Genomic DNA, 57,671 nt, shown 5'->3' with positions numbered 1-57,671 from the left:
GGCCAAGCTTTGCATAATAATTTTATGCGCGGTCAAGTCGGCAGTGGTAACAGGAGTGTCGTCTTCTTTTACAAAAGATTGGTATTCTTTATTATGGTAAATCTCAAGAATGCGTTGTCCTGCTGTGCGAGCAATACCAATCACATCGGGTAATAAGTGAGATAAATCGCTAGATGATGACATATTTACCTTTCCTCAGCTAAAGCGCGTAGTGCAAACATCAATGCCGTAATACTGCGAGCTTCGCAAAAATCTAAATGAGTCAGTAATTCTTCGGCTTGATTAAGCGGCCATTTCACCACTTCTAATTCTTCCGGCTCATCCCCTTCAAGACGCTCTGGGTATAGACCTTGCCCTAAAAACAATGTCATCTGGCTTGAAAAATACGATGGTGCCAATACCACTTGCTTGAGAGGTAACAGCTTATCCGCTCCCATGCCAATTTCCTCTTTCAACTCTCGGTTTGCCGCCTGCTCTGGCGTTTCACCTGGATCGATCAAGCCTTTAGGAAAACCTAACTCATAACGTTCTGTACCCGCCGCATACTCACGGATCAGCAATAAATCCCCTTCCGCTGTAACAGGCACGATCATGACGCCACCACGATGGCTGGGTTTCATTCGTTCATAAGTGCGTTCTTCACCATTCGAGAAACGAAGCTCAAGAGATTCAATCGCAAATAAACGAGATTGCGCCACCACGGACTTAGATAAAATTTCAGGATGCTTGTGCTTTGCCATCTCGTTTCTCCTTAGACAAATAGGTGAACTATCCCCATCCTATTTGTTATTTATAACTTACCGGCAAACGTAAACTGATAACGCCCTTGCCCATCGGGATTGCCCAACCAAGTTAACTGCTTAGACATCGATGATGGAAATTGTGTACCAGGTTTAAACCACGCTTCTAACTTATAGCGCGATTGAGCATTTAGGTTCACTTTAAAGTCGCTGCTCACTTGTTGGTTATTTTGCTTGCCTGCTAAATCAACAATATGATCTTTACAGGTTAAATCAGCAATCACTGGGCCTGGCTCTAATTGTCCAATTGGAGAAGCTATTTGAGCCCCCGTCCATGCCACACTCCCCGCTGCTTGCTTACACCAAGGTTCAGAATACTGAATGTCGTTTAATGACACTTCTAATTGACCTTTTAATTCTACCGGCACTTGCATAGGAACAAACTTAACTAACTCGCTAACAGGTAAAGAGACCACGGTATTTTTGGCATATAAACCAGAAAAACCAACACCAACATCGCCTTTACCATTGAGCTTAATCGCGCTGCCTTGACCAAAACGAATTTTGTATTCCGCTTTACCCATAAACAACTGGCTTGGTCGAAATGACCAATATACTGCGCCAAGTGAGCGGCGTTCTGCCGTTAATTGTTGAACGCTGCCATTCCAAATGGTCCCACTGATACCTTGTACATCAACCCCTCTTTGCTTAGGTACATGAGTATAGACCCAAGCAGCAGGAATGTTAGCGATCAGGCTGACCAGTAAGGCGAACACGAAAATAATGACATACCACAGTTTTCCTTTCACGCCATTACCCTCGTTGAAATTGCAGTCGATTGACTTCGACAACACCTTGCTTATCCGTACGATTCACATCTAAAAACAACACTTGTAATCCATACTTATCTCGTAATTCTGCCAACCAATTAATTAATGTATTAAAAGGTAATGGTTGCACCCAAACTTGCAGCATGTCATCTCTTGGCTGCATACGAATCAATTCAATATCAAAACGCGAAGCAGTCGATGATACCACTTGGTTAATCGGCATATTTCGTTGTGAGCCACGAACACCACTTTGTGCACGTAAACTCACAATGTTGTCAGCCGAACTGGTTACCCATTGCAGTAGTTGCTTTTCAGTGTTTAAGCGTATTTGTGCTTGTTCAGTACGGTCGGATAACGGTTGAAATATCCCCCAATAAACAAAGCCAATAATAAATAAACTTAACCCAGCGATCACCAAACGGCGCTCTCGGGTTGAAATGCCTTGCCACCAATTATTGACTGGTGCCATTAATGCGGCAATTTTTTCATTCATGCCTTGCTCCTAATGACATAAGTCCCTTGTACGACATCACCATTTTTATTCAACTGCCCTTGATCGACAGAAAACTCTTTCGCCAATTCAGTCCGCAATTGTTCAAACGATTGGAAATCATTGCTTTGCGCATTAATACGGATCTCACTGCGGGCAGCATCAAACTGAAGGCTATGAATGGTCACCGATTTCACCGCTTGTAGCGACTCTGGTAATTTTGCCATCCAACCGAGAACAGACACCGTATCACCACTAGCGCCAGATAATGCATTTTCTTCATCTTGCATCGAACGCTTTAGATAACTCACCGTCGGGATCCGCTTTTTATCAGGAAATACCGAGCGGAAGATACGCTCACTTTCTGCATGATAAGCTTGGGATTGCGCTTCCAGTTGTTGCACCACGATGGTTTTCTGGATAAGTAGCACCACTACCAAGACACATGCTGCAATCGCTACTTTTTGCCACACTCGCCAATGTTTAAACCACGAAGCTTGCGCTTTAAACGAACCACTGAGCAAGTTAGCTTTTGAGGTGATCGCTCCTTGCGATAAGGTCACCATCATCATTTCTTTTTCGGCAAGCGTCCACAGCCCCGGCAATTGCTCGTGATTTACAGGTAAATCGCTATAGCTACAAATGCTAATCGCCGACTCATCGACATCAGAAGGCATCGCTTGTGGGCGCACCTCTTTCTTAACGGGTACCTTTTTTTCTTCACTGTCAGACTGCGCTTGTAAGCGCTGAACCAAAGCATCTTCATCGCTCGTCGGTTCACTTTCTGCAAGCTCGAGATTGTCATTAAGCACATCTTCAAAACGCAGAGCGTCACCATCCGGCGCGAGCCAACCTGATTGCAAAAAGAGTTCAAGCCATGCGTCATCAACTGCAGCACCTTTTACTTCACCTTGGCGAAATAGCCATTGGTCATCGCAATGCAGCGCGCTCACCTGCCCTTCAAGTTGTGGTAATGCCAAACAATCTGGCAGTACTTTTTTCAGCTCAATGCCCACTTCTTTAAATGCATCGACCCATTGCGCGAGGCGTTCTCGTTCAATGGTAGCAATCGTGGCTTGATCGCCTTGCTTTTTTAATACAGTGAAGTGCATGCGATCAATGTCTTGAGTGAGCTCATCCTCCAGTAAAAAGGGCAACATTGCATTCAATTGACGACTGGCACCTGAAGGAATGGTGATGTGTGTCAATAGCACATCACTACTTGGCAATAAGCCAATCACCATTCGTTGTTGGCTATAAGAAGCCAATTCATCTAAATGATCGCGATTAACTAGCTCACCTGATGCGATAACGTCTTTAAGGTTACTCGACCAGACTAACCAAGGTATCGAATCACTTGGATTACTGCTCAGCTTTATTGTCAGAAACTCGTTCACTGATCCCTCCGAAGCGACGACGTATGATTTCGGTCGTTTTATTATCTGAACTGTATATTAGGCTACGTAGCCTGACTCTTGAATCTTCTACTTTTACTTGTGCATCCAGCTCAAAGTATTGACTGGTTACTGCTAAAAATGGACTGGCTTGCGCTTTAATATCGGGTGAAATACCGCTAATTTCAGATTCATTCAAAAACGTATCCACATCTTTCCAACCATCTCTCGGACGATTTTCCAATAATTTTTCCGCATCATTTAAACTTAATGCCGGTTGAAATAAGCCCGCCAGCAATAAAGCCTGACGTGGTTCAAGCGTATTCACATTAATCAATAAATCCGCCGACGGAATGGCGCAAGCAACGTTATTTAACACCTTCATTGCAGGGCCCGTAACTTGATTTACCGCCCGAAGCTCTGAGGCATCAGCAATCATAGTATTGGGCGCATCATAAGGCGGTTTAAAACCTTCATAGGTCGCGCTTTCTACGCCACTTTGTGTGGTTACTTGTTCATCGCTATCCACATATTCTTTGATCGAATCGGCAATCACTTCTGCTTGATAATTATCGATGCCTTCTTCTTGTAACATATACGCCAAGACTTTCAATAAATAAGGCCTCTGACCGTTATTATTGGTATTGGGTAATCCGGTCAACGCATTCACATTAAAGCAAGCTTGTTTGTCATAAATACTGCCAACGGCTTCACCATTATCTAAAGGATAGTTGGTCCCTTGCAATGCCCACGCTTGGCTTAAATTAATGTTGTCATCGTTTTCTTTGTAAGTTTCTTCTATCGCCACTTGAGCTAAAGCTTCTACCCCTACGCCATACCAATAAGCTTGTTGATGATGTAACAAATTACTGGCTCGATAGAACTGAGTCGACATTCTTTCTGTCATAGTGGCGGCAATACCCACCAACACCCCCACCAGCATTAATACAAAGATCAACGCAACCCCTTTCTGCCGTGATGGCCGACGCTGTAAGCAATACTGTTTATTTACCTTGGTTGGCGTCATTGACTATCACCATCATCACTCGAATCACTCGCGGAACTCGGCGCTTTGCCACCCGGTGTTAAATATATCCGTGTTAATTTACCGTAATCCTTTAGCGTAAGAGACACTTCAACCGCTTTAGGCAGTTGCGAAGCGGTTTGCCATTCATCTTGCCACGCACCATTATCATAAAAACGAAAGCTCACATCTTCCACTTGAGTCAATATGGTTTTGTATAAAGGCTCTTGACCTGCAGGGCTATCGGGATAACGCCACCACACTCGCTCTAAATTACCTTGTATGGTGCGATATCCCACCTTGACTATCTCTCCTCTTGGGAAAGATTGCTGTGGGTTTAGCCAACCTAAACGAGTGAAAAGAATTCCATTGGACTCTGAATCGAGCAAATATTGCTCTTCAAAAAGATAATTGTTACTTGCCTCTTCACCATTTACGCGAAACCTTCTTGCGGCCATTTGGCGAAAATCACTGTCCATAATAATCATGGCGCGCTGTATTTCTTGTAACCTTTCCGTCTTCTCTGAAGACATTTGATTACTGCGCTGAACTTGGTTTACTACTTGGTAGGCTGCAATGCTTAAACTGGCAAACACCATAATCGCCACTAAAACCTCAATTAAGGTAAACCCTAACATTGGTTTATGTTTGATCTTTATCTGCCTACCACTACGGTTTAACATACGTTCTCACCGTCATTAATGTATTTTTACGCTCTGGATCAATAGCCACACTTACATCAACGGCTTTTATTAAATCCGATCCTGTTTTGATCGGTGTTGCGCTCCAATACCATTGCTTACCCGCAAACTCTTCAACACCTTTTTTGCTCGAATTGAATGAACTTGCTAGGTTGACCATAGCCAACTGATTATCCACCACCATACTGGCAAAGGTTTTCTCTTCCAGATAGGTTAAGGTGTTAATGTGTTGTGTGACCGCTCGAATCACACTGATCGCAGCCGTGGCGAAAATAGCCAAAGCAATCAATACTTCTAGCAGGGTCATCCCGCGTACTCGATTAGTTGCTTTGTTCATTAACCTCTCCCGGCGCAAGCAATTGAATTACGCCTGCTTCGGTAACATTGACTCGCCATCGTTCATCTAGTGATTGTTGACTATCCGATACAAACGATATCTCAAAAGGCGTCACTTCCCCGCTCGACAATACGAACACTTGAGGCGGCTTCACTTTTTCTTCTTCGTCGTCTTCAAAGCGGTCTTCATAAAAATCTTCTTGCTTAAATAAACGATCACTGTCCGACCACGCATCACCACCCAATTCAAACGAAAAGGTTAAATCGTCATCCATACTGGTTTCAGTAAAATAAGGACTCGATTCAACCTCTTTCCAACCTTCTTCATCTAATTGCATGTAGGTGTAGGTCGATTTTTTATCATCAAGACGAATACCATAATCTCGACCATTTAAAATCGCATCATCGCTCAACAATTGCAGGCGCTGAAAAAAGCGTGAGGCTTGTTCTTTAGCTTGGTCATCTTTACTTTGAGGTAGCGTTTGCACCACAGCCAGTGCGCTGAGGGACATTAATACCACCACCAGTAATATTTCCAATAAGGTAAAGCCAGCTTGACGCTTCATGGTTATCCTTACGATTTATACCCCTCTTACTTAGGGTATAGGTGTATTCACTTCCTTATTGGAAGTCTTGAATATTCCAGTTACCGATGTCTTTTTGTGAACCGTCATCGCCACCTTCTTGACCATCGGAACCTAAACTAAACACGTCTACCGTGCCGTGATCACCAGGGCTTAGGTATTGATAATCACCGCCCCAAGGATCACTTGGTAAACGTTTGATGTAACCACCATCACGATAATTACGCGGCTCTGGGCTACCTGTTGGCTTGCTCACTAACGCTTCTAAGCCTTGGTCAGTCGTTGGATAAACACTGTTGTCTAACTTATACATATCTAACGCATTTTCTAATGCGACAATGTCAGTCACTGCTTTTTGTTGATCTGCTTTTTCTTTGTTACCTAAAAGGTTAGGTACAACAAAACTGGCTAAAATCCCAAGAATGACCACCACAACCATTACTTCGAGTAAGGTGAAGCCTTTTTGTTTACTTGTGGTTGGGTTAATTGTTTTTCTCATGTTTCTCTCCTGTACAAAATTTTAAGCTCTCTCACTTTAGAGCGAGGTCCGGATAATTCGTTCCGCATTTTCAGAATGCGGCTCTTGCCGTTGATCTATTTTTGCGTAACTAAATTATTCAATTCTAAAATTGGCATTAAGGTTGCGGTCACAATAAACAACACAATACCAGCCATGGCTACAATCAGTAATGGCTCAAAAATGCCAAGTGCCATATTCACCAATGATTCAAAATCACGGTCTTGGTTGTCCGCTGCGCGAATCAGCATAGGTTCTAATTCACCACTTTGCTCACCACTGGCAATCATGTGTAACATCATCGGTGGGAATAACCCAGTATGCTCCAATGATTTACGCAAACTGGTGCCTTCACGCACTTTTTCTGATGCCTCTAAAATTTGTGATTTAAAGTATTGATTACTCATTACATCCGCCGCCACTTTCATGCCATCTAGCAAAGGAATGGCACTGGAAGAACAAATGGCTAAAGTGCGAGCAAAACGCGAAGTATTTAACCCTTTAGCTACTTTACCAATCACAGGTAAAGCCAAAACGCGTTTATCCCATTTCAAACGAAAATCTGGCTTTTTAAGCGCCATTTTCAATGCGACGATGAACGCAATAATACCGAGCAATAAGGCGATACCCCAGTGTTGAACAAAATTACTGGCGGTTAACAGGAATTGAGTAGAGAGCGGTAAGCCTTGCCCCATTTGAACAAATTGATCAACAATTTTAGGGACGACAGCAGCAAGTAAAAACGCCACAACGCTGATCGCAATTAAGGTCAGCATGGTTGGGTAAATAAGGGCTTGTTGTAATTTGGAACGCATCTTTTGGCGATTTTCAGCGTAATCAGCCAAACGATCTAAGATCGCATCCAAGTGACCCGATTTTTCACCGGCCGCCACCATGGCACAAAACAGATCATCAAATACCGCAGGAAACTCCGCCATACTATCGGACAAGGTATAACCTTCCACGACACGAGAGCGAATACTCACTAACATATTGCGTATCTGTGGCTTATCAGATTGCTCAGCGACCGCTCGAATACACTCTTCAAGTGGCATACCAGCTTGCACTAATGTCGAAAGTTGGCGCGTAATGAGGGCTAATTCATTGGTGCTAATACCGCGTTGAAAACTAAAGCCACCTTTTTTAGAACTTTGTGTTTTGGCTTTGGTTTCAACGACTTCGGTTGGCATTAAGCCTTTTTCTTTTAAACGTTGGCGAACCTGTCGAGCATTATCACCTTCTAGAATGCCTTTTTTTTGCTTTCCCTTCGCATCCAGTGCTTTATATTCAAACGCGGCCATGATTTACACTTCCTTAGTGACGCGCAGCACTTCTTCTAATGTCGTAATACCTTGACGTACTTTGGCTAAACCATCATCGCGAATACTTGGTGTTTTAGCGCGAATCGCAGACTCAATCGCCTGTTCACCTGCTTCGGAGTGAATCAGCTCTTGGGTCTTGTCATCAATCATCAACAACTCATGGATACCGGTTCGGCCACGATACCCTTTGTGATTACACTTCTCACAACCTTGTGGTTTATACAAAGTTAAGGCTTCATTCTCAGAAACATTGAATAATTTCTTTTGCTGAATGTCGGCTTGAAATGGCACTTTACAGCTTGGGCATAAGGTTCGAACCAAACGCTGCGCCAGTACACCAAGTAAAGAGGAAGAAATTAAGAATGGTTCTATGCCCATATCACGTAAACGAGTAATCGCACCAATCGCTGTATTGGTATGAAGAGTCGACATCACCAAGTGACCCGTTAAAGAGGCTTGAACACCAATTTGTGCCGTTTCCAGATCGCGAATTTCCCCGACCATTACCACGTCGGGATCTTGACGTAAAATGGCGCGTAAACCACGAGCAAAGGTCATATCAACCTTGGTGTTAACTTGGGTTTGACCGATACCATCAATATCAAATTCGATCGGGTCTTCAACGGTTAAGATATTACGCTCAGTGCTGTTCAGTTCTTGCAAGCCAGCGTATAACGTGGTTGATTTACCCGAACCTGTCGGACCGGTTACCAAGATGATACCGTGAGGTCGTGCAATTAATTGGCGGAAAGATTCGTGGTTTTTCGGTGTCATGCCAAGGCTGTGCAGATCTAAACGCGTAGCATTTTTATCCAGCAGACGCATCACCACTCGCTCACCGTGCGATGACGGCATCGTCGATACACGAACATCAACCGCTCGACCGCCAATACGTAATGAAATCCGGCCATCTTGTGGAACACGTTTTTCAGCAATATCGAGTTTCGCCATTACTTTGACACGCGACACTAAGATCGGTGCCAGTTTACGGCTTGGTGATAAGACTTCACGCAACACACCATCGACACGAAAACGAATAGATAAGACCTTTTCAAAACTTTCGATATGAATATCGGATGCACCCTCTTTGATCGCTTCACCCAACATGGCATTGATCAATTTAATGATCGGGGCATCATCTTCCGACTCTAATAAATCTTCATTCTCTGGCAGCTCTTCAGCTAATGAGAAAAAATCATCATCGGCGCCAATGTCTTCCATTAATTGGCGAGCTTCCGAAGAATCGCGCTGATACGCTTCCGGTTAACTTACGTTCAAATGCATTGCCATCGAGATGCTGTGGAGCAAAAGCTTGACCCAATGCCCGGCGAATCTCTAACATCACTTGCGAGGCAAGATCGCCCGTATAATAAAGAATCGCTTGCTGCTGTTCGTTGTAATCCAGTACCACTTGATGGCGCTTTGCAAAAGCAAAAGGAAGACGAAATGCAGGGCGAGCAGATTCTTCTAACTCGGGTTGCATTGACGATTCATCCATCATTTGACTCATTACTTTTCATCCTGCAACTGATCAAGGAACGCTTGGATTTCTGAAGGTTGACGTGCATCATCACCAAATCGAGGGATCACAGGAGTTTCCGCATTAGGCAGTAATTTTAAGCCCTTTTGCGCTCGGTATAATTGCTCTGCACGAATGTAGTTGTACTTACGACGAGACAAGCCATCAAGCGCCATACCATCACGAATAATCGTTGGCTTGATGAACACCATTAAGTTCTTTTTCTCTTTGGTAGTATTGGTGTATGAGAACAATGCACCTAAATAAGGAATGTCACCAAGCAGCGGAATTTTAGAGACACTTTCTTGGGCACGATCATCAATCAAACCGCCTAAGACAATCATTTGTCCATCTTGCACCATCACTGAAGTGTTAATTTGACGTTTGGCAAAACGAACATCGACTGCACCACTTGGCCCTAAAACATTCGACACTTCTTGTTCAATTTTCATTTGAATCGAGTCACCTTCGTTGATCTGAGGGGTCACTCTTAACTTAATACCCACTTCTTTACGGTCAACGGTTTGGAATGGGTTATCGTTGTCCGCACCGGCGGTTGAACCGGTAATTACTGGCACTTCTTCACCAACAATGAAAGACGCTTCACTATTATCTAACACTGTAATACTTGGAGATGAAAGAATGTTGGAGCTAGTATCGGTTGCCACCGCACTGACTAATGCTGCCCAATCTCCTTTAACCAGACTCAGTGCAGCACCATTCACACCACTTAATGCAGAAGCAAGAGTTGAATAATCTCCATTTGTATCTGGAGTCGTTGAAGTGGTTGTTGAACCATCCGCACTGACCACGGTAGTAGTTGTTCCTAGTGTTGGTTTTGCTTCTTGTATACCAATCGCTACTTGGCCAATTTGAGCATTAGCATTGGAATATTGCACCATGCTACCTGTTTCTAAATTCGCATATTGAGCACCTAGCTCAATACCTTCTCCTTCAGAAAGCTCAACAATCAAGGCTTCAATTAAGACTTGTGCTCGACGGATATCAAGCTGCCCAATTACCTCTTCCAAAGCTTGCATAATATCTGGCGGCGCCGTTAAAACTAAAGCGTTCGTACCCGGATCAGCAGTGATCAATACTTTGGTTTTATTGGTACCTGAACCTGCTCCAGAATCTTTCTCGGCTTGTAAGTTTTCCGATACGCCAGAAAGCACTTTCACTAAGTCTTCTGCTTTAGCGTAACGTAAATAAATAACACGGTTATTGCCTTTGGTTGCCATTTCAACATCAAGCTGACTAATCAGCTTTCTTAAACGCTGACGCACTTTAGGATCACCAGAAATTAAGATTGAATTGGTACGTTCATCGGCAACCAATTTTGGTTGAAGCAATTCAGGGGTGTTCTTCGCATCTGCGCTTTTACTTAGCGCATCCACAATACGCACCATTTCAGTGGCAGAAGCATTTTTCAGCTCAACCACTTCAACCTCTTTGTCGCCCGCTTGGTCAACCCGCTTAATAATGTCCGCTAAACGGTTGACGACAGAAGCACGTCCGGTAAGTAAAATAATATTGGAAGGGTCATAATGGACAACGTTACCGGCACCCGCATTATCATTAAGTTGACGTAAGATAGGAGAAAGTTCACGCACAGACACATTTTTTACCGGTACAACTCGAGTGATCACGGCATCCCCGGAAATAGTCGAGTCATTACCAACCACCGGAATAGCGGCCGTTTTCGCATCTTTATCTTTGATGACTTTCAAAATGCCGTTGTCCATTTGAACAACAGCGTAACCATAAACCTCTAAAACATTGAGGAAGAATTTATAGTACTGTTCTTCATTCAACACATCATAGCTGCGCACATCAATTTTTCCGCGCACAGTTGGATCGACAATAATGGTTTTTTGAAGATTACGTCCAACAATATTGATGAACTCCTGAATATCAGTGCCTTTAAAGCTAGCACTGAACTCTTCTGCTGAGGCAGATATTGACACAAATCCGGTCATTAATATTAGTGAGATTTTACTCAACCACTTTTTCACACGTTGCTCCTGCTCACCATGGGTGACGTTGCTATCCTAAAAAAACGAATGACTATTCGCTTTAAAACTGAATGTAAATATCATGAGTTTGGCCATCTCGTTCTACGGTTAAGTTCCATTCATTGAGACCTAACGCGTCTTTCCATAGAGAGGCTATTTGAGAAGGATCGGTTAAATCCTTCCCATTTAATACAGTGGCAATATCGCCTTCTTTAAGCCCGACTTGATCAAATAATTCCCGTTGACTGCCAGGGCGTACGCGATAACCTTTCAGGCTTCCATCTTCCATTACTTGAGAAAGACGAATGTACTGAAATATTTTTTGTGGGTCGCTAGAAATCTCGGTTCGAATAGCACTTAAATTATCATCACTTGGAGCTTCAACATCTTGTTCTGGCTCACCGCGCTTACTCGCAATGGTTTGTGGCTCTTTGTTGTAATCAATCCCAGCTAACATCAAGGTTTCATCGCGACCTTGATTCTGAATAATCACTCGATCAATTAATACTGCTTTAAGCGTGGCTCGAGTGTTCTCAATCGTCTCGCCAATACCATAAGTGGCTTGTTTTCCTTGGTTGGCAATAATAGCCAAGCTTAATTGCTCATTACTGCTAGATACCGCGCCCACTAAGGTAAGATTTAAACGGGTTTGAGGGGCATCTTGAGCCACTTGCTGTTTTTGGGCACTTTGCGCTTGATTATGAATATAGATCCCAAAAAGGTTGGCACTTAATAAATTTGAAATGTTAGACACTTGAGGTGCAGAGGATGCATTAGATGAGACTGCCGTCGCAGACCACTTTCCAACCGAAGGGGCTGGTGTCAGGATCGCCCATATTAATGCGCCAATAACCCACGCAATTAAAGCGGTAAAAATGAGCGTAAGCCAGCGACTGATTTGTGCTTGATGCAACACAATTTGGCGCCCTAGCTGGACGAAAAGGCCTCTGATATTGTCCTTCGAAGCCATCATTGTCGACATGTTAAAGTAGACTCCATTCTTCTTATTTCCACACCTTTTTATATTAAAATTTTTAAACCTTCATACCATACAACGTCAAGCTTAACGATTAAAAGGCTTATAACCAAATTAAATCATACTTTTACACATCTATTATCAACTTTTATGCACAACCTCTATTTTTGCACCTAAATATCAGAAGTTCCCTACCTTTTCTCATCGGATTAACCAATGATGAAAATGTATTAACCGCTAATAATAGCCTCTAAAATTTTCGACTTCTTTTAGCTTCTACCTTGATTTTTTTATTGCTCATCACCACTTTGTATCTAGTACTAGGGCGTAATACTACGTCATCTGTAAACCCTTGAAGGTTATATATCAGAATGAGCTCACAAACTTTATCGGTTCGCTTAGATAAATGGCTCTGGGCGGCTCGTTTTTATAAGACCCGTTCCATCGCACGAACCATGGTTGATGGTGGCAAAGTTCACTATAATGACCAACGAACCAAACCAAGTAAGATTGTCGAACTTGGTGCGAAAGTTCGTGTGCGCCAAGGTAAAGAAGAAAAAACGGTTGTTATAGAAAAAATATCAGAACAACGTCGTGGTGCACCTGAAGCCCAAACACTCTATCGTGAGACTGATGAGAGCTTGGCCAAACGTGAAGAAGATGCGCAAAAGCATAAACTGAATGCGTTATACAGCCCAAGTCCAGATCGACGCCCTGATAAAAAACAACGCCGTAATATCATTAAATTTAAACATCAATAATCGCTGGGAGTTCCCTTACTAATGGCAAATAATCTTTTGCATCGTTACTTATTTCAAGATTTGTCGGTTCGCGGCGAGTTAGTTCAGCTCGATACTGCTTTTCAACAAATCATTGCCAATCAAGACTACCCAAAGCCAGTTCAGGGAATGTTGGGTGAATTGTTGGTGGCAACCAGCCTACTAACCGCGACTTTAAAATTTGAAGGCTCGATTACGCTTCAACTCCAAGGCGATGGGCCAGTATCATTAGTGGTCATTAATGGCGACCATGACCAAAAGATGCGTGGCGTTGCACGTTGGGACGGTGACATCGCTTCTGATGCGTCTTTGCATGACTTAATCGGCAAAGGTCACTTAGTGATCACCATTTCACCAAAACAAGGTGAACGTTACCAAGGCGTGGTGGGTCTAGAAGGTGATACTCTCTCTGAAATTTTAGAAGGTTATTTCGAGCGTTCAGAGCAATTGAAAACTCGCTTATGGTTCCGCACCGGAGAGCATGAAGGTAAAGCACATGCAGCTGGCATGCTCTTGCAAGTCATGCCGGATGGTACGGGTTCTGAAGGTGACTTTGAGCATTTAGAAAAACTGACCGAAACCATCAAAAATGAAGAGCTGTTTTCATTGGATGCTAACGATGTACTGTACCGCTTATATAACCAAGAAACCGTACAAGTCTTTGAGCCTCAAGATGTTGAGTTTTTCTGCGGCTGTTCTCGTGAGCGCAGTGCTGGTGCAATTGCTACCGTTGCCAAAGAAGAATTAGACGATATTCTCAATACGGAAGGACAAGTTGCACTGCATTGTGATTACTGCGGGACTACCTATGCCTTTGACTCTAAAGAAGTAGATCAAATTTTAAAGGCCGCAAAAAACAGCCTACATTAATTCATTGTATACAATAAGTCATACAACCGTTTGAAAAAACCGACGCATTGTCGGTTTTTTTGACCTTAAAATCCTATTTTTCAATGCTTTCCGCGTCACTTATTTTAATACGATTAATAATCATATTGCCCTTGACCCCACCTTTTTTGTTTTCAAACTTTGTTAAAGTGAGCATGAGTAAAGTAAGCCATACATAGAAAGTGGTTATTTTTTACTCATTACCTAAAATTATAATAATCCCTACAAAAATTCCTATTAAGGAGCCCGCTATGACCGTTATGGAGAACGCTACCCAACAGGCAGCGCAGTTAGATCTCACTTGCTATGGTATTACCGATGCCACTGAAGTTATCCGTAATCCTAATTATGAATTATTGTTTGCAGAAGAAACCAAATCTGAACTCAGTGGTTATGAAAAAGGCATTATCACTGAATTAGGCGCAGTGTCTGTCGATACCGGTATTTTTACTGGTCGCTCACCTAAAGATAAGTACATAGTAAAAGATGACATCACTCAAGATACGCTTTGGTGGTCTGATCAAGGCAAAAATGACAATAAACCGATCACACAAGCCATTTGGCAAGATCTCAAATCTTTAGTAACCGAGCAACTCTCCAATAAGCGTTTATTCGTCGTCGATTGCTTTTGTGGTGCTAACCCTGAATCTCGATTGCAAGTTCGTGTTATCACGGAAGTAGCGTGGCAAGCCCATTTCGTCAAAAATATGTTTATCCGCCCAACTGATGAAGAATTAAAAACATTCAAACCTGATTTTGTGGTGATGAATGGCGCAAAAGCCACCAATCCAAATTGGCAAGCTCAAGGCTTAAACTCTGAAAACTTCGTGGCCTTTAATTTAACCGAACGCATTCAAATTATCGGTGGTACTTGGTACGGCGGCGAAATGAAAAAAGGTATGTTCGCCATGATGAACTACCTATTACCATTAAAAGGTATGGCTTCAATGCACTGTTCTGCCAACGTTGGTGAACAAGGCGATGTCGCGATATTCTTTGGCCTATCCGGCACTGGGAAAACCACGCTGTCTACTGACCCTAAACGCCAATTGATCGGTGATGATGAACACGGTTGGGATGACGATGGTGTGTTTAACTTTGAAGGTGGCTGTTACGCTAAAACCATTAAGCTATCGAAAGAAGCGGAACCGGATATCTACAATGCGATTCGTCGTGATGCACTGCTAGAAAATGTCTCGGTAACGGACGATGGCACCATTGATTTTGATGATGGTTCTAAAACGGAAAATACCCGCGTGTCTTACCCGCTTTATCACATTGATAACATCGTAAAACCAGTCTCTAAAGCTGGCCATGCGAAGAAAGTGATCTTCTTAACTGCCGATGCCTTTGGCGTGTTACCTCCGGTATCTAAATTAACGCCAGAGCAAACTAAATACCACTTCCTATCCGGCTTTACCGCCAAATTGGCAGGTACTGAGCGCGGCATCACTGAACCAACCCCAACCTTCTCTGCGGCATTTGGCGCGGCGTTTTTAACCCTACATCCAACTCAATATGCTGAAGTGTTGGTAAAACGTATGGAAGCGGCAGGCGCTGAGGCTTATTTAGTCAACACCGGTTGGAACGGCAGCGGCAAACGCATTTCGATTCAAGATACCCGCGGTATTATTGATGCGATTTTAGATGGTTCAATCGACCAAGCGGATACGAAAATCATCCCAACCTTTAACTTGGAAGTACCAACATCACTACCAAAGGTTGACCCATCCATTCTAGATCCAAGAGATACTTATGCGTCTACCGATGCGTGGCAGGTGAAAGCGGATGAGTTAGCGGCATTGTTCATTAAAAACTTTGCTCAATACACCGATAACGATGAAGGTAAATCCTTAGTCAGTGCTGGGCCACAATTACCTTAATTGACCCTATTTGGTATTAATAACATTAACGAGAAGTCATACGGCTTCTCGTTTTTACTTTATATACTAAATTTTGCCCTTTTTTCATTCAACTCATACCATTGGATATCATGGTTCGTTATCCCTCATTACAGCACTTAATAAAAAGAATGCTTCAACCTTGGTGCTATTTTCTATAAATTGTCCATGATAAGGGCATACTCTAAAACTCACCGCCCTTCATTGAATGCAAAAACAGGACGTTACATGAGAAAGTTACTTGCCATTATTGTTGGCTTAATTTCATTGTTAGTGGTTGCTCTCACCGCTTCTTATGCCGCCCTTCACACTAAATATGCTCCACAGCTTGTTAATGGCGTACTTGAGTATGGCTTGAAACAGCCAATCAAAATACGCGCCGTCAATTATTCTTATCAGCAACCTAAGCACATTCAATTAGAAGGTGTGCTTATTCCTCAAGAGAATGCCTCTCCTTTGCTGCTTAACCAGGTCGATATCTGGTTAGGAGACTCACTGTGGAAAGACAATCAATTTCAGATTAATAATGTGTTAATTGAAGGGGTCAAATTACAAAATGGTTGGCCAACGCTATCGGTCTCACCATATATTCGATTAAATCAACTGTCGGTAGCCAATATTGATTTTGCTGATAATGGCTGGGTGGGGCGAGATGTTAATATCCAAATAAAATCGCCTCAGGTTCGTGATTCGAAAATCCTGCCTTTTTATGGCGAAATGCAATTATCTGCAGATCAACTCTATTGGCAAGGCGAAGCACTCAATCACGTTTTTATTGATGGTGATCTCACCGAAAAAAACGCCACCTTCTACGATATTCGATTTACCTGGCGAAAAGCACACTTCTCTGGCCAAGCCACCAAAATGAACACGCAAAAAGAATGGCAAGTACCACGCGTGAATATTACGGGTCTACGTTTACAACAAAATGATTTCGATAATATCAGTACAGCCAGTCTTGATGGGTTTAACCACATTCCGATGAATATTGATCAGCTGACCATCTCAGAATCCAGCTTCGAAACACCGACCATCAGCGCGAATAACGTTACGATAAACGCAGAACACGTCGAGTTACCACTGCAACTGTGGCAACAACAAGACGCCAGTATTTTTGCAACCGCCGATAACATGAGCCTATTAGGACAAGCCATTAACTCTCCTGCATTGGATGTAAACCTGCAACCAAATTTAGCGCACATCCAAGATATCTCCCTTGAAATGCTACAAGGCAACATCCATTTACAAGGGCAAGTTACTCCCACCAGCTTGAATTTAACTCAACTCAACTTAAATAATCTAAAATGGATACCAAGCCCACGTTCTAAACAATTATTTAAAAATTATTTGAGCCAGATTAAAAATATTCAGGCCAAAATGGTGAGTGTGAATAATGTTCAATTTATCGATTTAACCACCACCACGCCAAAGCAAGCCTCTGGATTAAGCATTGATGGTGATGAGCTGGATATTAAGCGTGATGGTCAATGGGGATTATGGAACGGTCAACTTAGCATCAGTGCCAGCAGCGCTAGCTATGACGGTGTGAATAGCCGTAATCTATTACTTAGCATGCATAGCAAAGAAGGCCATTTTGGGCTAGATAAACTATTTATTCCTCTTGATGATGGTTTAGTGAAAGGCACTGCAAATATGGCATTTAGCCAAACGAGCCAACCTTGGAATGTGGATCTTGAGGCCTCTGGTATTCCGCTACGCTTCTTTACTCGTTGGTTCCACCTTCCTTTGCATTTGGATGGTATTACCGATTTTACGATTAAAGGAGAAGGGCTATATGGCGATCAGCTGATCTTTAATCGTAGTGTGACAGGCCAGCTAAATGCAAGCGTCACACGAGCCTCTAGCCATGATGACTTCCAAAATTTATGGCTGCGCAATCAAGGTATTAATCTGCCACCGTTGGTTCATCCAGATAGCGTAGAAGAAAGTGAACCAGAACAAGGTGGATCATCAATAATGGATAAAAATAAACCAGCGGAACCCGTGACCATTAGTGATATCCAGTTAACCGCTGATCGTGGTCGATTATCACTTAAGCCTTTTGATATTGAAGCGAAAGATTTCTCTGCTCATTTTGGAGGAGATTATGACTTTTTATACCCAGATAAAGGTAAATTACAATATCGCTTAGAAGGGAAATGCCAAAGTTTGACGTTCAATTTACTCGGTAAACGAGATTCAGTGTTAGTGGAAGAAAGCTGCAAGTAAATGACTGGCAGCTTTGCCTGAACCTCAGGTTATTTCACCATCGGTGCTTCACCAAGAAAATCTGTCATCAGCATATAGGTGCCGGTAAATTCAACGGCAGCGACATCACCACTGTAAACAGTAACTTTCACAATGATCCTAGCTTTACGACCTGTGACTAAACGGTCTAAATCCCCGCTGATCCCATCAAGAGAGGTCACCGCAATAGGGCTTTTAGTCACTGGAGCACGAAAGCGCACCTGACTGTCTGCTAAAATAATATCGGCTTCTAGGCCTTTTTCTCGCATCAATAGCCACGCCATTCCCCAACCAGTCAATGTGGTTAGGGTAAACAACGAACCAGCAAACATCGTTTCATGCGGATTAATATTAGGATTAAGTGGCGCAGAGCATTCAAACTGATAGCCCGTATATTGACTAATACGAATCCCCATCGAAGCACAAATCGGGATCTCTTGTCGCCAGCGCTTTTGCAATTCATCACACCAATCTGGGCGACGAGAAACATTCGCGAGCGCATTAAGTTTTTTTACCATTTGTTGATGACGAATCGGGCCAACCTCATCGCTTAATTCGCCCTGATTTTCAAAACCATTTTTCTTATAAAAGTGAATGGCATCTTCACGAGAATTACACACTAAACGCTTAGCGCCTTCTTGTAGTGCGTACGATTCTAGCGCCACCAAGATCAAAGAACCTAAGCCCTTGCTGCGGTGTTGAGGATGTACCGCCATATAGCGAACTTGCCCTTCACTATTCGGAGTAAGGTACATTCTGCCAACGGCCATAATACGTCCACGTCCATCGACAATCATTCGGTGGGCGCTCATTTCATCGTATTCATCTCGCTCTGAACCTTGTGGTTGATGAAAAGGTTCACGCAACATCTGCCAACGAAAATGGTAATACTTTTGCAAGTCAGATTCAGTCTTGGGCGTCACTAACTTAAACATGTAAATCCCTTACTATTAAATTTATTTGATCATCCATTATGTGAACGATGGTTATACTTGTAGCCAGAATGTCACCGGGCCATCATTCACTAAAGCCACTTTCATATCCGCCGCGAAACGACCATTTTGAGTCACGATACCGGTCTCACGGCAGCAATCAGAAAAATAATCATATAGACGTTCGGCCTGCGTGTGATCCGCACCTTTCGAAAAGCTTGGGCGCATGCCTTTTTGAGTATCCGCAGGTAGCGTAAATTGAGAGACCACTAACACGCTACCACCCGCTTGTTGCACATTAAGGTTCATCTTCCCAGCGTCGTCTTCAAAGATTCGATAACCGAGCACACGCTCAGTTAAGCGTTTGGCTTTCGCTTCATCATCCTCTTTTTCAACGCCAAGTAACACCAATAAACCTTTTTGGATTTCTCCAACAATTTCGCCATCAACCTTAACATTAGCTTCACTTACTCTTTGGATAAGGGCAATCACGAATCGTTCCTCTTTTTAAATCTTTCTTTCAACTTGACGATCGGATGATAAGGTTCATCGTTATACCATTCTTCTCTTTCGCCTAAGCTTGCCGTCACTTCCGCGCCAACCAATACGATAAACCAGCACAAGTAAATCCAAACAAATAAGATTGGGATTGCTGCCAGAGCGCCATAAATTAATTGATAAGAAGGAAAAGCGGTAATGTACATCGCAAAGCCTTTTTTAGATAGCTCAAACAAGATACCCGACACAATCGCACCAATGATCGCATGATGCACCTTCACTTTAATATTAGGCACTAACATATAAAGCCCAATAAAAGCCAAAATCGAGAACAGCACCGGCAATATGCGATAAATACCACTTACTACTTCTTTGCTCACGATTTGTTCGGAAGTGATATAAGAGCTTAAAGCCAAACTTGAACCAATAAAAATAGGGCCTAAGGTTAATACCATCCAATACATAGAAAAAGAATACACCATACGGCGCTTATGCTTTACACGCCAAATGAAATTAAGGTTTTTATCTATGGTAGAAATTAGCAGCATCGCGGTAATAAACACAAAACCACCACCAACTGCACTCATACTTGATGTGTTAGCAATAAAAGTGTTTAGCGCTTCTTTTACCGCATCTCCCGCCGCCGGCATAAAATGTTCAAATACGAATTCCTGTATTTGATGACTAATGCCTTCAAATACAGGAAACTTTGATAAAGCCGTCACCACCACTGTTAATAATGGAACCAAAGACAGCAAGGTAATATACGCCATGTAACCAGCATTTACCGTGAGGCGATCCCGAATCACTCGATTTTTAAGGTGCAAAAAATAATGTATGGCGATACTGATTTTTCTTTCCATGAGATTAAACCTATCGATGTTGTTACTTGCAGGCATAAAGTAAATACGCTAATACGACAATCACTGCCATTTCAGACGCTTTGATTATATCAGCCATCAATCACTTACAGGTTAAAAGTTTCATTAATCAATATTAAATCTAGTGATCGCACTTATACCAACCTAATAATTACCATTGAATTACTGGTATTGATATTACATAAAAAGCCATTCTACAGACACAAAAAAGCCGATGTCATCACAACATCGGCTTTTGGGTTAATAACTTAAAGCAATATTACTTAGGAGCACGACCGGCACGCTTACGTTCATTTTCAGTCAAATGACGCTTACGAATACGGATGCTTTCTGGTGTTACTTCTACTAGTTCATCATCATCGATGAATTCTAGAGCTTGCTCTAGAGTGAACTTGATCGCAGGAGAAAGCGTTTGAGCTTCATCAGTACCAGATGCACGTACGTTGGTTAGCTGCTTACCTTTCAAACAGTTAACGGTTAAGTCGTTGTTACGGTTATGGATACCGATAACTTGACCTTCGTAAACTTCATCTGCGTGTTCTGCAAATAAACGACCACGCTCTTGCAAGTTAAACAATGCGTACGTTAATGCTTTACCAGTTGCGTTAGAAACTAATACACCGTTACTACGTTGACCAATTACGCCACCTTTATGGTCGTCGTAACGCTCAAACGTATGGTAAAGAAGACCAGAACCTGAAGTTAGTGTTAGGAATTCCGTTTGGAAACCAATCAAGCCACGAGAAGGCATGTAGAAGTCCATACGAACACGGCCTTTACCATCTGGTGCCATATCAGTCAGCTCACCTTTACGGATACCGATGTTTTCCATAATGCCACCTTGGTGCTCTTCAAGCACATCGATAGTCACTTTTTCAAACGGTTCCATTAGTTTGCCATCAATTTCTTTCTCGATAACTTCAGGACGTGATACCGCTAGCTCGAAGCCTTCACGACGCATGTTTTCGATTAGAATTGAAAGGTGAAGTTCACCACGACCTGATACTTTGAATTTATCTGGGTTGTCAGTTTGCTCAACGCGTAATGCTACGTTGTGTACTAATTCTTTTTCTAGACGCTCAAGGATGTTACGTGAAGTCACGAACTTACCTTCTTTACCCGCAAACGGAGAAGTGTTTACTTGGAATGTCATGGTTACTGTTGGTTCATCAACAGAAAGTGGTGTCATTGCTTCAACATTGTTGATATCACAAATGGTGTCAGAGATTTTCAGCTCACCTAAACCAGTAATCGCAATGATATCTCCCGCGTTTGCTTGATCCACTTCGTGACGCTCAAGACCTAGATAACCAAGAACTGTACCAACTTTACCGTTACGCTTCTTACCATCAGCACCGACAATCGTTACTTGTTGGTTTGGTTTAACACTACCACGAGTCACACGACATACGCCGATAACACCAACATAAGAGTTGTAATCAAGTTGAGACACTTGCATTTGCAGTGCGCCTTCGATATCAACATTTGGGCATTCAACATTATCAACAACCGCTTGGAATAATGGTTGCATATCTTCGCCAACGACACCTTCGTCCATGGATGCCCAGCCATTTAATGCTGATGCATAAACCACTTTAAAGTCTAGTTGTTCATCCGTTGCGCCTAAGTTATCAAACAAATCAAAGATTTGATCCATAACCCAATCAGGACGAGAACCAGGACGGTCAACTTTGTTGATAACTACAATTGGTTTTAAACCGTGAGCAAATGCTTTTTGTGTTACAAAGCGAGTTTGTGGCATTGGGCCATCAACCGCATCAACGATAAGCAATACAGAGTCAACCATAGACATGATACGTTCCACTTCACCACCGAAATCGGCGTGTCCAGGGGTGTCTACGATGTTAATGCGGTAGTCATTCCAGTTAATAGCGGTGTTTTTCGCTAGGATGGTAATACCACGTTCTTTTTCAATATCGTTTGAGTCCATGACGCGCTCTTCAGCTTCACCACGAGATTCAAGTGTTCCTGATTGCTGTAATAGCTTATCAACCAAAGTCGTTTTACCGTGGTCAACGTGCGCGATAATCGCGATATTTCTTAACTTATCAATCTGTGGAGTAGTCATGGAATTCGATTCACTTATAAAAGACACCCAGACAGTGGGTGAACTTGATTAAAAAAACGGTCGTAAATGTACCAGATTTTAGAAAAAAACCTAGAAATATGTGATCAAAGTGGCGATTATTTACTCTTTTTTTTCAATTTAATCACTTAATCGCCATTCGGATGTAAGTAAATCAAGTCTATACCAATAAAGCATCGCTTTGGGTTTATTTATCTCTATTCGTAAAAACTCGGTCTGATCGCCATAAACTCGATTGACAAACGATCAAATTCTCGGCTGAATAGAGGGGTTATTTAACCGATTGCATCAGGATAGCGCAAAGAGCACCAATTCCGTGCATATACGCACCATTTAAGTGCACAAGGTTGCACCTTGTTGGATTTTATAACTTTAGTTCTTTGATTTTAAAGGATTTATTTTTTTGGCACGATTCTAGCTAGACTATAAGCATCATTGATTACTTATTAAAAGAATCAAGATCGCTTAAAGCACACATTCAATGTAAAACGCTTTAATCGCTCAAACAGTATTAATAACACCGGAGGTTATCCAAGATGTCAGTAGAAAACGTACTCTCTCTGATCACAGAAAACGAAGTTAAGTTTGTTGACCTGCGCTTTACTGATACAAAAGGTAAAGAACAGCACATTTCTATTCCTGCACACCAAGTAGATGCTGACTTCTTTGAAGACGGCAAAATGTTTGATGGCTCTTCAGTTGCTGGCTGGAAAGGCATTAACGAATCTGACATGGTGATGATGCCTGACGCTTCAAGCGCAGTTCTTGACCCATTCACGGAAGACTCAACGCTAAATATCCGTTGTGACATTCTTGAGCCTGCAACCATGCAAGGCTACGATCGTGACCCACGTTCAATCGCAAAACGCGCTGAAGACCACATGCGTGCAGCAGGCTTTGCTGACACCGTTCTTGTTGGTCCAGAACCAGAATTCTTCCTATTTGATGACATCAAATACGGTAACGACATCTCTGGCGCTTTCTTCAAAATTGATGACGTAGAAGCGGCTTGGAACTCAGGCACTGAATACGAAGGCGGTAACAAAGGTCACCGTCCTGGCGTTAAAGGCGGTTACTTCCCAGTAGCACCTGTTGATTCATCTCAAGACATTCGTTCTGCTATGTGTTTAATCATGGAAGAAATGGGTCTTGTGGTTGAAGCACATCACCATGAAGTAGCAACAGCTGGCCAAAACGAAATCGCAACTCGTTTTAACACGCTAACTGAAAAAGCGGATGAGATTCAAATCTACAAGTATGTTGTTCATAACGTTGCTCACGCATACGGTAAAACAGCGACTTTCATGCCTAAACCATTAGTTGGCGATAACGGTTCTGGTATGCACGTTCACATGTCTCTTGCTAAAGATGGTGTCAACCTATTTGCTGGCGACAAGTACGGTGGCCTTTCTGAGATGGCGCTTTACTACATCGGCGGTATCATCAAGCATGCGCGTGCAATCAACGCCTTTGCTAACCCATCGACTAACTCATACAAGCGTCTTGTCCCAGGATTTGAAGCACCAGTTATGCTTGCATACTCTGCACGTAACCGTTCAGCTTCTATTCGTATCCCAGTGGTACCAAGCCCGAAAGCACGTCGTATCGAAGCTCGCTTCCCAGATCCAGCGGCTAACCCATACCTAGCGTTTGCAGCGCTACTAATGGCTGGCCTTGACGGTATTAAGAACAAGATCCACCCTGGCGATGCTATGGATAAAGACTTGTACGACCTACCAGCTGAAGAAGCAGCAGAAATCCCGAAAGTTGCGGAATCTCTAGAAATCGCGCTTAAAGCACTAGACGACGATCGTGAGTTCTTAACTGCTGGCGGCGTATTCTCTGATGATTTCATTGATTCTTACATCAAGCTGAAATCTAAAGATGTTGAGCGCGTAAACATGGCTGTTCACCCACTTGAGTTTGAACTGTACTACTCAGTTTAATTCTCGTAGGTTTACACCTGCAGATTTATTTCTGTAACAGTGTAAGAAATACGAAAATTTTAGGCTCGCCTCTCAGGTGAGCCTTTTTTTTATTGAGGTTAAAACATCATCACTTAATCTATACCTTATATAAATTCAATCGAGGTCATTTATTGTGCTCATTATCAAACGTTCACACATCTTATTATTTTTGATCTCATCGATGCCTATTCATTTTGCCGCGGCCAATGAAATTTATAAGTGGACAGACAGTAAAGGCATTTTGCATTTTAGTGATACACCGCCACCAGAGCAGGTTAAAAATGAAGAAAGACTCAAATTGCCCGATATTAAAGCACCTGCGCCAGCCCCTCAATATGGCAGCAGTTCAACTATCGACAAGCCGATAGACACACCAGACACCACTTTAAGCGCGGCGATGACTGCATTACCAGCCATACCAGAGAACATGGAACCAACCGAGACCAAAAAAATATCGCTCAACATTACCAACTTGACTGAGAATCAAACCATCCGCAGCAATCGAGGCATCATCGCGGTGCAAGTGGCTTTAAACCGTAAGCTCGGTATTGGTGAACATTTACAGTTAATGCTAGATACGCAACCTTATGGCGCACCACAAACAACATTATTATGGGAATTAGAAAATATAAATCGAGGCGCCCACACCTTTTCAGTGAATGTTGTCGAAAGCGGCAAGGTTATTGCATCATCCAATCCAATCACGGTGCACTTACATAGAACCACCGTGAAGTAATGGCATGATAAACAATAAACATCAAAACTTACCGCAAGCACAGCCCTACTAGGCTTTGTATCCGAGTATTTAACGAGTTTCTTTTTTTATTTGTACTGATTTTTATCATGCCCCATACTGACGCTTATTAGTGCACCATTTAGGTGCAATAAATAGGATTGAGCATGATGACACCTTATTCAAACAACAGTAATGCACTAGCAGCCGACATTCTTGGCAATTTAGTTACCGCTACTTTATTGTTGGATGACAAACTGACGATTCACTACGCCAACCCTTCTGCAGAGCAATTATTTTCTCAAAGTGCGAAAAGGCTACATCGCCAACCTTTATCCGAGTTAATTCAACACGCCTCGATGGATCTCGCTTTATTTACTCAACCACTGCAAAGTGGCCAAAGTATTACCGACAGCGACGTTACCTTTGTGATTAACGGTAAACCGATTTTATTAGAAGTCACCGCTAGCCCTTTATCACTTAAATCTGAACATCGACAAGATTTGATGCTGTTAGTTGAAATTCGAAAAATTGACTCACAACGCCGCCTAAGCCAAGAATTGAATCAACATGCTCAGCAGCAAGCCGCTAAATTATTAGTACGTGGGCTGGCTCATGAGATCAAAAATCCATTAGGCGGATTAAGAGGCGCAGCACAATTACTTGGCAGAATGCTTCCTGATCCAAGTTTGAATGAATATACCCAGATTATTATCGAACAAGCTGATCGCTTAAGAGCTTTAGTCGATCGCTTGCTTGGCCCTCAAAAACCCGGTAAGAAAAGCCCGGTAAACTTACATGAAGTATTAGAAAAGTCTCGCCAATTAGTGGAATTGGAGTTTGGTAATCAAGTCATCATAGAACGAGACTACGATCCAAGCATGCCACACATTGTGATGGATGCCGATCAAATGGAGCAAGCGTTCCTCAATATCACCAGTAATGCCGCTCAAATATTAGCTAACCAACCTGATGGGACGATCAGTATTCGTACCAGAACCGTTTATCAAGCCAATATTCATGGCCACCGACACAAGTTAGTCGCAAGGATAGAGATCTGCGATAACGGCCCCGGCATTTCCAGTGAATTACAAGACACCTTATTTTACCCAATGGTCAGTGGCCGCGAAGGTGGCACAGGATTAGGTCTGTCTATTTCACAAAATATAATCGACCAACACAACGGTAAAATAGACGTTGAAAGTTGGCCTGGTCATACCGTTTTTACGATTTATTTACCAATCCAAACGGTGTGATGAATCATGTTGAACCTCGTTATCGAACTTGCGCAAGGAATATAGGATATGAGTAAAGGATTTGTATGGGTCGTAGATGATGACAGCTCAATCCGATGGGTATTAGAAAAAACACTCTCTTCTGCCAATATACATTGCGAAACCTTCGCCGATGCAGAAAGTGTTTTATTGTCACTAGAAAAAGAAACGCCGGATGTTTTAATCTCAGATATTCGAATGTCGGGTATGGATGGCCTTGCCTTGTTAAAACAAATACAAGGTAGCCACCCTGATCTTCCAGTGATTATTATGACAGCACATTCAGATCTCGATGCTGCGGTTAATGCTTATCAAACAGGTGCCTTCGAATACCTTCCAAAGCCATTTGATATTGATGAAACCTTAACCTTAGTTGAACGTGCAATTGCTCACAGCCACGAGCAACGTAAAGCCACGCCAACCGAAGAGGCTATCCAGTCAGTAACGCCAGAAATTTTAGGCGAAGCACCAGCAATGCAAGAAGTCTTTCGGGCAATTGGACGGCTTTCTCGCTCTTCAATCTCAGTGCTTATTAACGGTGAATCAGGAACAGGTAAAGAGCTAGTAGCCCATGCGCTTCATCGTCATAGTCCTCGCTCGAAAAACCCTTTTATTGCTTTAAACATGGCGGCGATTCCAAAAGATTTAATTGAATCAGAGCTTTTTGGGCATGAAAAAGGGGCATTTACCGGAGCAAACAGTGTTCGCCAAGGGCGTTTTGAACAAGCCAATGGAGGGACATTGTTTTTAGATGAAATTGGCGATATGCCACTCGATATTCAAACTCGTTTGCTACGGGTGCTTGCCGATGGGCAATTCTACCGCGTTGGTGGGCACGCACCGGTGAGCGTCGATGTCCGTATTATTGCCGCCACGCATCAGAACCTTGAAAAATTGGTCAATGATGGTGATTTCCGTGAAGATTTATTTCATCGCTTAAATGTTATACGTGTCCATATTCCAGCCTTGCGTGAACGCCGCCAAGATATAGAAAGACTGGCAACACATTTTCTCGGTCGCGCAGCAGATGAACTTGGTGTGGATGTAAAGACTCTTCATCCAGCCACAGTAGAAAAGCTCAATCAACTACCTTGGCCTGGTAATGTTCGTCAATTAGAAAATATTTGTCGTTGGTTAACCGTGATGGCAAGTGGCAGTGAAGTACTACCGAGCGATCTTCCTGCCGAATTGGTCAATGAAAAACGCCACACAAGCAATGATCAAAGCTCAGGCTCTTGGCAACAACAACTCGGCATTTGGGCGCAACAAGCCTTAGTTAACGGTGAATCCGAATTATTGACCGTTGCTCAGCCCGAATTTGAACGTATATTGCTACAAACTGCCCTCAATCATACTAATGGGCACAAACAAGACGCTGCAAAATTATTAGGCTGGGGAAGAAATACACTCACCAGAAAATTAAAAGAATTGCAGATCCCATAATTCAGCTACAAAACCGCCAGACCAAACTATAATCAAATTATTTAGTATATATAAGGGAATGCGCATATGGTCTGGCGTTCCATCCATAGTAAAAATCAAACAATATAGATGAACACAAAATCTGCAATAATTTGATTAAATACCCACAAAACTCGTTTGCATTCAGTTTTAATTCAACCAACATCAGGTACACTTAGACTTATTTTGTTTCAGTTTTTTTCTTGCGAGTTCCGAATGACTTTTCCTCGTTTATCATTGCGCACTGCGGTTATTTTGCCATTTACGATTGTGCTAGTGATCACTATGTTGATCATCACCGTGGTGCAAAAAATGACCTATGAAAAAATGTTGCAGGAAATGAGCCAAAAGCAGCTCACCAGTATTTCTCAAAATATTGAATCTAACTTATTGTCCTTCCTCCATGCCCCTTTTAAAGTCAGTATCGCCCTCAGTGAGGCTATTTCATATAACAATCTCTACGAAGAAAAAGATGTTTCCCGCCTCACTGATTTTTTCCGTTTAACCTACAGCAGTTTAGAAAGCCACATCCCACAATTAGATTCACTCGCTTTTGGTGGCCAAGCATTTGGACAGTATGTAGGCCTACGACGTGAAAAAAATCATGATTTCTCCCTCTTAATAAAAGATCACAAAACCAATAATAGCTTGCTGGTCTACCATGGAAAAACCAGAGATTCAGATGTTCTTTTTAGTGTTAACGATTACGAACCTCGCGTTCGTCCTTGGTACGCTCCGGTTGCTGAAACCCTAGAACCTATGTGGTCCGATCCTTATACCAACAATGATGACCGACAAGAAGTGACACTTTCTGCCTTAACTCCTGTAATGAAAGGCACTGAACTGGTTGGTGTACTTTCCGCAGACGTAAAATTAAATAGCTTCGATGAATTTTTAGCAGAACAAAAGAAAAGAGATAATTCCTCAATTTTTATCTTTGATCAGAATAAACAACTGATTGCTCATTCCGATATTGAAAACTCGATAATTTCAAAAAAAGAGCCTAAAAGTAACAATAAAAATCCATTATCAATCACAGGTAAGCGTATAACGATTACCGAAAGTGCCGATCCCATCATTAGAGCGACAGCCAATCAAATTATTAATAAAGAAAACGAACATTCAAACCAATCAATCATGGTTTTTTATGTTGGTGGTAAACGCTATTTTTCCTACGTTGGACCATTCGTTGATGACAATAAGTTAAACTGGACTATTGCTGTCACGTTACCTGAATCCGAGTTACTGGGAGACTTACCTGCTAAGCAACAAAAAGCACTACTTTTTGGTTTCTTGATCTGTCTAATTGCTTCCGCGATAGGCTTTGTTGTGTTTAATACCATTACCAAACCTATCAATGAAACAGCAAAAGCCGCTCGCCAATTAGCAAAAGGAAACTGGAATACCTCTATCCCTAACTATGGCTACATCGAAGAAACCACAACACTGGTAAAGTCTTTCACTGAAATGGCCAATAACCTAAAAGCTTCATTTGAAGCTCTGAGAATTCAATTAACTTATGACTCTTTGACTCATACTTACAGCAGGCAAGGATTAATTGAAGCCAGTAAGAACACCAAGAGTAAAAAAGCAGGTACCCTATTCATCATCGGATTAGAACGCTTCAGAGATATTAACGACAGCTTAGGTCACATGCGTGGCGATCAAGTGCTGATTATTATTAGTGAAAGACTCAAATCATTAATTCCAAGCCACTACAATTTAGCTAGAATCGGTGGTGATGAATTTGCCATTCATGCCGTCGATCTTCATGATACAAAAGATATCAACTCATTTGTTTATCTTCTGAAACAACAATTTATTTCGCCGATAAAAATGGGAGCAGAGCACGTCTTAATCACGCCAATTATCGGCCATTCCAGCACACCGATCGATTCGAATATCGAATATTGGTTACGCAATGCCAGTATTGCTCAAAGCTTTGCTAAAAAAGAACCGCTGCGTATTTCAGCTTACCAACCAAAAATGGCAGAAGATTCATTAAAACGAACCCAAAATATAGCAAAAATCACTCAAGCCATCAAAAACAAAGAGTTTATTGCTTATTACCAACCCATCATCGATTTAAGTACTAACAAAACCATTGGTGCAGAAGCCCTAGCTCGATGGGTATCACCAAAGGAAGGGATCATTTCACCACTTGAATTTATTCCTATTGCAGAAAAATACGGATTAATTTACCAAATTGGCTATCAAATTCTACTGCAAGCATGCTGTGATACTAAACGTTGTATTGATCAAGGGGTCTGGCCTGAAAGCTTTCATATACACGTAAATGTTTCCGTCCATCAATTGGGCATCCCTACCTTTATCAATGAATTAGAAGATATTTTGGAGATTAGTCAACTCAGTGTTCATAACCTTACTTTAGAGATTACTGAATCTAATATTGTTGATAACGACCCTATTGTTTTAGACAATATTACTGCTGTTCGCAAGATGGGCGTCAAGATTGCTATTGATGATTTTGGTACCGGGTATTCATCATTATCTTACTTACACCAAATGCCATTTGACTGCCTAAAAATAGATCTTTCCTTTGTTCAAATATTAACTAAAGAAAATGCACAATCATCCATTGCCGCCGCTATTTTAGGTATGACTAAAGGATTGGATATTGTTATTGTTTCCGAAGGGGTGGAAACCCAAGAGCAAGCCGACATATTAAAAAACCTAGGTTGCCAACAAGCGCAAGGTTATCTGTATAGTAAACCGCTACCACTAGAAGATTGGACGCATCAATTCCATATTAACCATGACTCAAGTCGCAATAAATTAGAGTAAATAATACCAATACCAGTAATGGCTTAATTTCTCTTTCTGGAATTGGAGGCTGAGATCAAAAAAGCGATGCTAGAGTTCATCTAACATCGCTTTTTATCACTTAAGCCATTGTACTGTATTTAAACACTACGCTTCGCAATCTTACCTTAACTTTAGAATTAATCTGAACTAGATCACTCGAGAAAATTGTTGCTGGCGAGCTCGGCTGCGTAGGTATTTATCAAAACACATACAGATATTACGAATCAGCAATCTTCCTCGTAGCGTTACCTTAATGTGTGATTCACTCATTTCAACCAGTTCATCATCAATAAAGGTTTGTAGCAAACCTAGATCATCTTGGAAGTATTGTTCAAAGCGTAAATTGAACGCTTTCTCAATCTGATTTTTATCTAGGGTAAAGTTACAGATAAGCTGTTTGATCACTTCACGTCGGATAAGATCATCTTGATCCAATACCACACCGCGCCATAACGCTTGACGTTGCTCGTCAACTTGAGCGTAATATTTCTTCAGCTCTTTTTGATTCTGTGCGTAACTATTGCCAACCATTGAAATAGACGACACACCAAAGCCGATTAAGTCACAGTTACCTTGTGTGGTATAACCTTGAAAATTTCGGTGCAATACACCTTCTCTTTGCGCGACAGCAAGTTCATCATCTGGTAAGGCAAAGTGATCCATACCGATGAATTGATACCCAGCGCCAGTTAAGGTGTTAATGGTGTATTGGAGGATTTCCATTTTTTGCTCAGCAGAAGGCATATCCTCTTCTTTCAACTTTGCTTGCGCGGCAAACAGTTGTGGCATATGAGCATAATTAAAAATAGATAAACGACCAGGTTGCATCGCCAATACTTTCTCCAGTGTATTTGAGAAAGTCGCTAATGTTTGCTTAGGCAGTCCATAAATCAAATCTAAATTGGTTGAACGAAAACCGAGTTGTTTGGCCTTTTCAACCATAGCCACAATAAAGTCTTCATCTTGCTCGCGGTTAACCAATTGTTGAACTTCTTTATCAAAATCTTGTACACCGATACTCAGACGATTGAAGCCTTCATTGCGCAAGTGATCCAGCATATCAAGCTCAATTTCACGCGGATCAACTTCAATACTCACTTCCGCATCTTGAGTAAAGGTGAACTCGCTCCGCAGCACGGTCATAATGCGAGTCATTTGAATTTTAGTCAGGAATGTCGGCGTACCACCACCAAAATGTAACTGGCTAACTTGTCGCTGGCGAATTAATGGTGCACGTTCACGGATTTCTTGAATAAGAATTTGTAGGTAATCATCCGCTTTATGTTGATGGCGAGTAATCACTTTATTGCAGCCACAGTAGTAACAAAGCTTGTGACAAAAAGGAATATGGATATAAAGCGATAACGGACGATCAGGATAATCAGCATAAGCCATATCAAGATCAGAAATGGTAAACGCTTCGTGAAATTCAACGGCTGTTGGATAAGAAGTGTAACGCGGACCAGAATAGTTATATTTCTCTAGCATCGCTTGATCCCAAACAATTTGCTCTTTCAACATGTTTATTACCACTTAAATTCTAAACGACAAAGCTCACTAACTAAGTGAGCTTACTATGAATATCTGTTATCCGCGAATATTGATATACCAATAAAGGTGTAAATGCAGTTCAACTTGTTCTATATCATTTTTATTGGGATCTGATTATTAAGAGGTTCGATTTTTTGTTTTAATTGAGTCAGTTCTTTCAATATATCATCCGTTAGGCGAGCTTCAGCTTTTTGTCGTTCCAATGTCTGTTTCATTCGAACTTTCTTTTCTAGCTGTTGGCGCTCTTCACCACGCCCCATGTCTTTTACAATATTATACAACTCATAAATGGCTGGGTAATCTACTGAAAAATCAACACGGTCGTCACCTTGAACATAGTCCATTATGCAATAAACACGAATGACGATTTCAGATAAATCGCATTGCTGCTGCATGCCCGCTTTACATAGAGTAGAAACGTTTTCAAAAATATTGTTATTACGCTTTTCTATTGCTATTTGCTGTTGAATTTCAATTAATTGCTTTTGTTTTTTTATTTTGATTAGCAAAAAACCAGCATAGCTGGCTAAGGCAACAATAATGATGGCTCCAACAATAGCTAACAATACGATAGGCATGACATTCCTTTCAAGAAACACCCTTACTGCTCATCAGTAAAGGTGATAAGTGTTATTTAAAATCGTTTAAATCCAAATCTTCAAACTGCGACAATAAATCCTCATCTGAAGCAGGCTTTTTCGATTTCTTCGGACTTGATTCTTGTTTGAACTCAGGTTCAAAGTTTGGTTCCGATTCTATCTCGTCTTCTTCATCGTCGTAAATACCCAGTTGCTTCATCAATATTTCTAAGCGATCAAGTTTTTGGTCAACGAAAGTTTGTAAACCAGCACCTAATTTTTCACCATTTTCCAAGCGATCAATCAAGACATTCAATTGAGGATCATTTTGAATAGCCTCAAGCTCTTGCTGCGCATTCAATTTACGCTGTTGCTTATTTGGTTTTGCTTTTGCTTCCACAACAAGAGGAATCAACTTTTTACTACCATGACGAGGATCTTTCGATTGCCCTCTATTGCCCGAATGACGTTCATCCGAACCATCTGAATGACGGCTACCTGATTTTAAGCCTTTACGCTTATTCGCACGCTTTCTTAAACGCCCTTCCACATCCGATTCAGAACGGTTGCGAGTAACAATCAGCTCTTCACTGCCTGTAGAACCTGGTTTTCTAGATTTTTTATTACGTGACATTCTTTATTTTCCTATCGTAAAGGTCGCCATTTATCACTGCGCCTTTTTCAGTAACATGACATCATTACTGATAAATTCAAGCTCAAGTTAATCACCACTCGGATTTTCTTATACCGGCGATGTCAACTCGTCAATTTCGCTATATCTAGGTGATCAAAATGAAGGTGGCAACATCATATTTTGCCTATCTCACCTAAACGTTAGGGGTATTTTAAAAAGATCATACATTGATTTTCTGTCGGTGCCACAACGCATTTTTGAGAATTCTAGCGTTGAAATACCACAATCGTTTTGAAAGTACTGACAATGCTCATCTTCAACATAAGCATCAGTTTGATGGCTTTCACGCAACCGAGTAAATATCCATCAATTTACCCCTTTATCTTAAGGATGCGCAACATACCAGAAATGAAGTTTATAGTGGAGTTTTATTAATCAATTTTAGCAAACATTCCTTAGAATCGCCTAAAACCCATTAAAAAAGCCTTCTTATTGGCATTAAGCAATAAGAAGGCTTTATTTCAAGGTGAGTTTCAATCAAACCAATTCTAATAACCTTGGTTCAAAACACACTGAATGATTAATGCAAACCACCAATGTATTGAGACAAAGTGTCGATTTCGTCATCAGACAAACCTTTAGCCACATCTTGCATCATCTCATTCATATCATTATTACGTTCGCTTGAACGGAACTTGATCAGCTGAGCCTTTACATAATCCGCCTGTTGACCAGAGATTTTAGGGAAACCACCTAACTCCATGCCTTCACCACGAGGGCCATGACAAGCGCTACAAGCAGTTAAACCTTTACTTGCATCACCAGCGAAGTAAAGCGCTTTACCTTTTTCAACTACGCTCTCAGGTGTTGAGCCTTCCGATTGTGGTAAAGAAGCATAATATGCCGACAAATCTTCAATATCTTGATCAGTTAATGGCATCGCCATTGCACTCATAACCGGATCATATCGACCTTGCTTACCACCGCTAGTCATACCCAACTTCAAATCATGTAGCTGTTTTTCAAGATACTTAACATGCTGACCCGCAAGCTTTGGGTATTGCGTGACAACACTATTACCATCTGCACCATGGCAAGCGGCACAAGTGGCTGATTTTTCTTTGCCCGCGTCAATGCTACCTTGCGCCCACACAGAACAACTGGCAATTAAACTAAAAATGAGGACTAATTTTTTCATGACATTCCATTTATAATTATTCGGCTTCCACTACCACGATACACAAGTGTTCATGGTACACTACATTTAGTCTTGCCCCTGACAAGTAAACTAATTGTACACAATTATACATGAAAGCAATCATTCCTCTACAAAAGTGGAGATGGAGTTAACAAATATGGAAAAAATCCATTATCAAAATACCCACTTTATTACGAGTGCCCCAGATATTCGACACCTACCAGAAGATGAAGGCATCGAAGTCGCTTTTGCGGGTCGCTCAAATGCAGGGAAATCCAGTGCTTTAAATCGTCTAACTAATCAAAAGAATTTAGCGAAAACAAGTAAAACACCGGGTCGAACTCAGTTAATTAACTTGTTTAAAGTAACCGAAAATTGCCATATCGTCGATTTACCCGGTTATGGCTTTGCCCAAGTTCCCGTTGAGTTAAAAAAGAAATGGCAGAAATCCTTAGGTGAATATTTGCAAAAACGCGAATGTTTAAAAGGTTTAGTGGTATTAATGGATATTCGTCATCCAATGAAAGATTTGGATCAGCAATTAATTTACTGGGCTGTAGAAGTGAATATTCCGGTACAAGTATTGCTGACTAAAGCCGATAAGCTAAAGCAAGGCCCTCGCAAGGCACAATTGCTTAAAATCCGTGAGGCTTCAATGGCATTTTGTGGTGATGTACAAGTCGATGTCTTTTCATCATTAAAAGGTCTAGGTGTTGATCAATTGCGTAATAAGCTTGATTCATGGTTTGCCCCAGCATTAATGGCAGACGAAACTCTAGAGCAACTTCGTAGAGAAGAACTAACCGAAGAGTTTGCAGAAGAAGAAGTTGATAACAACTTAGACAAGTAAGTGAACTTGGTTCTCTAAATTTTTAACGTTGAATAAGCCGCTAAAACCTTTTAGCGGCTTTTTTATGTTAAGTGGAAAGCCCATTCAAAAGAAAACCCCAAAAGCATGGCGGCCGATGGGGTAAAATAGGAGATAAAAGGAGGTTTTCTTTGTTATGTTTCAAGCATCGTTCAGTTCATCAAAAAACACAAGTTAGCCAAAATAAACACTCCGCTCCCCTTCTTTGAAAATCCATTTATTCACGAAATAAACGACGTGTTTTCATCCATTTCTCAACAAAAACTTGATCTCATTCTCAACCTTGTTTTCAAACGTAAATTAATTTGAATTTCAGTTGAAATTTGCCATCAAAAACTGATCGTTTTACAACAAAGTGAAAATGGTTAGAAATGAATCGTATAAACACAAAGAAATAGAAGCATTAGGCTTAAAAAAAGAGGAGTTTGATATTTATTCAAGCTCTAAACCACTATTGAATCAAGAAAATAAATCAATAAATATCAACATATTATAATCGTTGTATTTTCCTTTTCCACAATAAAAAACGCCCCAGTCAAAAACTGACTGGGGCGGCTGAAACAGCCTAATCCAATAACGTGAAACAAAAGGTCTTAAAGATAGAACATCTTACCTCTGTACCCTACGTCGTTTAATTTACCGTAAATGCCGTTCAGTTCAAAGTTTTTTTGTTCTTTTTTTTCAGTTTTTTTGTCTAAGTAACAAAATAACATAATAAATCATCATCTTATTTCGCATAAAAAAAAGCCACCTCGTGAGGTGGCTCATGTTATTTAGTGTAACAAAAGTAACATGATTCTAATGTGCTTGATCCCAGTTATCTCCATGGCCGAATTCGGCCACTAATGGCACATTTAGCTGAGCAGCCGATTCCATCAGTTTTTGTATTTTTATTTCAATACGCGCTAATTCACTCTCTTTCACTTCAAATACCAGTTCATCGTGTACTTGCATCAGCAATTTTACATCGCCATTCCCTTCCGCTTGAATCCACTGCTCGACGATTAGCATCGCCTTTTTAATAATGTCAGCAGCGGTGCCTTGCATTGGTGCATTGATCGCAGCACGTTCAGCCCCCTTACGACGCATACCATTGCTCGATTTAATTTCTGGTAAATGTAAACGGCGACCAAATAAAGTTTCAACGTAGCCTTGTTCTGTGGCTTGTGAGCGGGTGTCTTCCATATATTGCATGACGCCGGGGTAACGCTCGAAATACACGTCCATGTACTGCTGAGCTTCACCACGAGGAATACCAAGCTGTTTAGCCAGTCCAAAAGCACTCATGCCATAAATTAATCCAAAGTTAATCGCTTTGGCGCGGCGACGCTGCTCCGTCGTCACTTCTTCTATGCTGCATCCCATCACTTCTGCCGCCGTAGCAGAGTGAATATCTTTACCCTGGGCAAACGCATCTAATAAGGCTTTATCACCCGACAAATGCGCCATGATGCGTAATTCAATTTGCGAGTAATCGACCGCGAGAATTTTCCAACCGTGTGGAGCGATGAAGGCTTGACGAATACGACGTCCTTCTTCATTGCGAATTGGAATGTTTTGTAAGTTTGGATCGGTCGAGGATAAACGCCCGGTTGCGGTGACCGCTTGGTGATACGAGGTATGCACACGCCCAGTTTGTGGGTTGATCATTTTCGGCAGTTTATCGGTATAAGTGGTTTTCAATTTCGCTAAACCACGATGCTCCAAGATCAATTTTGGTAATGGGTAATCCAATGCCAACTCTTGTAGCACTTCTTCATTGGTCGATGGGGCGCCCGACGGGGTTTTCTTCACGACCGGCAAACCCATTTTTTCAAATAGGATCGCTTGTAATTGTTTCGGTGAGCTTAAGTTGAATTCTTGCTCCGCCACTTCAAACGCTTTTATCTGCAACTCTTCTAAACGTGCGGCAATCTCATGCGATTGGGTATTAAGAAGCATGTCATCAATCATCACGCCAGTGCGCTCAATACGAGAAATTACCGGCACTAAAGGCACTTCTATCTCTTTATAGATTGAAAGTAGCCCCGGATCTTGCTCTAAGGCAGCTTGTAAGCGGTGATGAAGGCGCAAGGTCACATCGGCATCTTCCGCCGCATAAGGTGCGGCATCATTGATATCGAGCTGATTAAAGGTCAGTTGCTTTTTGCCTTTACCCGCTAATGACTCAAAAGAAATGCAGTTATGTTGCAAGAAGCGGAACGCTAAGCTGTCCATATCATGCTTACCACCTACGCTGTTAAACACGTAAGAAGCCAGCATGGTATCAAACTCAATACCTTGCATGTCGATGTCGTAACGCGCTAATACGCTGGCATCGTACTTTAAGTTTTGACCGACTTTGGCTTGTTTCGGATCTTCTAAGATTGGCTTCAGTTGTTCCAGCACCCAATCACGATCCAGTTGCTGCGGGGCATCTAAGTAATCATGGGCAACCGGCACATAAGCTGCCACGCCTTCTTCGGTAGCAAACGATAAACCCACTAGGTTTGCGACCATATAATCCAAGCTATCGGTTTCGGTATCAAACGCAAACACCTCGGTTGCTTTCAATTTATCTAACCAAGCGAGGAAGACTTCTTTATCGAAAATGGTTTCGTATTGACTACGATCGATATTGGCCGAGCTCATATCCACTTCAAGCGCATCAGCAGTGGTCGCCGATTTGACCGTACTCGGTGAACCAGTAACACTCGAGCGAGCAGCACTTTCACTGGCTTCTATTTTTCCATCGCCGCCATCTAATAATTCATTTAGCCAAGATTTAAACGTCAACTCACCAAACAACTTAATTAATTCATCTTTATTCGGCTCAGCTTTACACAAATCAGTTGGTTGGTAATCCAATTCCACATCGAGTTTTATCGTAGCGAGTTGATAGGACATATCCGCATTGTCTTTATTCTCTAACAATTTTTTCGCCATGGTTTTTGATCCACGGAAAGACAACTCGGCAATTTTATCTAAATTTTGGTAAATCGTGTCTAAACTACCCAAGCCTTGTAATAAAGCGACAGCGGTTTTATCACCTACCCCCGGAACACCGGGAATGTTATCGACTTTATCACCCATCAAGGCTAAGTAATCGATAATCAGCTCTGGCGGCAAGCCAAACTTTTCAATCACGCCATCTCTATCCATCACCACATTGGTCATGGTGTTGATCAAAGTGACATTATCATCCACCAATTGCGCCATATCTTTATCGCCAGTACTGATCAGAACCGGCATACCTTGCTTGGAGGCTTGTGACGATAGTGTACCAATCACATCATCAGCCTCTACACCAGACACACAAATTAGCGGTAACCCCATCGCACGAATAATATTGTGCAAAGGTTCAATTTGATCGCGCAATTCTTGCGGCATTGAAGGACGGTTGGCTTTATATTCTGAGTACATGTCATCGCGGAAGGTTTTGCCTTTGGCATCAAAGATCACCGCAATACGTTCAGAAGAAAATTGTTTCATCATACTGCGCAGCATATTCACAACACCATAAACGGCGTTCGTTTGAATATTGCCATTGTTCATACTTTCAGGGTAAGCGTGAAATGCGCGGTACAAATAAGATGAGCCATCGATAAGGATCAATGAATTGTCAGCAATTGTTGCCATAGTGTCTGATATCCGAGCTGAGGAGAAAACCAATATAATAGCTCTAGAATGCCACGTCTAAGGATTCGGATCCACGCCTATACTTGTTCCTTGGCCTCGCTGCTTGACCTGATTCCGAGACGTTTATCACCTCATTCGCAAATTCAAACCACACCGCTCAAGCTTTCAACAAATAATGCCTCTTAACTGATCATTTTTTTCTATTTTGCCTATTTCATGCACCACAGTGGTGAATAGATCAACGAAACAATGCAACCCACCTGTGGATAACTGTGTTGTTAACTTTTCTTCACAAATTAAAATATTGTCAAGATCTTATACGAAAAATAAATAAAATAGAATTAAAACAATAAGTTAAATTAATATGGATCATCGTTAATTAAAAAGTTATGCGTGGATCCTTTGTGGAAAACAATTGATCACAAGCAATGTTGCGCAAAAATTGTGCCTAATTAATTTAACAAAAGAAAAGATAATCAACGAAGGGAATAAAATCGGTAAGCCTAAAAAAAAGAAAGCGGCACCGAATGGATGCCGCTTAGCAAAAGATGGTTAGATGTAAAAATGAAACACCTACCACGAAAGCTAAATACACTGGAAGCAATGTGAGCAATGTCGTGTCTTAAAGAAACGAAGAATCAAACATCGTAATGCTGTGTTTCTCTTTTCCCTTTCGACGTTGTTAATAATAATCATTCTCATTAATAAATCAAGTCTAAATGAGAAAAAATATCATTTAATTTTTATAAAATGAAAATATTAAAATTAACATGTTGATTAAAAACAAAAAAACCAGAAAAATATTTCTGGCTTCTTAACGGTGGTATTTAAACAGCACATTAACATTACAATGAAGCATTGGCCTCATGCTTGAGTGTTGCAGAGTCAATCGTTGTGAGCTTTTTCATTAAATAATTCAATAATACGCCATACATTGGGACAAACAGTCCTAAGCTGATGATCAGTTTCACACTGTAATCCACCAATGCAATTTCTGTCCAATGCTCAGCCATAAAAGGATCGCTGCTCATATAAAAAGCAATCGAGAAAAAGGCTATGGTGTCTAAAGCGTTGCCAAATAAAGTCGAACAGGTCGGAGCCACCCACCACTGCTTTAATTGGCGCAAGCGGTTAAAGACATGCACATCCATAATTTGACCAAGCAAATACGCCATAAAGCTTGCGATAGCGATCCTAGCAACAAACATATTAAAGACAGCTAACTGCCCTGCCCCTTGAAAGCTGCCTTGGAAAAATAATACCGATAACGCATAAGAAATCACTAAAGCAGGCAACATCACCCAAAAGATTATTTTCCTTGCTATGCCCGCACCAAAAATACGTACTGTAAGGTCTGTGGCTAAGAAGATAAACGGAAAAGTGAACGCGCCCCAAGTGGTGTGTAAACCAAATAAGGTAAAAGGAATTTGAACTAAATAGTTACTCGATGCGATCACAAGCAAATGGAAAAGAACTAACCAAAATAGTGCTTTATTTTGTTGTGGCTTAGAAAAACTAGGTTTGCTAGAAAAAGAGTATTGGGTCGTCTCTGCTTGCGCAGACACAGAGTTTGAACGTGACATATTGTGACCTTTTTTTAGTGTATGGGGGCGAGGGAACCCATAATGACGTGTTAAAAATACAGTGAATAGCTTGACTCAAAGGTCAGACTATCCAGAAAGTTGGCCGATTATACCGAAATGTATTGTCACTTCAACTGTTCGTTTATCAAACAAGTGGCGAGATTTATCACTCGAGTGTTTCGCTGATAATTTTCGCTAGGAAAAATGAGGAACTAGCCTATTCCCATTGCAAATAACTGAGCGAGGTATTGCAGCTCTTCCACCCCTGTTTGTGGCGATAAAGCTTCAATCCACATGGTCTCCGAATAATGCTCGGCACGTAAAAATAGTTGGCAGCCTTCAAAGTCGATCAACCAAGAATGCAGGTCTGCATCGCTTTGAGTTTCAACAACACTGGCCGATAACAAAGACACTAACTTTTCACCTAATGGTGGGTATGAATCAAAATCAAAGCTCGGATTGATTAAAATAATCCGGCCAACTTCAGCATCAAATTCTCGCAGACTAAACATTGCCATGCTTATCTTTCACCTACCGTCAGGTGCTCCTGAATCACATCTAAAAAGGCATCAGCGTATTTTTCAAGCTTACGCTGACCAACACCGTTAACCGCTAACATTTCACCGTAAGAGGTTGGCAGAATATCCGCCATATCCACCAGAGTGGCATCACTGAACACCACATAAGGTGGCAAGCCATCTTCATCGGCAATTGATTTACGCAGTTTACGCAACTTAGCAAACAGCCTTTTATCGTAATTTTTGGTGACCAGTTTGTCATTCTTGGCCGATCGTACCGCGGTATCTAAACGGGGCACCGCTAACTGTAACTCCATATCACCGCGCAATAATGGGCGCGCTTCTTCAGTGAGTTGCAAAGTAGAATTACGAGTAATATTTTGCGTCAACATTCCTTTGTGGATCAACTGGCGCATAATGCTGACCCAGTAATCATGGCTGTGTTCTTTACCAATGCCATAGGTGGTGATCTTGTCATGGCCATTGTCACGCACACGAATATTTTGCATACCGCGCAACACTTCCACCACATAACCGACCCCAAAGCTTTGATTAACCCGATACACACAAGACAAAGCTTTGCGCGCCGCTTCAGTGCCATCAAAATGCTTTGGTGGATCAAGGCAAATATCACAGTTACCACAAGGTTTCGGGCTATATTCACCAAAATAATTGAGCAGCACTTGGCGACGGCAGGTTTGCGCTTCGGCAAAGGCGCTCATGGCATTAAGTTTGTGGGTTTCCACTTGTTTTTGTGGGCCGTCTTCTTTTTCATCCAGCATGCGGCGCAGCCACCCCATATCAGCTGGGTCATACAACATCACCGCTTCAGCCGGTAAGCCATCGCGCCCTGCTCGACCGGTTTCTTGATAATAAGATTCAATATTACGTGGAATATCAAAGTGCAATACAAAACGCACGTTAGGTTTGTTGATCCCCATACCAAAAGCGACCGTGGCAACCACAATTTGAATATCATCTTTTTGAAACGCTTCTTGCACATACGCCCGTTCATCGTTCGCCATACCCGCATGGTATCCAGCGGCTCGAATGTGGTTATTACATAACTTCTCCGTCACCATTTCGACTTTTTTACGGCTGCCACAATAGATAATGCCGCACTGACCTTTTTGGGTCGCCAAGTAACGGATCACTTGTGAAACTGGCTTGTGCTTTTCTAATAAGGTGTAACGAATATTGGGGCGATCAAAACTGCCGAGATACTCAAAAGGTTGATTAAGCTGGAGACGAGAAATGATGTCTTTACGGGTGGCTTCATCTGCCGTGGCGGTTAACGCCATAACCGGTACATGGGGAAAACGTTGTTTAATTTGTCCGAGCAACGCATATTCAGGGCGGAAATCGTGCCCCCACTGTGAAATACAATGCGCTTCATCCACCGCGATCATACTTAGCGGCAAATGTTCTAAACGTTCACTAAAATCACGACTTAAGATGCGTTCTGGTGAGATATACACCATTTTAAGCTGGCCGTTATTCATGCGGTTATACACCCGAATCAACTCTTCTCGCTCCATCGATGAGTTAATGCACTCAGCCGCCACCCCATTGGCTTTTAACTGATCAACTTGATCTTTCATTAAGGAAATCAAAGGAGAAATAACGATGGTTAGGCCAGATTGCAATAACGCCGGCACTTGATAGCACAACGATTTACCGCCACCAGTTGGCATAATCACCAAACTGTCTTGTCCGGCAAGCACGTTATCAATGGCTTGTTGTTGCCCCACTCGAAAGCTTTGGTAACCAAACACGTCTTGTAAAATTTGAGCAGGCGTCATTTCTGATGGCGAGATAGTGTCTGCCGTGTCAATGCTAGATGTTGTTTCAATGCTCGGGGCAATTTCGGGGCTAGGCATGCTATCTCAATCAAAATGGTGGATCAGGGACAGTCAAAATAAAAATCAAACCACGGTAATTGACTGTAAAGCCGCCTATTGTAGTGGGCTTTTCATCCGATTGAAACCAGCAATCGTTAGCATATTTACTTCACGGCAACTTGGGTATTCCTGTAATTCATTAGGTAATAATGTTCATCACTTTTATACTCATGCTTTACTAATAAAAATAAAAGTAAGCCATAGAATGGATGATGAATTAAAACGAACACAACAAGGAGTGCTGTTAGCGATCCTTGCTTATACCATGTGGGGTGTTGCCCCTATTTACTTCAAAGCACTCGGCGATGTCCCCCCTTTTGAAATCCTTTGCCATCGCGTGATTTGGTCTTTTATCTTTCTTGCTGTTCTTTTGTATTTCACCAAAGGTTGGCAAGTAGTGAAAGAGACTTTGCGCTCGAAAACTAAAGTCATCTACCTGCTGATCACCTCGATCACCATTGGCATCAATTGGTTAGTTTTTATTTGGGCTGTCAGTATCGACCACATGTTAGATGCCAGCTTAGGTTATTACATCAACCCACTATTTAATGTAATTCTGGGAATGATTTTTCTTAATGAGAAGTTACGTAAGCTGCAATGGTTTGCCGTCGCGTTAGCCAGTATTGGCGTTATTGTGCAACTTGTCGTCTTTGGCTCCGTTCCGATTATTGCCATGGTATTAGCCTTTAGCTTTGGTATGTACGGATTACTGCGTAAAAAAGTTAATCTTGATGCTTTTACTGGACTATTTATTGAGACCTTAGTCTTACTTCCTGTTGCTTTAATCTACCTATTCATTTTGGCAGACAGCAGCACCAGTCAATTATCAGGCAACGCTTGGTCACTCAATACCTTATTGATCTCGGCAGGCATAGTGACGACTTTACCTTTACTGTGCTTTGCTGGGGCAGCGGTACGTTTACGTTTAGCCACACTCGGCTTTATTCAATACATCGGCCCGAGTTTGATGTTTTTATTAGCTGTCTTCGTTTATGGCGAAGCCTTTACACCAGATAAAATCATCACTTTTGCCTGCATTTGGGCAGCATTAGTCGTATTTACGTGGGATGGACTCAGTAACAATTCTAATAATAAAAAATTAGCCGCTGCACAGAAAAAAGAAGCATTGGATGTTGATATTACCAATGAAACCTTAATTCAAGATCTCCACCAAGCTCACAATAAGCCGAATAAAAGCAAATAAAAGCAATCACTCTCGAAACAAAATACAGGTTTTGAGGGTGATTAATCATCATGACCATGAGTAATTTTCTCTAAATAATTATTGTTTTATCAGCAAAATGCAGACTTTCTACTGATTCCTTGTGCGAGATCTCGCACAAATCAGTGCGAAAAACAATATTTAACCATCATAAATACATACCAATAAAAACATAACCTATTGATTCATAACAAAACCACTATAATGACTACGACTTTTGTTTAAGAAATTTGAAGTCACGCTATTGTTCCGTTTTAGTATCTGCGTAATATTAACCCTGTCGGAAGGATGCTGACAGGAACAGGAAAGACCCAAGGATAGGTCATCTTCAGGATGAAGATTTGGTTGCTTAGGATAGAGCCACCAGCACGGAGCAAAATGGACATTGAATGGACGCAAATCATTACTAGGATGGTAATGACTAAGGAAAGACAATGGACACCTCAGGATTGAGGCATGGAATAAACATCAGGATGATGTAATGGACACCGCTCATGGAACAAGTGATGCGCGCTAATTAGGATGAATTAGCAGGCTAGGATAAGGCCAAGGACACCGCTAGGATGGCGATGAAAAGGAATACGCTGAAGGATACAGCACTGCTATCAAGGATTTGATGCATGGAGCACTATTAGTAGCCGGATTGCTGCGAGTAAGACTATAGCCCCGAAGAGCTTTTGCTCCTCGGGGTTTTTCTTTTGTTAGGTTTTTATTTATAACCCAATCCGCATCCAATAAAAAAGCAACCACCCAAATGATTGCTTCTTACAAATTAGGAGCTATAGATTAGCTCAATATAGCCTTTAAAATCGTCGCAAATTAGTTTGCGGCTTTTTTATCAGCGTGAGCCTCTTTACGCTCTTTCATCTTTTGCATTTTTTCCATGCATTGCTGATGTTGTTCACCTTTCAGCTTTTTAAACTCGGCTTTTTGCTCTGGCGTTAACACGTTGAACATTTCATTACGGTCTTTAGCAAAAGACACTTTCATATCAACACTTGCATCGGCCATCTTTTGCGTCAAAGTACGTACCGCACTTTCATCAAATTTATCTGCCATCACTAAACTGTCCATTTTCTCACGGTCAGCTTTCATCGCTTGTTTATGTGATTGGCCATTCGCTTTCATTGCTTCGCGATCTTTTTGGCGCAATTCTTTTAATTGTGTTTTTTGCGCATCCGTTAAGTCGAGCTTTTTCCAAATACCACGTTCCATTCCCATGCCACATTTTTGACCATGCTTACCACCAGGCTTGTGTTGATCTCCATGATCAGCAGCTAATGCTGATACTGAACCGAAAGCAAGAGGAGCGGCTAGTAACACAAGAATACTTTTCTTCATAATTGATTTCATAATCATCTACCTTTTCATCATGGATATAATTAAGCACATTTGATTTAACGTTTCGTGCTTCGTTGTTATGTTGCATACCCAAGTAACCTCAAGATGCAGAATTCAGAGCCCTCATCCAACCTTTTAGACAAGAAAGATTTGAGCGGAATGTTGTCACCTTTCAAACGAATCTGCCGACGTATAAAAGATTGAATGACGCTCCCGAAGGGCGAGTTAAAACAAGCTTTACTCTGCGTTAAACTGAATAGAGATAGACAACTATCATCGTATTCAATTTGCCTTGCTTAAAGCTTGTTTTATTCTCGCTGAAACTCACATCTTGAGATTACTTGGGTATAGAATAGATCCTGCAATGTAAATAGGTGTATTGCTTGCGTAAAACAGTGTAAATCGGTGTCAAAATGGTCGTTTTTCTTGTAAAAACAGAGATAATCACCTCATAGTTAACTCCACTCACCTTTCTTTATTCACTTAAAGGCACATTATGACCCACATTCTTTTAGTCGATGACGACACTGAACTGACTGCATTACTTGAGGATATTCTCACGTTAGAAGGTTTTACTGTGTCTCAAGCACACAATGGTTTGGAAGGATTGGAAGCCGTTAATGAGAGCGTTAACCTTATTCTTCTTGATTTTATGATGCCGAAAATGAATGGCATGGAAATGCTTAAACAACTTCGCCAGCATTGGCAAACACCGGTATTAATGCTCACAGCAAAAGGTGAAGAGGTTGATCGCGTCATTGGATTGGAGTTAGGGGCCGATGACTATCTACCGAAACCATTTAGTGACCGAGAACTGCTGGCTCGCATTCGTGCGATCTTACGTCGTACTCAGCAAACGAATAAAATAGAGGAAGAGAGCCATACACCACCGCCACATGGGCTGCAAGTTTTTCCTGGTAAACAAGAAGCCTACTTAAACGGCAAGCTGCTGGATTTGACCACTACTGAGTTTTCTTTATTAGATTATTTCTTGAAGAATATGGGTGAGTCAATCAGCAAAGAAACATTAAGCTTAGAAGTGCTCGGAAAACGATTGAGCCCATTTGATCGCGCCATTGATATGCATGTTTCTAATTTGCGTAAAAAACTATCGGAACATAATAATGATAAACCGCTGATCAAAACCTTACGTGGACGAGGCTATTTGATGGTTGAGGATAAATAATGAATTTGCCAAAAATCTCTAGCCTATACGGTCGTATTTTTGCCATTTTCTGGTTAACCATGCTGTTAGTAGTATTCGCCATTTTAGCCGCATCTCAACTCGACCCAAGACAACTGCATGATATCCCTACCGGCCCACTCAAATTAATGCAAGAGTCGGGTCAAGACATTACACAAAAATACCAAAATGCAAACTCTGCATTGAGATCAATTAGGCAAATCAATCAAAGTAATGATGACCATAGTAAGTTTAATTATTACTTTACTGACATTGACGGTAATTGGCTTAACTCATCAAACGGCTTTCGCCAAAAAGCATTAAATAACTTTATTACCTTAGCCGATAAATCTGAGCTTCCTCAGCAACGCTTGTATGGCAAGGTAATGATTGCAGGTCCAATTCCAGTTATTATCGCCAAACAGAAACTTCACATGTATTTCAGTATTCGTTGGCATCAACCCCCTTTCATATTACAACTGCTTGATCGCCCCTTCCAGCTATTGCTCGCGGTTATGCTAACCAGTACACCTTTACTTTTATGGCTAGCATGGGCATTAAGCAAGCCTGCAATGCGTTTAGAAAAAGCCGCACAAAAAGTGGCAAGAGGTGAATTAGAAGTCGACCCAGAATTAGAAAAAGGCCCGAATGAATTTAAGCAAGCGGGCGCAAGTTTTAACCAAATGGTGTTGTCGATTAATAATAAAATTTCCGAACAACAACGTTTACTGTCAGACATCTCACACGAATTACGCTCCCCACTCACACGTTTACGTATGGCGAATGCCTTAGCCATACGCAAACAAGGTGGCAGCGCAGAGCTCACCCGTATTGATACCGAAGCCGAACGTTTGGAAAAAATGATCAACGAGTTACTTGAACTGTCTCGTCGGCAAATCGATGCCCACCAAATCAGACAACACCTACCCGCCTCAGAGCTTTGGTCAGATGTTATTGATGATGGACAATTTGAGGCAGAGCAACAAGGCAAAACATTACATTGCAACCCGATACCGAATGGTTATTTAACGGGTAATCCCAACTTACTCACCAGCGCCGTTGAAAATGTGATTCGAAATGCGATTCGCTACAGTTTACATGGTATTTGGGTTAATTTTTCCCAGCGTAATAACATGATTACGATAACCATTGAAGACGATGGCGAAGGTGTAGAAGAACACGAGTTAGATGCCATATTTAGACCTTTTTATCGTGTTTCGGCAGCGCGTGATCGTGACAGTGGTGGCGCGGGTCTTGGGCTTGCAATAACTCAAAATGCGATTGTGCATCATAACGGCACCATTAAAGCGAGAAGAAGCCAACATGGTGGATTAGCCGTTGATATTAAGCTGCCCACCAGCGTTTAGCTCTTAGGGTACTCGCAACTTGAAGTGACTTAGGTATATACTTTGCCGCACTTTCTTATTAACTATTTGAGTAACTCTATGTTCGACATTGCTTTATTTGAACCAGAAATCGCCCCTAACACTGGTAATATCATCCGCCTTTGCGCTAACTGTGGGGCCAATCTGCATTTAATAGAGCCACTTGGATTTGATTTAGAAGAAAAAAAATTACGTCGAGCGGGCTTGGATTATCACGATTTAGCACACGTAAAGCGCCATAAAGATTACGCAGCATTTATCGAATACTTACAACAAGAAAAAGGTGACGATTTCCGTATCTTTGCCTGCACTACTAAGACCACTGGCCATCATGTCGATGCAAAATTCCAGTCAGGTGACATTTTATTATTTGGCCCTGAAACACGCGGCTTACCGGCGGATACCATTGAAGCTTTACCAATGGAACAGCGTATACGCATTCCGATGATGCCAGACAGTCGCAGTTTGAACTTATCCAATGCCGTTGCCATTATTGCGTTTGAAGCATGGCGACAAATGGGGTTTGAAGGGGCAATTTAGAAAACAGGAACGAATTTTATCGTTCTTAGTCCCTAGAAAAAGCAAAAGACAAGAGCCTGCACTCTTGTCTTTTTTGTATTCGTAAATAGATACGGAAACGATAATTTCGATCACGACTCACTTAAAGTAACCCTTAACGGAGCTCGCTCCCGCTCTACACCTACTTGTTTATTCTCTTATCTTCATCGGCTTTCTTCTCATACTCACCTTCAAATATATCGCCTTGCTGATCGTGCTCAGAAGGGCCAAATGGATCTTGGTGAAATCCTCCACCAAAATTAGCGCTAGTATTGATTTTCACTCGCTTCATCAATTGTTTTGCTATCGCAGCTCTTGGCGCTGGCAGTAATGTCAGCATTCCTAGTGCATCGGTCATAAAGCCCGGAGTCAATAGTAATACCCCTGCCACAGCAAGCATCACACCTTCAATAATTTGTTGCGCGGGCAATTCCCCCTGCTGCAAACGAGATTGCACCGACATCAATGTTTGAATACCTTGGCTACGAACTAAGGATGCACCAACAAATGCGGTAATTAAAACAATCGCAATGGTCGGCCACAAACCAATAAGGCCACCCACTTGAATAAATAAGGCAATTTCAATGATGGGAACACAAATAAATAAAATGACTAAAATCGGAAACACATGCACCTCCAGTAGTTAGTGGTATACCCAAAGTAATTGACGTTGCAGTAAGGCGACAAATAAATGAGCCCCCATGAACATAGCTCGACTTGCGATTGAGGCGAATAAACGCTGTTAACAAAGCTGCAACTTCAAGTAAGAAGAGTAGATACCCAGTGTATGCCTTCCATCCACAGACAACAAATTTTAACCATATCAAAACGTAACTATTGACCAAAACTGAACAACTTATAAACATATTGATAGCAAAGATAAATCAATCTGCTGAAAAGGTCATAAATGCAGATGAAAGTTTGATCTATGATCTATTTTTCCACCTCTAAAGGGGTATTATTACCGTAACAAAAGCAAGACCGTATGCAGTGAATGGATTCTAAGCAAGTTCGGCCAAAATAATTTTATTTATTAGCGTTTTAATGCTTATAGGATCTATCCAATGACAACCTCTATCATAGACACCCCTGTTCAACAATTCCGTATTGAAGAAGATTTACTCGGCACTCGTGAAGTACCAGTCGATGCTTATTATGGTATCCATACCGTTCGCGCAGTCGAAAATTTCAACATATCTAAAGTCACCATTTCTGATGTGCCTGAATTTGTTCGTGGCATGGTGATGACCAAAAAAGCCGCTACATTAGCCAATAAAGAAATCGGCGTATTACCCGCCGACATCAGTGACTACATTATCCAAGCTTGTGATGTAATTTTAAGTACTGGAAAATGCATGGATCAATTCCCATCAGACGTTTTCCAGGGTGGCGCTGGTACTTCTGTCAATATGAACACCAATGAAGTCATTGCTAACCTTGCACTAGAATTAATGGGCAAAGAAAAAGGCGAATATGACATCATTAATCCGAATGATCATGTCAACAAGAGCCAATCCACCAACTGTGCTTACCCTACGGGTTTTCGCATCTCGGTTTACACCAGCATTATGAAAACCATTGAAGCCGTCGAATACCTAAAAGGGGCGTTTGATCTGAAAAGCCAAGAGTTTGATACCATCATTAAAATGGGTCGTACTCAGCTGCAAGACGCCGTACCAATGACCGTTGGCCAAGAGTTCCACGCTTGGTCAGTGACATTAAATGAAGAAGTTCGTAACCTTCAATACATTTCAAAACTGCTATTAGAGGTCAACTTAGGGGCTACGGCTATCGGGACTGGGCTGAATGCCGCACCTGAATATCAAGCACTGGCGGTGAAACATCTTTCTGAAGTGACTGGTTTTGAATGTGTCCCAGCAGAAGATTTAATTGAAGCAACCTCTGACTGTGGTGCCTACGTGATGGCGCATGGTGCACTTAAACGTCTTGCCGTGAAATTATCTAAAATTTGTAATGACTTACGACTACTTTCATCTGGTCCTCGCGCTGGTTTAAATGAGCTAAACTTACCTGAACTTCAAGCAGGCTCTTCTATTATGCCGGCTAAAGTAAACCCAGTGATCCCTGAAGTGGTTAACCAAGTGTGCTTTAAAGTGTTAGGAAACGACACCGCACTTTCGTTTGCGGCAGAAGGCGGTCAATTACAATTAAACGTGATGGAACCTGTGATTGCACAATGTATGTTTGAATCATTAGAAATTCTGAAAAATGCTTGTGTGAACCTACGTGACAAATGTATTGATGGCATTACAGTTAATAAAGAAGTCTGTGAAGCTTACGTCTACAACTCTATCGGTATCGTAACTTACTTGAACCCGTACATTGGTCACCATGAAGGGGATATTGTTGGTAAGATTTGCGCCGAAACCGGTAAGAGTGTACGAGAAATAGTGCTAGACCGTGGACTACTCACAGAAGATCAATTGGATGAGATTTTCTCACCAGAGAACTTAATGCACCCTCAGTACAAAGCAAAACGCTACAACTAAAGAATATGGAACCATTAAGGGAGCGTTTTAAGCTCCCTTTTTCATCGCTCACTTACTACAGTAACTTGTAAAACGCTTTAAAACACCAATACTAAAGACGCTCAGCGGCTCTGAAATATTTTTCACCCCTTAGATTAACGCGACTTATCGATACTATTTTCACTCACTGACTTGTCGATAACTCAGGTTAATTTATGACTTTGAAGGAAAACATCTTATGTTTTTACAACTTTTAATCGTTTTATTGTTTATTTATCTCGGGGCCAGAATTGGCGGTATCGGCATAGGTTTTGCCGGTGGCGCAGGTGTGGTCGTCCTCACTATGTTTTTTGGCGTCGATGCCGGTACGATCCCGGTTGATGTTATCTTAATCATCGCATCGGTTATTACTGCTATTGCCGCTATGCAAGTCGCCGGAGGGATGGATTGGTTAGTTCAATTGGCTGAACAATTTTTACGTAAGAATCCCAAACGTATTACCTTCTACGCGCCGATTGTGACTTACCTAATGACGCTATTAGCCGGTACTGGACATACTGCTTTTTCAACCTTGCCGGTAATTGCAGAAGTGGCAAAAGAGCAAGGCGTTCGTCCTTCTCGTCCGTTATCGATTGCGGTTATCGCTTCGCAAATCGCGATTACAGCTTCACCAATTTCGGCTGCGGTTGTGTTCTTTGCGGGTATTTTGGAGCCTCTTGGTGTCAGCTATTTACACTTATTATTAGTGTGTATTCCCACCACTTTCCTTGCTTGTATGATTGGCGCTTTTGTGGCGAATTTTATGGGGTGTGAGCTTAAAGATGACCCGATTTATCAAGACCGCATGGCCAAAGGCTTAATCCAACTCAAAAGCAGCAAAAAAGCAGACGTAACAAGTGCCGCAAAATATTCGGTATACATTTTTGCCGCTGCCATTGTATTTGTTGTCGCTTACGCCACTTTAATCAGTGGCTCTGTCGGCATCATCCAAAACCCTCACATTGATCGTAACCAAGCGATCATGGCTATTATGTTAACGGCGGCGGCGGCCATCGTCACACTGTGTAAGATTGATGCTGGTAAAATCAGCTCTGCGGCTACATTCCGTTCAGGTATGAGTGCTTGTATTTGTGTACTAGGTGTCGCTTGGCTTGGCGATACGTTTGTGTCGAGTCACTTAGTGGAAATTAAACATTTTGCCGGTGACTTATTACAACAGTACCCTTGGATGCTGGCAGTAACCCTCTTCTTTGCATCTATGTTGCTTTACTCACAAGGCGCAACCACGACGGCATTAATGCCGGCTGCTCTTGCGATTGGTGTAGCCCCATTAACCGCGGTGGCTTCTTTTGCTGCGGTCAGTGCGTTGTTTGTTCTGCCAACCTACCCAACCTTACTCGCAGCAGTTGAAATGGATGACACTGGCTCAACTCGCATTGGAAAATGGGTATTTAACCATCCCTTTATGATCCCTGGGGTCGTCACCATTTCATCTTCCGTGGCACTTGGCTTTGTATTTGGTGGATTATTTTTATAACCATCTTTAGATAAAAATCTAAGCCCAAACACCAAAAGGGAAAGTCAGCCGCTTTCCCTTTTTCATTCTCACCTTGCTCACAACCACCATTAACCAATGTTAAGTATATTGTGCTACATTCTGCCTCATTACTTTTACGAACCATTTTGAAATACGATGGTCTGAAATCCTATTCCCCCCATATTCATAAATGAGATAACCATGTTACGAGCGCGCTCCGTATTGATTGTATTACTCGGGTTATTTGTTAGCTTTTCTTCACTAGCGGTTAACTTTGATTCAACCAATGGCCCACTGCAAGCTTTTCAAAATGCACCCAGTGCAAACAATACGCCTAAATTTGTTCCTGTTGACCAAGCCTTTCCTTTTAATTTTTATCAACAAGGTTCAAGCGTTCATTTAGACTGGCAAGTGAAAGACGGTTATTACCTATATAAAGAACGTTTCTCATTTCAAGGTAAAGGGGCAACGTTAGGCGATGCGGTTATCCCTGATGGCACTTTCCATACGGATGAATTTTTTGGTGATGTCTACATTTTTACTGATCCAGTCAGCATTGAGATCCCATTACGCTCAGTCGCCGAAAATGGTGAGCTGATTGTACAATACCAAGGTTGCGCCACCAGCGGTTTTTGTTATCCGCCAGAAACTCGAGTGATTCCTCTCGATTCGATTGGTTCAAGCCAGAACCAAACTGCTACGCCTTCGGCTTCAGCAAACACACAAACAGCCAATGCAAGCCAAGCCACCAGTACCAACGCTCAAACGTCAACAGTCAGTTCAGGCTCAGCAGATGCAAACATTGCCTCTGAACTTGCCGAATACTGGTGGACACCATTCTTATTCCTCGCATTAGGGATTGGCCTTGCGTTCACACCTTGCGTCTTGCCCATGTACCCAATTTTAACGGGGATCGTATTGGGCGGTGGTCGCCTCCCCGCGCGTAAAGCATTCAAGCTATCCTTTGTGTATGTACAGGGCATGGCATTGACTTACATGCTACTTGGTTTAGTGGTTGCCTCACTGGGCGTGCAATTCCAAGCAGCTTTACAAGCTCCTGCGGTACTGATTGGATTAAGTGTCTTATTCGTCCTGTTATCGTTATCAATGTTTGGTGTCTACAACATCCAACTGCCTAGCCGCCTGCAAACATGGCTTAATGAGCAAAGCAATAAACAACAAGGGGGTAATCTTGTTGGGGTATTTGTGATGGGCGTTATTTCAGGGTTAGTGTGTTCACCCTGCACGACAGCGCCGCTATCTGGAGCCTTATTGTATGTGGCCCAAAGTGGCGATTTACTCACCGGGGCGATTGCTTTATACGCGCTGGCTATCGGCATGGGAATTCCACTGATCTTAGTGGCGGTATTCGGCAATAAATTGCTCCCACAAGCAGGGGAATGGATGAACCGAGTGAAAGTATTATTCGGCTTTATTTTACTGGCAGCGCCGATATTCTTACTGGAACGAATTCTTCCGGTAACTTGGGTACATGGTTTATGGGTAGTTCTTGGTTTAGCTGCATTTGGCTGGCTCTATCATGTCAAACAAAACATGAGTGGTGGCAATTGGAAGCAAAGCTTAGTCGGTATTATAGCCACCTTAGGTTTAGTGTATTCAAGTTACTTCGGCTTGCAATCTTTAGGGCTGATCTCGACTCACTCTCAAGCTCAACAGCAACAACAAACTCAAATTGGCTTTACTCGCATCAAGACCGTCGCCGAACTAGAACAGCAACTGGCACAGGCAAAACAAGCCGGAAAGCCTGTCATGTTTGATTACTACGCTGATTGGTGTGTGGCTTGTAAAGAGTTTGAAAAATACACCTTCCACGATCCAAAAGTCTCAAAACAACTGGAAAAATTTGTATTACTGCAAGCGGATGTGACAGCAGCCAATCCTGATGACATTGCATTAATGCAGAAAATGAAAGTGCTTGGGTTGCCAACCATTGAGTTTTGGGATGCGGATGGTAATCATGTTCCTAAAGCGCGAGTGACCGGTTTTGTCAAAGCGGAGCCTTTCTTTAATCACTTATTAGTCAATAAATTAATCACACCTGAAATTTAAGATCGCTTAAGGATAAAGTAAGACAAAAGTCGGATACGCCTCAGAGTTTTCAACATGATAGGTTGAGACATCAGGCAAAGAAGTTGATAATAGGTTCATTGTTACTTACACAGTGAACCTATTGTCATGGATTCGACATACAACATTATCATTGCTGATGATCATCCACTGTTTCGAAACGCCCTATTTCAGTCGATTCACATGGCTGTAAGCGGAGCCAATTTACACGAAGCAGACTCTCTTGATGCGCTCTTAGCCGTATTACAAAAACTCGATGACCCAGATTTATTGTTACTGGACTTAAAAATGCCAGGCTCAAACGGCATGTCTGGTTTAATTCATTTACGCTCAAACTACCCAGACCTTCCTATTGTGGTGATTTCAGCCAGCGAAGAAGCCAGCGTTGTTAGCCAAGTAAAGAGTCATGGGGCTTTTGGCTTTATCCCGAAATCCAGCGATATGCGCGAACTCAATAGCGCGTTAAACCAAGTTCTCAACGGTGACCCTTTCTTCCCAGAAGGCCTTATTTTAAATAATGATGCCTGTAATGACTTAACCCAAAAGCTTGCCGCCCTCACGCCTCAACAATACAAAGTGCTCGGTATGCTATCTGATGGACTGCTCAACAAGCAGATCGCTTACGAATTGAATGTATCAGAAGCGACAATCAAAGCGCACATGACGGCAATATTTCGCAAACTTGAAGTCAAAAACCGCACTCAAGCAGTTATTCTTTTGCAACAATTAGAGAATGAAAATTAATTAATCGTTCTGCTCATCCAGTGTTAATATACAAAGGCTTGCCACTCGCGCAAGCCTTTGTTGTTTTCATCACTCAACGTTCAAGGAGTGAATATGCTGAGTATTTTAATTACCCAATTTGTCGTTTTATGGGCCGTTATTGATCCTATCGGAACCGTTCCGGTTTATTTATCCCAAACTAACGGCTTAACCTCCAAACAAAAACGTCTGGTGGCCTTAAAAGCCGTTGGCATTGCAACCGGTGTTCTCCTGTTCTTTTTAATCGTAGGGCAATTTTTGCTGGAAGCAATGCAGATCCCACTACCGGCCTTTCAAGCCGCTGGTGGATTGGTTTTATTGTTATTTGCTTTAAGCATGATTTTTGGTGAAGGTAAGCCCGCACAAGAAACAAAACTAGGTGAAGAAACCGATCACTCAGAACTCGCCAGCCTTGCGGTTTACCCTTTAGCGATTCCTTCGATTGCTTCGCCAGGTGCGATGATGGCTATCGTATTGCTCACCGACAATCATCGTAACTCCATTATCGATCAAAGCTTAACCGCCGGTGTAATGGTATTAGTTTTGCTTGCCACCTTACTGTTATTGCTTGGTGCAACTGGCATTCATAAGATTATTGGTAATGTTGGGGCCGCCATTATTAGCCGTGTAATGGGATTGATCTTAGCTGCTGTGGCGGTGAATAATCTTCTCATGGGCGTCAGAGACTTCTATTTTTAATCACAAACATTCTCTTATTAGACCTTAGCCTAACCTTATTAGACCTTAGCCTAGCGTAAATCTTACGCTAGGCTAAATTATTCCAATCCACTTCACAAAAAACCTCTTATCGTCTTAGATTCCTTCTTTTCCTGCGCGACTAAAGTTGAAAAGCACACTCTTCATCCGACTGCTATTGTTTTCTCGTAACGTTTTATTAACAAATGGATTTGCTGTATTTGCAGCGAAAATAATTAAGTAAAACAAAAGGAGAATGGCCATGGCGTTTGAATCTGACAAACATGCCCAAGCCTACTGGAAAGAGAATCTAGGCATTATGGCGACCCTACTGACCATTTGGTTTGTGGTGTCTTACTGTGCGGGCATTTTATTTGTCGATGCACTCAATACCATCCAATTTGCAGGTTTTAAATTAGGATTTTGGTTTGCACAGCAAGGGTCTATTTATACCTTTGTGGTACTGATCTTTGTATATGTAGCGCGTATGAATGCGTTAGATAAAAAATACAGCGTTCAGGAAGACTAAGGAGCATAAGATATGGAAATCCAAACTTGGACGTTTATTCTCGTCGGCATCACTTTTACTTTATATATCGGGATTGCGATTTGGGCACGAGCAGGATCAACCAGTGAGTTTTACGTCGCTGGCGGTGGTGTTCACCCTGTAGCAAATGGTATGGCTACAGCTGCAGACTGGATGTCAGCGGCATCATTCATTTCAATGGCAGGTATCATTTCCTTTGCGGGTTACGATGGCTCCGTATACTTAATGGGTTGGACAGGCGGCTATGTACTATTAGCGTTATGTCTGGCACCTTACCTACGTAAATTTGGTAAGTTCACCGTGCCAGATTTCATCGGTGACCGTTACTACTCAAGCACTGCTCGTATGGTTGCCATCTTCTGTGCCATCTTTGTTTCGTTCACTTATGTGGCCGGTCAAATGCGTGGTGTAGGCGTGGTATTTGCTCGCTTCTTAGAAGTGGACATTAACCTTGGCATCATCATTGGTATGG

General features: G+C 41.9%; 48 protein-coding genes and 1 pseudogene (2 of these 49 cut by a window edge). 21 read left to right on the top strand and 28 right to left on the bottom strand.

The window, feature by feature from the left end; genetic code table 11:
* The 14 genes and pseudogenes from cysQ to gspC form a co-directional block, all read right to left on the bottom strand.
* Positions 1-183, bottom strand: the 5' end (the start) of a protein-coding gene (gene cysQ / locus A1QC_RS01700) for a 3'(2'),5'-bisphosphate nucleotidase CysQ (RefSeq protein WP_017026645.1). 651 nt of this gene lie to the left of the window's left edge; only the first 183 of its 834 coding nucleotides appear in the window; its start codon is at positions 181-183; the stop codon falls past the left edge of the window.
* 2 nt (positions 184-185) lie between these two features.
* Positions 186-740 (bottom strand): ADP compounds hydrolase NudE, encoded by a 555-nt coding sequence (gene nudE, locus A1QC_RS01695; protein ID WP_017026644.1) that lies wholly within the window; start codon positions 738-740, stop codon positions 186-188.
* A gap of 50 nt (positions 741-790) precedes the next feature.
* Positions 791-1,549, bottom strand: a complete 759-nt coding sequence (locus tag A1QC_RS01690; RefSeq protein ID WP_026026022.1) for a type II secretion system protein N — start codon at positions 1,547-1,549, stop codon at positions 791-793.
* A gap of 4 nt (positions 1,550-1,553) precedes the next feature.
* Positions 1,554-2,063 carry a type II secretion system protein M gene (locus A1QC_RS01685; protein ID WP_017026642.1) on the bottom strand — a complete coding sequence of 170 codons (510 nt, stop codon included), beginning with the start codon at positions 2,061-2,063 and terminating at the stop codon, positions 1,554-1,556.
* The gene (gspL, locus tag A1QC_RS01680) at positions 2,060-3,457 is read right to left on the bottom strand and encodes a type II secretion system protein GspL (RefSeq protein ID WP_017026641.1); all 1,398 of its coding nucleotides are present in this window, start codon (positions 3,455-3,457) and stop codon (positions 2,060-2,062) included. Before gspL ends, A1QC_RS01685 begins: the two co-directional genes overlap by 4 nt.
* Positions 3,423-4,481, bottom strand: a complete 1,059-nt coding sequence (gene gspK / locus A1QC_RS01675; RefSeq protein ID WP_017026640.1) for a type II secretion system minor pseudopilin GspK — start codon at positions 4,479-4,481, stop codon at positions 3,423-3,425. Before gspK ends, gspL begins: the two co-directional genes overlap by 35 nt.
* Positions 4,478-5,161 (bottom strand): type II secretion system minor pseudopilin GspJ, encoded by a 684-nt coding sequence (gene gspJ, locus A1QC_RS01670; protein ID WP_017026639.1) that lies wholly within the window; start codon positions 5,159-5,161, stop codon positions 4,478-4,480. Before gspJ ends, gspK begins: the two co-directional genes overlap by 4 nt.
* Positions 5,148-5,516, bottom strand: a complete 369-nt coding sequence (gspI, locus tag A1QC_RS01665; RefSeq protein WP_017026638.1) for a type II secretion system minor pseudopilin GspI — start codon at positions 5,514-5,516, stop codon at positions 5,148-5,150. Before gspI ends, gspJ begins: the two co-directional genes overlap by 14 nt.
* The gene (gene gspH, locus A1QC_RS01660) at positions 5,500-6,081 is read right to left on the bottom strand and encodes a type II secretion system minor pseudopilin GspH (RefSeq protein ID WP_017026637.1); all 582 of its coding nucleotides are present in this window, start codon (positions 6,079-6,081) and stop codon (positions 5,500-5,502) included. Before gspH ends, gspI begins: the two co-directional genes overlap by 17 nt.
* Before the next feature lie 55 nt (positions 6,082-6,136).
* Positions 6,137-6,598, bottom strand: coding sequence for a type II secretion system major pseudopilin GspG (gspG, locus tag A1QC_RS01655; RefSeq protein ID WP_017026636.1), 462 nt, complete (start codon positions 6,596-6,598; stop codon positions 6,137-6,139).
* A gap of 95 nt (positions 6,599-6,693) precedes the next feature.
* Positions 6,694-7,917, bottom strand: coding sequence for a type II secretion system inner membrane protein GspF (gene gspF / locus A1QC_RS01650; protein WP_017026635.1), 1,224 nt, complete (start codon positions 7,915-7,917; stop codon positions 6,694-6,696).
* A 3-nt stretch (positions 7,918-7,920) separates the two neighbouring features.
* Positions 7,921-9,436: pseudogene (gene gspE, locus A1QC_RS01645) on the bottom strand (type II secretion system ATPase GspE).
* A gap of 11 nt (positions 9,437-9,447) precedes the next feature.
* Positions 9,448-11,436, bottom strand: coding sequence for a type II secretion system secretin GspD (gene gspD / locus A1QC_RS01640; RefSeq protein WP_141705957.1), 1,989 nt, complete (start codon positions 11,434-11,436; stop codon positions 9,448-9,450).
* A gap of 97 nt (positions 11,437-11,533) precedes the next feature.
* On the bottom strand, positions 11,534-12,454 hold the full coding sequence (gene gspC, locus A1QC_RS01635) for a type II secretion system protein GspC (protein ID WP_017026632.1): 921 nt from the start codon (positions 12,452-12,454) through the stop codon (positions 11,534-11,536).
* A gap of 365 nt (positions 12,455-12,819) precedes the next feature.
* Here gspC and hslR point away from each other — a divergent pair, with 365 nt between their 5' ends.
* From hslR to A1QC_RS01615, 4 genes are all read left to right on the top strand, one after another.
* Positions 12,820-13,209 carry a ribosome-associated heat shock protein Hsp15 gene (gene hslR, locus A1QC_RS01630; RefSeq protein WP_017026631.1) on the top strand — a complete coding sequence of 130 codons (390 nt, stop codon included), beginning with the start codon at positions 12,820-12,822 and terminating at the stop codon, positions 13,207-13,209.
* A gap of 21 nt (positions 13,210-13,230) precedes the next feature.
* On the top strand, positions 13,231-14,097 hold the full coding sequence (gene hslO / locus A1QC_RS01625) for an Hsp33 family molecular chaperone HslO (RefSeq protein ID WP_017026630.1): 867 nt from the start codon (positions 13,231-13,233) through the stop codon (positions 14,095-14,097).
* Positions 14,098-14,366: 269 nt separating this feature from the next.
* Positions 14,367-15,998, top strand: coding sequence for a phosphoenolpyruvate carboxykinase (ATP) (gene pckA, locus A1QC_RS01620; protein WP_017026628.1), 1,632 nt, complete (start codon positions 14,367-14,369; stop codon positions 15,996-15,998).
* Between the two features lie 246 nt (positions 15,999-16,244).
* Positions 16,245-18,245, top strand: a complete 2,001-nt coding sequence (locus tag A1QC_RS01615; protein WP_017026627.1) for an AsmA family protein — start codon at positions 16,245-16,247, stop codon at positions 18,243-18,245.
* Between the two features lie 29 nt (positions 18,246-18,274).
* On the opposite strand, the gene A1QC_RS01610 is transcribed toward A1QC_RS01615, so the two are convergent.
* The 4 genes from A1QC_RS01610 to typA form a co-directional block, all read right to left on the bottom strand.
* Positions 18,275-19,198 carry a bifunctional GNAT family N-acetyltransferase/hotdog fold thioesterase gene (locus A1QC_RS01610; RefSeq protein WP_017026626.1) on the bottom strand — a complete coding sequence of 308 codons (924 nt, stop codon included), beginning with the start codon at positions 19,196-19,198 and terminating at the stop codon, positions 18,275-18,277.
* 51 nt (positions 19,199-19,249) lie between these two features.
* The gene (gene dtd / locus A1QC_RS01605; RefSeq protein WP_017026625.1) at positions 19,250-19,687 is read right to left on the bottom strand and encodes a D-aminoacyl-tRNA deacylase; all 438 of its coding nucleotides are present in this window, start codon (positions 19,685-19,687) and stop codon (positions 19,250-19,252) included.
* A complete protein-coding gene (locus tag A1QC_RS01600; RefSeq protein ID WP_017026624.1) occupies positions 19,684-20,556 on the bottom strand; it encodes a virulence factor BrkB family protein in 873 nt (290 codons plus the stop codon). Before A1QC_RS01600 ends, dtd begins: the two co-directional genes overlap by 4 nt.
* Before the next feature lie 277 nt (positions 20,557-20,833).
* Positions 20,834-22,663, bottom strand: coding sequence for a translational GTPase TypA (typA, locus tag A1QC_RS01595; protein WP_017026623.1), 1,830 nt, complete (start codon positions 22,661-22,663; stop codon positions 20,834-20,836).
* 554 nt (positions 22,664-23,217) lie between these two features.
* Between typA and glnA the strand changes: the two genes are divergently transcribed.
* The 5 genes from glnA to A1QC_RS01570 all read left to right on the top strand — a co-directional run bounded on the left by glnA (position 23,218) and on the right by A1QC_RS01570 (position 30,921).
* Entirely contained in the window at positions 23,218-24,627 is a 1,410-nt protein-coding gene (gene glnA, locus A1QC_RS01590; protein ID WP_017026622.1) for a glutamate--ammonia ligase, read from the top strand.
* 154 nt (positions 24,628-24,781) lie between these two features.
* Positions 24,782-25,384, top strand: a complete 603-nt coding sequence (locus A1QC_RS01585; protein WP_017026621.1) for a DUF4124 domain-containing protein — start codon at positions 24,782-24,784, stop codon at positions 25,382-25,384.
* Positions 25,385-25,548: 164 nt separating this feature from the next.
* A complete protein-coding gene (gene glnL / locus A1QC_RS01580; protein ID WP_017026620.1) occupies positions 25,549-26,637 on the top strand; it encodes a nitrogen regulation protein NR(II) in 1,089 nt (362 codons plus the stop codon).
* 48 nt (positions 26,638-26,685) lie between these two features.
* A complete protein-coding gene (gene glnG, locus A1QC_RS01575) occupies positions 26,686-28,098 on the top strand; it encodes a nitrogen regulation protein NR(I) (RefSeq protein WP_017026619.1) in 1,413 nt (470 codons plus the stop codon).
* 234 nt (positions 28,099-28,332) lie between these two features.
* Positions 28,333-30,921: a bifunctional diguanylate cyclase/phosphodiesterase gene (locus A1QC_RS01570; protein WP_017026618.1), complete on the top strand. Its 2,589-nt coding sequence runs from the start codon at positions 28,333-28,335 to the stop codon at positions 30,919-30,921.
* A 168-nt stretch (positions 30,922-31,089) separates the two neighbouring features.
* Here A1QC_RS01570 and hemN read toward each other — a convergent pair whose 3' ends face one another.
* The 4 genes from hemN to A1QC_RS01550 form a co-directional block, all read right to left on the bottom strand.
* Positions 31,090-32,463: an oxygen-independent coproporphyrinogen III oxidase gene (gene hemN / locus A1QC_RS01565; RefSeq protein ID WP_017026616.1), complete on the bottom strand. Its 1,374-nt coding sequence runs from the start codon at positions 32,461-32,463 to the stop codon at positions 31,090-31,092.
* 119 nt (positions 32,464-32,582) lie between these two features.
* Positions 32,583-33,071, bottom strand: coding sequence for a DUF2489 domain-containing protein (locus tag A1QC_RS01560; RefSeq protein WP_017026614.1), 489 nt, complete (start codon positions 33,069-33,071; stop codon positions 32,583-32,585).
* Positions 33,072-33,123: 52 nt separating this feature from the next.
* Positions 33,124-33,705 (bottom strand): Der GTPase-activating protein YihI, encoded by a 582-nt coding sequence (gene yihI, locus A1QC_RS01555; protein WP_017026613.1) that lies wholly within the window; start codon positions 33,703-33,705, stop codon positions 33,124-33,126.
* A gap of 580 nt (positions 33,706-34,285) precedes the next feature.
* On the bottom strand, positions 34,286-34,903 hold the full coding sequence (locus tag A1QC_RS01550; protein WP_017026612.1) for a c-type cytochrome: 618 nt from the start codon (positions 34,901-34,903) through the stop codon (positions 34,286-34,288).
* Between the two features lie 157 nt (positions 34,904-35,060).
* Between A1QC_RS01550 and yihA the strand changes: the two genes are divergently transcribed.
* Positions 35,061-35,753, top strand: a complete 693-nt coding sequence (gene yihA / locus A1QC_RS01545) for a ribosome biogenesis GTP-binding protein YihA/YsxC (RefSeq protein WP_017026611.1) — start codon at positions 35,061-35,063, stop codon at positions 35,751-35,753.
* Between the two features lie 816 nt (positions 35,754-36,569).
* Here yihA and polA read toward each other — a convergent pair.
* The 4 genes from polA to recQ form a co-directional block, all read right to left on the bottom strand.
* Positions 36,570-39,389: a DNA polymerase I gene (gene polA, locus A1QC_RS01540; RefSeq protein WP_017026610.1), complete on the bottom strand. Its 2,820-nt coding sequence runs from the start codon at positions 39,387-39,389 to the stop codon at positions 36,570-36,572.
* 845 nt (positions 39,390-40,234) lie between these two features.
* Positions 40,235-40,972, bottom strand: coding sequence for a 7-cyano-7-deazaguanine/7-aminomethyl-7-deazaguanine transporter (locus A1QC_RS01535; protein ID WP_017026608.1), 738 nt, complete (start codon positions 40,970-40,972; stop codon positions 40,235-40,237).
* Between the two features lie 212 nt (positions 40,973-41,184).
* Positions 41,185-41,490 carry a DUF3630 family protein gene (locus A1QC_RS01530; RefSeq protein ID WP_017026607.1) on the bottom strand — a complete coding sequence of 102 codons (306 nt, stop codon included), beginning with the start codon at positions 41,488-41,490 and terminating at the stop codon, positions 41,185-41,187.
* 2 nt (positions 41,491-41,492) lie between these two features.
* Positions 41,493-43,292: an ATP-dependent DNA helicase RecQ gene (gene recQ, locus A1QC_RS01525; RefSeq protein WP_050990346.1), complete on the bottom strand. Its 1,800-nt coding sequence runs from the start codon at positions 43,290-43,292 to the stop codon at positions 41,493-41,495.
* A 304-nt stretch (positions 43,293-43,596) separates the two neighbouring features.
* On the opposite strand from recQ, the gene rarD reads away from it, so the two are divergent.
* Positions 43,597-44,595: an EamA family transporter RarD gene (gene rarD, locus A1QC_RS01520; RefSeq protein WP_017026605.1), complete on the top strand. Its 999-nt coding sequence runs from the start codon at positions 43,597-43,599 to the stop codon at positions 44,593-44,595.
* Positions 44,596-45,432: 837 nt separating this feature from the next.
* On the opposite strand, the gene A1QC_RS01515 is transcribed toward rarD, so the two are convergent.
* A complete protein-coding gene (locus A1QC_RS01515) occupies positions 45,433-45,966 on the bottom strand; it encodes a CpxP family protein (protein ID WP_017026603.1) in 534 nt (177 codons plus the stop codon).
* A gap of 484 nt (positions 45,967-46,450) precedes the next feature.
* Between A1QC_RS01515 and A1QC_RS01510 the strand changes: the two genes are divergently transcribed.
* The 3 genes from A1QC_RS01510 to trmL all read left to right on the top strand — a co-directional run bounded on the left by A1QC_RS01510 (position 46,451) and on the right by trmL (position 49,062).
* Positions 46,451-47,140, top strand: coding sequence for a response regulator (locus A1QC_RS01510; protein ID WP_017026602.1), 690 nt, complete (start codon positions 46,451-46,453; stop codon positions 47,138-47,140).
* Positions 47,140-48,504, top strand: coding sequence for an envelope stress sensor histidine kinase CpxA (gene cpxA / locus A1QC_RS01505; protein ID WP_017026601.1), 1,365 nt, complete (start codon positions 47,140-47,142; stop codon positions 48,502-48,504). The genes A1QC_RS01510 and cpxA overlap by 1 nt, the downstream gene beginning before the upstream one ends.
* A gap of 78 nt (positions 48,505-48,582) precedes the next feature.
* Positions 48,583-49,062: a tRNA (uridine(34)/cytosine(34)/5-carboxymethylaminomethyluridine(34)-2'-O)-methyltransferase TrmL gene (trmL, locus tag A1QC_RS01500; RefSeq protein WP_017026600.1), complete on the top strand. Its 480-nt coding sequence runs from the start codon at positions 48,583-48,585 to the stop codon at positions 49,060-49,062.
* Positions 49,063-49,222: 160 nt separating this feature from the next.
* Here the strand turns inward: trmL and A1QC_RS01495 are convergent, their stop codons facing one another.
* Positions 49,223-49,708, bottom strand: a complete 486-nt coding sequence (locus A1QC_RS01495) for an FxsA family protein (protein ID WP_017026599.1) — start codon at positions 49,706-49,708, stop codon at positions 49,223-49,225.
* Between the two features lie 436 nt (positions 49,709-50,144).
* Here A1QC_RS01495 and aspA point away from each other — a divergent pair, with 436 nt between their 5' ends.
* The 7 genes from aspA to A1QC_RS01460 form a co-directional block, all read left to right on the top strand.
* The gene (gene aspA / locus A1QC_RS01490) at positions 50,145-51,590 is read left to right on the top strand and encodes an aspartate ammonia-lyase (protein WP_017026598.1); all 1,446 of its coding nucleotides are present in this window, start codon (positions 50,145-50,147) and stop codon (positions 51,588-51,590) included.
* Positions 51,591-51,807: 217 nt separating this feature from the next.
* On the top strand, positions 51,808-53,106 hold the full coding sequence (locus tag A1QC_RS01485) for an anaerobic C4-dicarboxylate transporter (protein WP_017026597.1): 1,299 nt from the start codon (positions 51,808-51,810) through the stop codon (positions 53,104-53,106).
* 201 nt (positions 53,107-53,307) lie between these two features.
* Positions 53,308-55,176: a protein-disulfide reductase DsbD gene (locus tag A1QC_RS01480; RefSeq protein WP_017026596.1), complete on the top strand. Its 1,869-nt coding sequence runs from the start codon at positions 53,308-53,310 to the stop codon at positions 55,174-55,176.
* A 126-nt stretch (positions 55,177-55,302) separates the two neighbouring features.
* Complete coding sequence (locus A1QC_RS01475; protein WP_017026595.1) at positions 55,303-55,938, top strand: response regulator; 636 nt, start codon at positions 55,303-55,305, stop codon at positions 55,936-55,938.
* 93 nt (positions 55,939-56,031) lie between these two features.
* Entirely contained in the window at positions 56,032-56,655 is a 624-nt protein-coding gene (locus A1QC_RS01470; RefSeq protein ID WP_017026594.1) for a MarC family protein, read from the top strand.
* A gap of 259 nt (positions 56,656-56,914) precedes the next feature.
* Complete coding sequence (locus tag A1QC_RS01465) at positions 56,915-57,181, top strand: DUF4212 domain-containing protein (protein ID WP_017026593.1); 267 nt, start codon at positions 56,915-56,917, stop codon at positions 57,179-57,181.
* 12 nt (positions 57,182-57,193) lie between these two features.
* Positions 57,194-57,671, top strand: partial view of a sodium:solute symporter family protein gene (locus A1QC_RS01460; RefSeq protein WP_017026592.1) — the beginning only. It continues 1,226 nt past the right edge of the window; the window shows 478 of its 1,704 coding nt (coding positions 1-478); the start codon lies at positions 57,194-57,196; its stop codon lies beyond the right edge, outside the window.

The sequence above is a fragment of the Vibrio rumoiensis 1S-45 genome, from assembly GCF_000286955.2.
Lineage (GTDB): Bacteria > Pseudomonadota > Gammaproteobacteria > Enterobacterales > Vibrionaceae > Vibrio > Vibrio rumoiensis_A.
This window is presented reverse-complemented; position numbering and strand designations above follow the sequence as displayed.

Coding starts and splice junctions, on each gene's coding strand:
- nudE (WP_017026644.1), bottom strand. CDS start 740: ATGGCAAAGCACAAGCATCCTGAAATTTTATCTAAGTCCGTGGTGGCG.
- A1QC_RS01685 (WP_017026642.1), bottom strand. CDS start 2,063: ATGAATGAAAAAATTGCCGCATTAATGGCACCAGTCAATAATTGGTGG.
- gspK (WP_017026640.1), bottom strand. CDS start 4,481: ATGACGCCAACCAAGGTAAATAAACAGTATTGCTTACAGCGTCGGCCA.
- gspJ (WP_017026639.1), bottom strand. CDS start 5,161: ATGTTAAACCGTAGTGGTAGGCAGATAAAGATCAAACATAAACCAATG.
- gspI (WP_017026638.1), bottom strand. CDS start 5,516: ATGAACAAAGCAACTAATCGAGTACGCGGGATGACCCTGCTAGAAGTA.
- gspH (WP_017026637.1), bottom strand. CDS start 6,081: ATGAAGCGTCAAGCTGGCTTTACCTTATTGGAAATATTACTGGTGGTG.
- gspG (WP_017026636.1), bottom strand. CDS start 6,598: ATGAGAAAAACAATTAACCCAACCACAAGTAAACAAAAAGGCTTCACC.
- gspF (WP_017026635.1), bottom strand. CDS start 7,917: ATGGCCGCGTTTGAATATAAAGCACTGGATGCGAAGGGAAAGCAAAAA.
- gspD (WP_141705957.1), bottom strand. CDS start 11,436: ATGACCGGATTTGTGTCAATATCTGCCTCAGCAGAAGAGTTCAGTGCT.
- gspC (WP_017026632.1), bottom strand. CDS start 12,454: ATGTCGACAATGATGGCTTCGAAGGACAATATCAGAGGCCTTTTCGTC.
- hslR (WP_017026631.1), top strand. CDS start 12,820: ATGAGCTCACAAACTTTATCGGTTCGCTTAGATAAATGGCTCTGGGCG.
- hslO (WP_017026630.1), top strand. CDS start 13,231: ATGGCAAATAATCTTTTGCATCGTTACTTATTTCAAGATTTGTCGGTT.
- pckA (WP_017026628.1), top strand. CDS start 14,367: ATGACCGTTATGGAGAACGCTACCCAACAGGCAGCGCAGTTAGATCTC.
- A1QC_RS01615 (WP_017026627.1), top strand. CDS start 16,245: ATGAGAAAGTTACTTGCCATTATTGTTGGCTTAATTTCATTGTTAGTG.
- A1QC_RS01610 (WP_017026626.1), bottom strand. CDS start 19,198: ATGTTTAAGTTAGTGACGCCCAAGACTGAATCTGACTTGCAAAAGTAT.
- A1QC_RS01600 (WP_017026624.1), bottom strand. CDS start 20,556: ATGGAAAGAAAAATCAGTATCGCCATACATTATTTTTTGCACCTTAAA.
- typA (WP_017026623.1), bottom strand. CDS start 22,663: ATGACTACTCCACAGATTGATAAGTTAAGAAATATCGCGATTATCGCG.
- glnA (WP_017026622.1), top strand. CDS start 23,218: ATGTCAGTAGAAAACGTACTCTCTCTGATCACAGAAAACGAAGTTAAG.
- glnL (WP_017026620.1), top strand. CDS start 25,549: ATGATGACACCTTATTCAAACAACAGTAATGCACTAGCAGCCGACATT.
- glnG (WP_017026619.1), top strand. CDS start 26,686: ATGAGTAAAGGATTTGTATGGGTCGTAGATGATGACAGCTCAATCCGA.
- A1QC_RS01570 (WP_017026618.1), top strand. CDS start 28,333: ATGACTTTTCCTCGTTTATCATTGCGCACTGCGGTTATTTTGCCATTT.
- hemN (WP_017026616.1), bottom strand. CDS start 32,463: ATGTTGAAAGAGCAAATTGTTTGGGATCAAGCGATGCTAGAGAAATAT.
- A1QC_RS01560 (WP_017026614.1), bottom strand. CDS start 33,071: ATGCCTATCGTATTGTTAGCTATTGTTGGAGCCATCATTATTGTTGCC.
- yihI (WP_017026613.1), bottom strand. CDS start 33,705: ATGTCACGTAATAAAAAATCTAGAAAACCAGGTTCTACAGGCAGTGAA.
- A1QC_RS01550 (WP_017026612.1), bottom strand. CDS start 34,903: ATGAAAAAATTAGTCCTCATTTTTAGTTTAATTGCCAGTTGTTCTGTG.
- yihA (WP_017026611.1), top strand. CDS start 35,061: ATGGAAAAAATCCATTATCAAAATACCCACTTTATTACGAGTGCCCCA.
- polA (WP_017026610.1), bottom strand. CDS start 39,389: ATGGCAACAATTGCTGACAATTCATTGATCCTTATCGATGGCTCATCT.
- A1QC_RS01535 (WP_017026608.1), bottom strand. CDS start 40,972: ATGTCACGTTCAAACTCTGTGTCTGCGCAAGCAGAGACGACCCAATAC.
- A1QC_RS01530 (WP_017026607.1), bottom strand. CDS start 41,490: ATGGCAATGTTTAGTCTGCGAGAATTTGATGCTGAAGTTGGCCGGATT.
- recQ (WP_050990346.1), bottom strand. CDS start 43,292: ATGACGCCTGCTCAAATTTTACAAGACGTGTTTGGTTACCAAAGCTTT.
- rarD (WP_017026605.1), top strand. CDS start 43,597: ATGGATGATGAATTAAAACGAACACAACAAGGAGTGCTGTTAGCGATC.
- A1QC_RS01515 (WP_017026603.1), bottom strand. CDS start 45,966: ATGAAATCAATTATGAAGAAAAGTATTCTTGTGTTACTAGCCGCTCCT.
- A1QC_RS01510 (WP_017026602.1), top strand. CDS start 46,451: ATGACCCACATTCTTTTAGTCGATGACGACACTGAACTGACTGCATTA.
- cpxA (WP_017026601.1), top strand. CDS start 47,140: ATGAATTTGCCAAAAATCTCTAGCCTATACGGTCGTATTTTTGCCATT.
- trmL (WP_017026600.1), top strand. CDS start 48,583: ATGTTCGACATTGCTTTATTTGAACCAGAAATCGCCCCTAACACTGGT.
- aspA (WP_017026598.1), top strand. CDS start 50,145: ATGACAACCTCTATCATAGACACCCCTGTTCAACAATTCCGTATTGAA.
- A1QC_RS01485 (WP_017026597.1), top strand. CDS start 51,808: ATGTTTTTACAACTTTTAATCGTTTTATTGTTTATTTATCTCGGGGCC.
- A1QC_RS01480 (WP_017026596.1), top strand. CDS start 53,308: ATGTTACGAGCGCGCTCCGTATTGATTGTATTACTCGGGTTATTTGTT.
- A1QC_RS01475 (WP_017026595.1), top strand. CDS start 55,303: ATGGATTCGACATACAACATTATCATTGCTGATGATCATCCACTGTTT.
- A1QC_RS01470 (WP_017026594.1), top strand. CDS start 56,032: ATGCTGAGTATTTTAATTACCCAATTTGTCGTTTTATGGGCCGTTATT.
- A1QC_RS01465 (WP_017026593.1), top strand. CDS start 56,915: ATGGCGTTTGAATCTGACAAACATGCCCAAGCCTACTGGAAAGAGAAT.